Origin of the sequence: Barrientosiimonas endolithica (genome assembly GCF_030296655.1) — a bacterium.
In the GTDB taxonomy this organism is placed as follows: Bacteria; Actinomycetota; Actinomycetes; order Actinomycetales; family Dermatophilaceae; genus Barrientosiimonas; species Barrientosiimonas humi.
The window spans coordinates 452,099-508,147 of sequence record NZ_AP027735.1; the positions used below are offsets into that span (position 1 = coordinate 452,099).

A 56,049-nucleotide genomic window follows, 5' to 3' on the forward strand; every position below is an offset into this window, starting at 1 on the left:
TCGAACCGGGCGCAGCGCTCGACTGCGTACGCCCGGACCGCGCCGGCCTGGTTCATCAGCTGGTGAGCCAGCACCGTGACGTCCTCGAAACGTGCCAACCGGGCCGCGGCCTCGTCAGCATCACGCCACGCCTGCGGCATCTCCGCAGCGGCCCCGGCGTGCACGGTGACGTCCTGCGAGGCGTCGTCGGTCGCGGCAGCAGCTGCGGGCGCAATGCCAGCGCCGCCGGGATCGCTGCCGGCAGCATCCACCTTCGCGCCGGGCTCGTCGCCCTTGCCCTGGGGGAGGTCGGCCGGGTCGAACCAGGTGTCGTCGCGCTCGATGGTGAACGGGTCGGCCTGGTTCATCCGCCGCGCGACGTCGGCGGCGAGCAGCTTCATGCCTTCCAGCTGGAGAGTCACGGGGTCGGTTCCGGCGACCTCGACGCCGCTCAGCATGGTCTCGAGCGCGCCGAGCAGGCCGTCTTCGCACATCAGGTGCTCGAACACCTCACGCGCCCGCGCGGCCTCGTCGGCCGGCGGTTGCTGGTCGCTCCACATCCCCTCGCCGGGGATCGGATCGGTGTTCGAACTCATGTACGCATACTACGAGCGACCACTGACAACCACCCTGAGCCTGGTGACCCAGGGGAGTCGGAGGTCGAGCCGGACCCGAAGAATCTGTAGGTCTGGCGGGCGTGCCGGCGTGGTCTCGATACGCCGCTCGGCTAGCGCCTCGCGGCTACTCGACCAGCTTGGGGAGGGCTGGCGTGGTCTCGATACGCCGCTCGGCTAGCGCCTCGCGGCTACTCGACCAGCTTGGGGAGGGCTGGCGTGGTCTCGATACGCCGCTCGGCTAGCGCCTCGCGGCTACTCGACCAGCTTGGGAGAGGTCGCTTCGCGGCTACTCGACCACCTTGGGGAGCGACTACTCGACCACCTTGGGAGAGGTCGGCTCGGGTGAGGTCGGCTCGGTGAAGGCTACGGGTTTGCCGGCGGCGCGGGCGTACGCGATCTCCCGTGCGGTGGTCTCGCCGACGTACCCGCCGGGGTTGACGATCAGCACCCGGTCGGCCAGGTCGATCTTGCGCAGGTGGAGGGCGCCCAGTGCCGCCTTCTGCTCCTCGGTGAGCGGCTCGCCGGTCGCGGCACCCTGGCCGTACGGAAGCGCGCTCGGCCCGACGACGATGACACCGGCGAGGGTCAGGTCGCGGGTAGCGGCGAGGATCTGGTCCGCGAACCGGACGGAGCCGCAGAGGCAGACGATCTCAGGTCGGTCGGGCACGGGGTGGTCCTTCGTGACGAGGTGGGGGAGCGTCCAGCATCCCCGAGCGTGTCAGACCGGCGCCGCGGCAAGCCGTGCCGCGCGACGCGTACGCCGTGCCGCGCGCAGGGAATCCACGCTGAGCACGACGAGCGCGACCCAGACGATCCCGAAGCCCACCCAGCGGGCGGCCGACATCTGCTCGCCCAGCAGCAGCACGCCCGCGAGCAGCTGCAGGATCGGCGTGATGAACTGCAGCAGCCCGATGGTCACCAGGGGCACCCGGCGGGCGGCCGCCGCGAACAGCAGCAACGGGATCGCCGTCGCCACGCCGGACAGCACCAGCAGCGCCGTGTGCCACGCGCCGTGCCCGGTGAACGTCGTCTCGCCGCGCACGGTCAGCACGACCAGGATCGCCGCAGCTACCGGGCTCAGCACCAGCGTCTCGGCCGACAGGCTCTGCAGCGCGGTCATCGACCCGCCGACGCGCTTCTTGATCAGGCCGTACGTCGCGAACGACGCGGCCAGCGCGAGCGAGATCCACGGGGGCCGGCCGTACGCGATCGCCAGGTAGGCGCACGCGACCGCACCGATGCCGACCGCGACCCACTGCAGTCGCCGCAGCCCCTCGTGCAGCACGACGACCCCCAGCGCGACGGTGACGAGCGGGTTGAGGAAATAGCCGAGCGCCGCCTCGGTCGTGCGTCCGGAGATGACCGCGAGGACGTACAGGACCCAGTTGGTGGCGATGAAAAAGCTTGCGGCACAAAGGAGTCCGAGCCTGCGCGGATCGCGCAGCAGGCGCGCGAGCGACCGCAGCCGCCGGGTGACCGCGAGCACCAGCACGCACAGCAGCGCCGTCCACAGGATGCGGTGGGTGAGGATCTCCCACGCGCCGGCCGGGATGAGCGCGTGGAAATAGAGCGGGAACGTGCCCCAGAGCAGGTACGCGAGGAAGCCGTAGACCGCGCCCTTGCGCGCCTCGACCTCCTGCTCGCTCACCCGCCAACGATAGGGCTCCGATGCGACGGGGTGAGCGCGCGTCCGCCCGTCAGACGAGGGCGTACGTCGGTCAATCGTGCCGTGTCCGCCGCGCCGTCCAGCGGGAGCGGCCGAGGGTGATCGTCCAGGCGGCGACCGCGACCAGCGCCAGCGCCAGCGCCGGCCACGGGTGCGGCTGCAGGTTCGTCCGCGCGCCGCTGATCGGCAGGTGTGCCGCCACCCCGGGGAGCGCCTGCTGCACGCCGATCGTGATGCCGTACGCCAGCAGCACCACCGCGGGTCCGGCCAGTCGGCCGACCGCGCACGTGGCGAGGAGCGCCAAAGCCGCGAACAGCACGACGTTCCAGGCGATGTCGAGCCAACGCGCGTCGTCGGGCAGGCGGACGTGCGCGATCCACGGGATCGACGCGGGGGCCGCCACGGCTGCTGCGGCGACCACCGCGGCGCGGGCGCGCAGGCGCACGTGCCCGGTGTGCTCCCAGCTCGCGAGCTGCGACACGAGCAGCGCGGGGAGCGTCGCGGCGAGGAGCACCGGCACCAGTTCCCACACCGGTGTGAAGCGGGGTATCTCGGTCGCGACGAGTCGGATCTCGACCACGGTGACGCCGCTGGTGAGCACGAGCAGGAGCGCGCCGACCCACAGGGCGACGGCCAGCAGGCTGCCACGTGCGGCCAGGTAGAGCCGCCACCCCGTCATCGGATCGCGCTGCTGGGCAGGTTGCACTGCCGCAGCTGCGCACCGTTGTCGCGCAGCAGGCCGAGCACGGTCGCGTCGGGCAGCCGTCGCAGCCGCGCTGCTGCCTCGCTGCTCGGGGCACCCTCGAGCTGCGGCGCCGTGTAGCCGGCGGCGGTGGCGATCCACCGAGCGAACGCGACCGAGGTCGCGAGCTGGTCCTGCGCCGGACCGGCGGCGTCGCCGTACGCATCGCCCCGTCTCCCGCAGGCCGGCACCCCGGCGAGCCGGCCGGCTAGGTCGCCCGCGGCCCAGTCGACCCAGTCGGGCTGGTCGGTCTGGAGAGAGAGTGCCGTCGTGGCCGGGTCGGGCTGCACACCGAGGGCATCGTCGACGACCGCGGGTCCCAGCGCGCCAGGTGGGGCCGACGCGGCCGTGAGCACCCGGTCCACGGCGCCGGCCAGGTCGTCCAGCAGGTCGGCCTTGGCGGCGTGCACGCACACCGGCGTCCCCTGCACGCTCGTGCAGCGCGCCGGCGGTGACGGCTCGCGCTGCACCGCTGCCGGCGCCGACTCTCGGGCCACCACCCCGATGGCGAGCGGGACGAGCAGCAGCCCCACCCCGGTGTACGTCGTCGCGCGCCGCACGACGGAACGCTCGCGCACCGCTCGGCCGGCAGCGGCGACGAGCACGGCGACGACGTTGGCGAGCAGCAGCAGCCGGAACACCGCGACCGTGGCGTTCTCGACCTGCCCGGCCGCGGGCGTCGCGAGCCGCACCGGCGCCAGGACCGGGCCCCACACGTCGACGGCCAGGATTCCGAGCAGGGTCGACGCGGCCGCCACGGTGATCGATGCGACCCGGGGAGGACGCACCCCACGAGATAACCGAACGCGGTGGCGGCAAGGAGCACGGCGAGCGCACCCGCCATCACCAGCAGGTCGGGGCCGCCTGCGCGGGCGTTGACGGCCGTCCAGACCAGCAGCGGCGCGTTGCCCGCAAGCCACCCCAGCGAGGCGGCCCCGCTGAGCAGACCCAGCTGGGCGACCACGACCTCCCGGCCCGACCGGCTCGCCGAGGGCGGGCAGAGGATGCTGCGGGTCGACAAGTAGCGCCCCGACGTCCAGGCGGCGACGGCCGCAGCGAGTGGCAGCGCGAACACCAGCGACTCGCGGGTCGTGGCCGATGCGGCCACCCAGTCGGCGTAGGCCCAACCGGTCAGCGACCACGAGCGCAGCAGGACCGAGGCGGCTGTCCCGAGCGCCATCAGCCCGAGGGTGAGCACGGGAACTACTCGAAACCCGTGGTGTTTCAAGGCTTTTCGTCTCCGTGCAGGGCGACGAGATAGCCGGCCTCGTGGGCGCTCTCCGTGCCCGGCCCACGAGCCGAGCCGAGACGCGCGAGGTCGTCGGGGGAGCCGACGAAGCGCACCGTCCCCTCGGCGAGGATCACCACCTGGTCGGCGGCCTGCACGGCATCGTCGAGCAGGTGCGTCGAGAGCAGCACCGTCGCGTCCGTCGCCGACCGGACGGACCGCCGGAAGTGCACCCGCTGCTCAGGGTCCAGGCCCGCGGTCGGCTCGTCGAGCAGCAGCACGCTCGGGCCGTGCGCGGTGGCTGCGGCGAGGCCGAGCCGCTGCCGCTGGCCACCGGACAGGGTGCGCACCCGCTCACGCCCCCGGCCCGCCAGGTCGACCCGGTCGAGTGCGGCGGAGGCGTGGCCGAACACCTCGCGCTCGGCGACGCCGTTGGCCCAGGCGGCGAAGGCCACGGTGTCGAGCAGGCTCATCCCGCCGGCCAGGTCGAACCGCTGGGGCAACCAGCCGAGCACATCGCGTGCCGCCGCCCGCCCCTCCCGCGTCCCCACGTCCTGCCCGTCGACGAACGCGACTCCGGCGCCGACGGGTTGGGCGGTCGCCAGCACCGACAGCAGCGTGGTCTTGCCTGCGCCGTTGGGCCCGAGGAGGGCAGTGACTCCGGGGGCAGCCGCCAGGCTGACGTCGGAGAGCGCGTTGCGGCGGCGATACGCCACTGTGAGCCCGCGCACTTCGACACCCATGATCCCCCTGCGTGTGATGCGCCAAGGCTAGTCACTCGCCATGTCTGACGGTGACCTCGAGGCGCCACTGGACCCGGTCAGCCCATCGACGATCTCTACCTCGACCCGGCTGGGGCCGCAGCGCTACTGCCAGTTCGCCACGGCAAGCAACAGCATCGTCGACGACGCGGCCATGACAACCAGCAGTGTCACTGCCCGCCAGAGGCGGGAGTCCTCGGTGTCGAGGATCGAGCGATCGTGCTGACGAGGGTCGACATGCACGCGGATCTGATCCCCTTCGACCGGCGGCATGTCTCGGTGGTACGGAGCTCGTCCCCGGTAGTACTCGGTGAACGCGCGATAGCGGTAGGTCACGATCGTCCGATCCTGCTGCGGCAGCGTCCCCTCGTAGGAGCCCTCACGGAACTCGACCCCGATGATCGTGGCCGGGACCGGCTCCCAGCGACGACGTCGCCACCACGAGAACAGCATGCGAAGCAGTCGGTACGTCGACCACACCAGCCAAGGCGCGGCCAGGAGCAGGCCGAGCAGCGGGCCAGCACTATCGGGCATCACGTGTCTCCTCGTGCGACTCACCATTGATCGCTCCTCCAGGAGTCTGCCCTGCTCCCCGGAGGCCACCCCTCGCCGGGTGATCCCCCTGGGAGTGCTGCCGACCCATGGGGAGACAGAACGTAGCCTGAACATGCGGCCGGGCGCAGTGCCCTGGTGTCCGGAGCGCCAGGACATGCCGCAACAGACGGGCAAGTTAAAGAAATCGTCAAGTTTGACCGACACCCTTGCGACCCCGTCATGGGGGGTACAAATATTGCAGGTTGCGGTCGTGGGGATCGCAGCCAGGCGATAAGGGGGCAAGATGAGCAACATCAATGGGGTGCGCGCGGCAGCAGTGGGGGCGCTTAGCGCCGGACTGATCAGCGCTGGCGTGACGTTCGGAGGGGCAGCCAACGCAGCAATTCCGATCGGGGAACCCCAGAGCTGTCCGCAGGTCAACATGGACGACTGGGCCGTCGCTGCGCGAGGTTATGCTTCGACCTCTAGGCGAGCCTACGAGCAGGCAGACAAGGTGGCCAGAGGTATCAACGGGGCCACCTTCAAGACGGTCACCAAGCTTGGTGCGGCCAACTTCAAGTGGCAGGTCATGCTCAGGGGAGGATGCTGAATCCATCCTCAGAGGAGGATGCTGAATCCATCGCGCTCGCGCGGTCCTGGGGGAAGTAGTCAGTGATGCGACAGTTATCCCCAGGGCCGCGCGCGGTGGGAAGACGTGCTTTCCTGCTGCTTGGGATCGCCAGCGCTTCAGCATGCGCGGCGAACGGAACTGGGGGCGAAGACGCGTCACTTACTTCCACTGGCACACCACGCTCTAGTACCGCCGATTCAAGGCTCGCCGCCGCCAACGAGTCGCTACGTGCTTGCGGGCTGTCTGCGGAGAGCATTCTTAGTCCGAACACAACCGTGGTCATTGGGGCGCGGTGTTTGGTCATCGGTGAGGGGAGTCCACGGCTCTTGCCAGGTACCTCGAGCAAGCTGAAGAGGCGTTACAGTTCGCGGTACGCGATCTGAAACTCCGAATGCCGTCGACGAGGGTGCCAATTATCGCGAGTCGCAGCACCCAAGTTCGAAGTGCGATCCTTGGACAGCTGGCGGTGAGCCCACCTGATATGACCCGCAGCTACTTGACGGGCTGGATCGACGAGAACCCACCCTTCGTCATGATAACGCCGGGGATCGAGGACGGCGTCCTGGGTGGCGACAATAAGCCCATTCCGGCCGAGGTCGTCCTTCGACAATTGCTGGGTCACGAGATGACGCATGTGCTCACTTTCGAGGATAGAAGACCGGCCGCTGGCGTCAGTTCGTGGCTAACCGAAGGATATGCTGAGCTGGTCGGCTACGACCATTCAAGGGCAGGTGCAACCGCGACAGAACTGCGAGGATCTCCCCAAGTGTCTGACTGGGGCTGGCCCGGAACCAGATGGGCGGCCGGATGGGAGTACGAGGCGTCGTGGACGATCTGCTCGTTCATTGAAGAATCATGGTCGCGTGCGGTCCTGCGCAGGTTCTACAAAAGCGCCTTCTATCTGGACCCCTCCAGTCCACAGTTCGATCAGGCGTGCCAGCAGTCCATGGGCGTTGGTCTCGCCGAGGTGCGGCGCCGTTGGCTGGTCTGGATCGGTGCGCGGTCGTGAAGGTGCTATGGGCTATGTGTGGTTCCAGCGGAATCGCGCTGGCGCCGCTTTATGCCATGGAGTTTCGACGTGCATTCGGGGATGTCAACCTGCGCGTGATAATGTCTGGTGCGGCGCAGGCTATGTTTCCCCCTCGGCCATGGCGACATTCGCGGGCATCGAAGACGGGCCAGTCGGTCATATAGAGCTTGCGGCGTGGTGCGATGTATTCGTTGTTCTGCCTTGCACTGCTAATTTCTTGGGTAAGGCGGCGAGTGGAATCTGTGATACAGACCCGACGCTAGTCCTTGCTGCGCAACCGAAGAGGTCGATTCTGTTCCCGAACATGAACGAGCGAATGTGGCGAAGCTCAATCGTTCAGGATAACGTCTCTGGACTGCTGCAGGCCGGGGTCGACATCGTAGAGCCAGAGCACACGGAAATGTTCGAGACAACTACGGGGCAAGTGGCGATGGGTCGGGTTATGCCAGACCCAGGCAGTTGTGCCGACTACATCCGGCGGGTGGCAGCAACGGGATGTAGGAGCACGACCGCGTAGGTTGGCCCCAGGTACTGGGGGAGGCGTCAGTGACCATCACGATGGCATCAGACAAATGCAGGTCGCGCGGTTGGCGGCTGGCGGGCAAGACCGCGCTGGGGGTGGCGATGGTCTACGTCGCGGCCACCCTCGGATCGATGCTGGGCGGGGTGAGCGGCGTGGCGGGGGCCATCGCGGCCGGCGTGCTGTCCATCGCCTGCGCCGTGACGCTCGCCCTCACCACGTTCCGGTTCGAACCACCCTGGATCAGGGTCGGACTTGTCGTCCTCGCGATCATCCTGACCTATACCACCGCGGGGGTGCTCCTCGCCGACTCGACCCTGACCCTCAACCCGTAGCGTGACCTGATCGGTCAGCTCAGCGCACGCTCCACGTGTCGCTACCGGCGAGAAGTCGCGCCAGGTCGGCGTCGGTGGCCGGACCGCCGGCCTCGCTGACCGCGGAGTCGATCTGGGCGCGCACGCCGTCGTCGTACGTCGGTCGCTGGACCGAGCGGAACACGCCCATCGGGACCTGGGCGAACGAGGGGTCGTCGAGCCTGCTGAGCGCGAACGCCTGGGCGGGGTCGTCGGCGTCGACCTTGTGGCGTACGACCTTGGCCGGGTCGGCCTCGGACTCCGGCACCACCTGTAGCTGGCCGTCGTCGTCGCGCACGACCACGCGGGCGTGCTCGTCGGCTCCGGCGCGCACGGGCTCGCCGTCGACCAGGTGCATGATCCGCGCCGACGCCTCGTCGCGGTCCTTGAGGATCTCGAACGCGCCGTCGTTGAAGATCGGGCAGTTCTGGTAGATCTCGACCAGCGACGTGCCGCGGTGTTCGGCCGCCTGGCGCAGCACCTCGGTGAGGTGCTTGCGGTCCGAATCCATCGTGCGCGCAACGAAGGTCGCCTCCGCGCCGAGCGCCAGCGACACCGGGTTGAACGGCCGGTCGACCGACCCCTTCGGCGTCGACTTCGTGACCGCGCCGACGTCGGAGGTGGGGAGTACTGCCCCTTGGTGAGGCCGTAGATCTTGTTGTTGAACAGCAGGATCGTCAGGTTCACGTTGCGGCGCATCGCGTGGATCAGGTGGTTGCCGCCGATCGACAGCCCGTCGCCGTCGCCGGTCACGACCCACACCGACAGGTCGGGCCGCGACGTCGCGATGCCGGTCGCGATCGCCGGCGCGCGCCCGTGGATGGAGTGCATGCCGTAGGTGTCGAGGTAGTACGGGAACCGCGACGAGCACCCGATGCCCGACACGAACACGATGTTCTCGCGCTTGAGCCCGAGGTCGGGCAGGAACCCCTGCACGGCCGCGAGGATCGCGTAGTCACCGCACCCGGGGCACCAGCGGACCTCCTGGTCGGAGGTGAAGTCCTTGCGGTTGAGCGTCTCGCCCTCGGCGAGCGCAGGGACACCGGCGGTGCCCACCTGGGGCATTCCGAGGTCGATGCTCATGAGGTCTCCTGGGTCTCGATACGCGGCTCGTCCCTCGCCGCTACTCGACCGGCGTCCTCGACGTGGTCGGCGATGACACCGGCGAGTTCCGTTGTGCTGAAAGGCAGTCCACGCACAGAGGTGTGGCTCTGCACGTCGACGAGGTACTTCCCGCGCAGCAGCAGCGCGAGCTGGCCGAGGTTCATCTCGGGCACCACGACCCGGTCGTACGCCTTCAGCACGTTCTCGAGGTCCGCCGGGAACGGGTTGAGGTGGCGCAGGTGCGCCTGGGCGACGGCGGCGCCGGTCGCCCGCACCTGGCGTACGGCTGCGGTGATGGGCCCGTAGGTCGAGCCCCACCCCAGCACCAGCACGCGCGCGTCGCCGGTGGGGTCGTCGACCTCGGTCGGCGGCAGCGAGTCGGCGATCTTGTCGATCTTGCTCTGCCGCAGCCGGACCATGTGGTCGTGGTTGGTGGGGTCGTAGCTGATGTTGCCGGTGACGTCGGCCTTCTCGATGCCGCCGATGCGGTGCTCGAGGCCGGGCGTGCCGGGCACCGCCCACGGCCGCGCGAGCGTCTCGGGGTCGCGGGCGTAAGGGTGGAACGTCGGATCGCCTTTGTCGTCAAGGGCGTTCGGCTCCGTGGCCAGGTCGACGTGCAGGTCGGGCAGCGACTCGATCGCCGGCACCTGCCACGGCTCGGACCCGTTGGCGAGGTAGCCGTCGGACAGCACGATGACCGGCGTGCGATAGGTCGTCGCGATGCGCACGGCCTCGAGCGCGATGTCGAAGCAGTCGGTCGGGGTGCTCGGTGCGACGACCGCGACCGGCGACTCGCCGTTGCGGCCGAACATCGCCTGCAGCAGGTCGGCCTGCTCGGTCTTGGTCGGCAGCCCGGTCGAGGGGCCGCCGCGCTGCACGTCGACGACGACGAGCGGCAGCTCCAGCGACACCCCGAGCCCGATGGTCTCGGCCTTCAGCGCGAGCCCCGGCCCGGAGGTGGTGGTCAGCCCCAGCGCGCCCGCGAACGCCGCGCCCAGGGCGGCGCCCACTCCGGCGATCTCGTCCTCGGCCTGGATCGTGGTGACCCCGAAGCGCTTCAGCCCGGACAGCGTGTGCAGCAGGTCGGAGGCGGGGGTGATGGGGTACGAACCCAGCACCAGGGGCAGGTGCGCGCGGTGCGCGGCGGCGACGACGCCGTACGCCAGGGCCTGGTTCCCGGTGATGTTGCGGTAGGTGCCGCTGGTCATCGGTGCCGGGTCGATCTGGTAGGTCACCGCGAACGCCTCCGTCGTCTCGCCGTAGGCGTGACCGGCGTGCAGCGCCGCGAGGTTGGCCTCGAGCACCTCGGGCTTCGTGGCGAACTTGGCCTTGAGGAACGCCTCGGTGCCGTCGGTGGGGCGGTTGTACATCCAGGACAGCAGGCCGAGCGCGAACATGTTCTTCGCGCGCTCCTTGTCCTTGCGGGTGAGCTCGGTGAACTCCGCCAGCGCGTCGACCGTGATCGAGGTGAGCGGCACCGCCTGCACCTGCCACGACTCCAGCGAGTCGTCCTCGAGCGGGTTGGTCTGATAGCCGACCTTGGCGAGGTTGCGCTTGGTGAACTCGTCGCTGTTGGCGATGATCGTCGCCCCGCGCGGCAGGTCACCGAGGTTGGCGCGCAGCGCGGCGGGGTTCATCGCCACGAGCACGTCGGGGGCGTCACCGGGGGTGAGCACGTCGTGGTCGGCGAAGTGCAGCTGGAAGGAGCTGACACCCGGCAGCGTGCCCTGCGGCGCGCGGATCTCGGCGGGGAAGTTGGGGAGGGTCGACAGGTCGTTGCCCAGGATCGCGGTCTCCGCGGTGAACCGGTCACCGGTCAGCTGCATGCCGTCGCCGGAGTCCCCGGCGAATCGGATGACGACACGATCGACTCGCTGGACGTGCTTAGCGCTCACGGCGGTCCTGATAGATCGGCAATAGGTCCTGGTGTCGATCGTACGCCTGTACTTAGGTGGACCTATTCACGACCGCCATGTGGAAGGCCCCCACCCCTCAAGGTGGTCGAGTTGCCGGACAACGCTGGTCGAGTAGCCGGACCACGCTGGTCGAGTAGCGCGAGGAACGAGCGCGTATCGAGACCACGACCACGCATCGACCCCCGATCGCCATGTGCTCGTCGCCCCGTCGTCGCCCGGGCTGCGCGACCCTGACCGCATGAAGCGCATCGCCTCGGCCGGGCTGCTGCTCGGCGCCCTGCTCGCCCAGCCCGTGCTCGCCGGTCCGGCAGTCGCAGCCCGCCCGCCGGGCCCGCCGCCGCGCGTCGCGTTCGACCTGCAGGCCCACCGCGGCGGCATCGGCGAGCGCACCGAGAGCTCCATCTCCTCCTTCGACAACGCGCTGCACACGGGGGTGTCGACGCTGGAGCTGGACACCCAGATCACCAAGGACGCCAAGGTCGTCGTCACCCACGACCGGCAGACCAACCCCGACGTCTGCCGCGACACCGCACCGGCGACGCCGGGCGACCCGCAGTTCCCCTACGTCGGCAAGTACGTCAAGGACCTCACCCTCGCCCAGCTGAAGACCCTCGACTGCGGCTTCCAGCAGCGCCCGGGCTACCCCGAGCAGGTCAACACCCCCGGCTCGCGGATGATCGAGCTGTCCGACGTGTTCGACCTCGTGAAGAGCCACCGCGCCAACAAGGTCAGGCTCAACGTCGAGACCAAGGTCGAGGCCGGAGCACCCGAGCAGACCGCCCCGCGCGAGCAGTTCGTACGCCTGGTGCAGCGCGAGATCGCCCGCTCGGGTCTGTCGCGCCAGGTCACGGTGCAGAGCTTCGACTGGGGCGCGCTGCGGGTCATGAACCGTCTCGACCCGTCGCTGCCGCTGGTCGCGCTGACGAACAGGGACTTCCTGCAGGTCGGGCAGCCGGGCGCCTCGCCGTGGCTCGGCGGCCTCGACGCCGACGACTTCGGCGGCGACTTCGTCGCGGCGGTCGACGCCATCCCGGGCGTGACCACGCTGTCGCCGGTCGACGGGTTCCCGCAGGGCTGCTCGGTGTCCGACCCGGCCTGCGAGCCGTACGTCACTCGCGACATGGTCCAGCGCGCGCACGACCGCCGGCTCAAGGTCGTGCCGTGGACGGTCGACGACCCGGCGACCTTCCGCTACCTGCTGGGCACCGGCGTCGACGGCATCATCACGAACTACCCGACGCGGGCGCGCGCCATCCTCGCGGAGGAGGGCTACAAGCTCCCCAAGCCGTTCAAGCAGCCCAAGCAGGTCGAGTAGAACGCAAGGGGGTCGAGTAGATCCCCAGGGCGGTCGAGTGGAACCCCATGCGGTCGAGTAGCGGCGAGGGACGAGCCGCGTATCGAGACCCACCCGGCGTCGAGCAGCCCTAAGGCGGTCGAGTGGCGGCGAGGGACGAGCCGCGTATCGAGACCCACCCGGCATCGAGCAGCCCTAAGGCGGTCGAGTGGCGGCGAGGGACGAGCCGCGTATCGAGACCCACCCGGCGTCGAGAGGCCCTAAGGCGGTCGAGTGGCGGCGAGGGACGAGCCGCGTATCGAGACCCACCCGGCATCGAGACCACGCGCATCGAGACCACGCGCACATCGACCACGGCGCCGCACGACGGACCGGCACAACCATCCCGAACGGGCCGATTCGGACCCGTCGGACCCGTTGTGCCGGTCCGTTGTCGGGTGGCGCGGGTCTACCGGAGCCGGCGGGCGCCGTCACCCGGCTCGGCGACGAACGCGACCGGGGTCGGGTGGCCGGCGCGCGCCGCGGCGTCGGTGACCGCGGCCGTGACGCGATCGACCGCGGCGGCGTCGACCAGAGCGATCACGCACCCGCCGAAACCACCCCCGGTCATCCGCGCGCCGTACGCCCCCGCCGCCACCGCGGCCCGCTGGATCGTGTCGACGGTCGGGACGGTGATCTCGAAGTCGTCGCGCATCGACGCGTGCGAGGCGTCCAGCAGCGGCCCCAGCTCGCGCGGGTCGGCCCCGGAGGTCAGCAGCGCCGCGGCCTGCTCCACGCGGTCGCTGTCGGTGACGACGTGACGTGCGCGCCGGCGCAGCAGGTCGGGCAGCCCGGCCAGGCGCTGCTCCAGACCGTCGACCGGCACGTCGCGCAGCTCCTCGACCCCCAGCGCCGCGGCGGCCCGCCGGCACGACTCGCGGCGCTCGGCGTACGCCCCGTCCACCAGCGCGTGCGGCGTGCGGCTGTCGATCACGAGCAGCGCGAGCCCGGCGGACGCCGGGTCGAACGGCAGCCAGGTGATCTCGACCGAGCGGGTGTCGATCTCGAGCGCGTGACCCTTCCGGCCGCAGACCGACGCGAGCTGGTCCATGACGCCCGTCGGGGCGCCCGCCACGTGGTTCTCGGCGTCGCGCCCGAGCGCGGCGATCTCGACGTCGGGCAGGTCCCACCCGGCCAGGTCGGCCCACGCCCGAGCGGTCACACAGCTGAGCGCCGCAGACGACGAAAGTCCAGCTCCCGCAGGCACGTTCGACGACACGGTCAGGTCGATCCCCGGCACCGGCAGCCCCCGCTGCACAGCCGCCCAGCCGACCCCGGCGACGTACGCCGCCCAGTCCAGACCGGCGTCCGGGCCGACGTCGCCCAGCCGCACCTGCACCGTGCTCCCGAGGTCGGTCGAGTGCACGCGCACCAGGTCGTCGTCCCGACGGCGTACGCACGCCACGGCACCGCGCTCCAGCGCCAGCGGGAGCACGAACCCGCCGTTGTAGTCGGTGTGCTCGCCGACGAGGTTGAGCCGCCCGGGAGCGAACCACGCCCCGTCGGGGGTGGCGTCCAGCACGTCGCGGAAGGCGCGGTCGGCGTCGTCGAGGAGGGTCTCGATACGCGGCTCGGCTAGCGCCTCGCCGCTACTCGACCGGCTTGAGCTGGGGGTGGTCTCGATACGCGGCTCGGCTAGCGCCTCGCCGCTACTCGACCGGCTTGGGCTGGGGGTGGTCTCGATACGCGGCTCGGCTAGCGCCTCGCCGCTACTCGACCTGCTTGGGTTCTCGCCGCTCATGCTTTCTGTCGCGCTCGGTCGCGCTCCGCTGCGGCCGCGTGCTCGTTCCTCGCCCGCAACCTCCGCTGCGCGCTCCTCGCCGCTCATGCCGACCGCAGCCTCTCCGCCAGCTGCTCCGGCTCCCCGTCGTTGACCCAGCCGCCCTGGCCCGACTCGGAGCCGGCGAGGAACTTGACCTTGCCCTCGGCGCGGCGCACCGACAGCAGCTCCAGGTGCAGCCAGGCCTCCTCGCGGTGCTGGCGCGTGGGGGCCTGCTGCCACGAGGCGATGTACGGCGTCGGCTGGGAGTAGAGCCCGTCGAGCCGGCGCAGCACGTCGAGATAGACGCGGGCGAAGTCGTCGCGCTGCGCGTCGTCCAGCTCGGGCAGGTCGCGGACCCGCCGCGTCGGATAGAGATGGACCTCGATGGGCCAGCGGGCGGCGTACGGCAAGAACACGATCCACTCGTCGGTCTCGACGAGAACCCTTGTGCCAGCACGGCGTTCGGCTTCGATGATGTCGCCGAACAGGTTGCGGCCGTGCTCGGCGGCGTACGCCTCGGCGCGCGCGAGCTCGCGGGCGGCGACGGGCGGGAGGTAGGGGTAGGCGTAGATCTGACCGTGCGGGTGCTGCAGCGTCACGCCGATCTCGACGCCCCGGTTCTCGAACGGGAAGACGTAGTCGACCGACCCGATCCGGCCCAGCTCGCGCGTGCGGTCCGCCCAGGCGTCGACCACCAGCCGTGCCTGCTGCGGCGTGAGACCGGTGAAGCTGGTGTCGTGGTCGCTGGTGAAGCACACGACCTCGCACCGGCCGAGCCCCGGACGCGCCTGGAACAGCCCGTCGTCGACGACCTGGTCGGCGCCCGAGCCCAGGCTGAACGAGGGGAACCGGTTCTCGAAGGCGACGACCTGGTAGTCCGCAGAAGGGATCTCGGTGTGCCGACCGTCGCGTGACGGGCACAGCGGGCACTCGTCGGCGGGCGGGAGGTACGTCCTCGTCTGCCGGTGCGAGGCCACCGTGATCCAGTCCCCGGTCAGTGGGTCGAGCCGCAGCTGGGAGCTGCTGGCGGCCGGCGGCAGGTCGCGCGGGTCCGGGGTGGGCCTGCGCGCGGTGCCGGCGCGGTCGTACCAGACGATCTCGCGGCCGTCCGCGAGCGTGCCGGTGGTGCGTTCCACGGTGCGGTCTCTCCTTGTCGGTGGCGTGCCCAACACTGCAGGACTACTTCGCGGCCAGCGCGAGCAGGTCGTCGAGCTGGCGGTTCAGGCCGGTCAGCGACGACACCTTCTCGCTCCCGATGTAGATCGCGTCGAGCTGGGGCTGCATGAGCGCCGTGACGTCGGCCGAGTTGGAGGTCATCGGGAACAGGAAGGTCGTGCGGTCGCGCACCTGGTCGGTGAACGGTGACACGTCGATCCGCCGCTCGGTGCGGTTGTAGTCGATCGCGGCCTGGGTGCCGGCGGGGCGCGCCGGGAAGACGACGCCGCTGCGGCCGATGATCTGCTGGCAGGCGTCGCCGGAGAGGAACTTCACCCACTGCGCCGACGCCTGCGGGCTGTCGCTGCTGCGGGTGATCGAGTCGGCGATGCCGTTGAACATCGACGCCCGCCTGCCGTTCGGGCCGACCGGTGTCGGGGCGATCCCGATGTCGAGCTTCTTGCCCTGCGCGTCGGTCAGCGACGTGAACGTGCCGAGCATCCACGACCCGCTGATCGCCATCGCCGCCTGACCGGTCTGCACCTGCTTGTCGACGCTGGTCCCCTCGGAGCCGCCGATCTCGCGGTAGCTCGGCATGAACCCCTTGCGGTTCAGCCCGAAGTACCACTCGATCGTGCGCTGCACGCCCGGCTCGTCGAAGCGGAACGTGCGCCCCCACGGGTTCTGGTCCAGCGGCTGCCACCCGGTGCTGCCGGTGAACGGCGACCACTGCGTCTGCCCCCAGTTGTCGCCGCCGCCACCGCCGCTGGCGAAGCCGTACGTCCGCACCCGGCTCTTGTCGAACCCCGCCTGGTCGCCGCGTCGGCCCCGCTCGTCGACCGTGAGCCGCGAGACGATCCGCTGGAAGGTGCCGCCGTCGGTCGGGTTCCACGTCATGGTGCTCAGCTGCTGCGGCGTGATGCCCGCGGCCGCCACCTTCCGCTTGTCGTAGAACACCGCGACGGTGTCCCAGTCCTTCGGCGCCCCATAGCGTTTCCCGTCCTGGCCCTTCCACAGCTGGCCGAGCCCGGGCTGGAACTCCGCGTCGGTGATCGTGCGCGTCGGCCCGAGCTCGTCCAGCGGGCGCAGCACGTCGAGGTCGGTGAACTGCGGGAACTTGCTGACGTGGTTGACGAACACGTCGGGCGCGGTGTCCGCGATGAAGCCCGCGGTGATCTTCGACCAGTAGTCGTCCCAGCCGTACTGCGTGATGCGGATGCGGGTGCCGGGGTTGGCGCGCTCGAACGCGTCGGCGCAGCGCTGGTAACCGGGCACCTGCGAGGCGTCCCACATCCAGTAGTCGACGGTGGTGCCGGACGAGCCGCCGGAGCCACCGCCTCCGCAGGCGGCCAGGGACAGGCCGAGCGCGAGCGCGCCGGCGACGACGGACGTACGGCGGGTGGTGGTTCTGCGTCGCATGGTGGACCTCACTTGATGCCGCTGAAGCCGATCGAGTTCACGATCCGCCTGGCGAACACCGCGAACAGGACGAGCATCGGAAGGGCCGCGACGAGCGTCGCCGCCATGAGACCGGGCCAGTCGGGGCCGGTCTGCGGAGTCTGGCTCTTGAACACGCCGAGCCCGACGGTGAGCACCCGCGAGCGGTCGGTGTAGCTCACCATGAGCGGCCAGAAGTAGTCGTTCCACGAGGCGATGTAGGTGAGGATCGCCAGCGTCGTGATCGGGGCGGCCGACATCGGCACGATCAGCCGGAAGAACACCCGCACCTTGCTCGCGCCGTCGATGAGCGCGGCCTCCTCGACCTCGCGGGAGATGCCGAGGAAGAACTGCCGCAGGAAGAACACGGCGAACGGCGTCATGATCATCGACGGCAGCGCGATGCCGAGCAGGGTGTCGACCAGACCGAGCTGCTTGATCAGCACGAAGTTCGGCAGCAGCGTGAAGATCGTCGGGATCATCAGGCCGGCCAGGAAGAGGCCGAACACCCGGTCGCGCCACTTCCAGCGGAGCCGGGAGAAGGCGTACGCCGCGAGGGCCGAGAAGAACACCTGCCCGGCCGTGACGAGCGTCGAGACGATCATCGAGTTGAGCAGGTATCGCCAGAAGTTGATCGGCTGGCCGGCGCCGCCGGCGTCGATCGCCTCCTGCCCGGTCTGCATCCCGAAGACGCGTTGGAAGCCGCCCCAGGAGAACTGGACGGGCAGCGGGTCGCTGGCGCCGGCGTACAGCGCGTTGTTGCTCGACAGGGCCGTGCGCAGCATCCAGTAGAACGGGAACAGGCTGCCCAGCACGACGAGGACCATGAAGGCCCAGGCGAGCGCGCGGCCGACGGTGAACCGGGGCCGGGTCGCCGGCTCGGTCGGTGCAGTGGTGACCGGGTCGGTCCCGGTGGTGGTCGCAGTGGTCATGACGGCCTCAGTCCAGGTCGCTGGAGTCGGCGCGCAGCAGGCGGTACTGCACGAACGAGATGGTCATCAGCACGACCAGCAGGGCGACGGAAAGCGCTGAGGCATAACCGAACTGGAAGCGTCCGAAGGCCAGGTCGTAGATGTAGAGCTGGAGCACGCGCGAGGCGTTGACGGGGCCGCCGCCCGTCGCGATCGCGACGGTGTCGAACACCTGGAACGAGCCGACGACGGTGATGATGAGCACCAGAGCCATGATCGGGCGCAGCAGCGGCAGCGTGATGCTGAAGAACATCCGGATCTCGCCGGCGCCGTCCATCCGGCCCGCCTCGTAGACCGAGGCCGGGATGGTCTGCAGGCCCGCGAAGATCAGCAGCGCGGTGTAGCCGACGTGCCGCCAGACGTTGATGCCCGCGATGGTCGGGATGACCCAGTTCTCGTCGGTGAGGAACGGGATCCGCTCGAGGCCGATCTGGGTGAGCAGGAAGTTCCCGAAACCCAGCTGGTAGTCGAGGATCCAGAGGAAGACCATCGCCGCGACGACGTTGGAGACGAGGAACGGCGTGAGCACCACGCCGCGCAGCCAGGTGCGCTGGGTGAGGCGCTGCATCATCACCGCGATGACGAGCGCGAGCACGGTCTGCAGACCGATGTTGATGGCGACGTACTGCAGGGTGACCCGCATCGAGTTCCAGAAGATCGGGTCGCCGAGCATGCGGCGGTAGTTGTCCAGGCCGGTGAACTCCGCCGGCGTGAGCAGGTTGTAGGTGGTGAAGCTGAGGTAGATGCCCCGGACCGTCGGCCACACGAGGAAGACGAGGAATCCGATGAGGGCCGGTGCGATGAACGCGAGCGCGAGACGGGTGTCGTCGGGGCTTGGGTCGGGCGGTGGGAGGCTTCTTGACGGGCGCCGAACGTGACTCGGCGCGTGCGGAACTGGTTGTCATGGGCGAGGTTTCCTACATCTCGGCGCGCACCCTGAAGAGCACGACCTGGTCCGGCTGGATGCGCGGCGGTTGTACGCCGGCAGCCAGGAGAGCGGCGCCGTGCAGCACGGTGCCGGGGTAGGTGCCGTCGGCGGCCCGCTCGCCCCACCAGCGGGGCGGGACGAGGCCGGTCGGCGGCACGGCGGGGAGGACGGGGCTGATGCGGTATCGGCGCTCGGGGTCGAGGCCGCGCAGCACCAACCGCGGGCTGGGGTCTTCCAGCCCGAAGTCGTGGACGACGTAGGCGAACAGCGCGTCGGCGCGGTCGGGGGACACGACGCCGTGCACCAGCACGCCGTCGCCGGGGGCGTCGATGCGCACGGTGTCGCCGGTGTGCAGCAGCTCGCGCAGGTCGCGATAGACGTCGATCCACGCGCCGAGCTCGGCGAGCTCCTGGTCGCTGGCCTCGGCCAGGTCCCACTCGATGCCGAAGTGTCCGAAAAGCGCTGTGCCAGCGCGATATCCGAGCGTATGCCGGCGCCCGGTCGTGTGCGACCGGCCGCTCGCGACGTGCGAGCCGCACAGCTCGGGCGGCAGCAGCTGGGTGGTCCAGCGCAGCATCTGCTGCCGCTCGTGCGGGTCGATGCAGTCGCTGACCCACACGCGGTCGCAGTGCTCCATCACGCCCAGGTCGACCCGGGCACCGCCGGACGAGCACGACTCGATCTCCAGGTCCGGGTGGGCGGCCTTGAGCTCGGCCATCAGGCGATAGGTCGCGAGGGTCTGCGCGTGCACGGCCGGCCGTCCGTCACGGGTCCGGTCGCCGGCCTCGACGAGGTCGCGGTTGTGGTCCCACTTGATGTAGCCGATGGGGTACTCCTGCAGGAGCGCCATCATCTGGTCGCGCACGTGGGCGTACGCCTCGGGGATCGACAGGTTCAGCACCTGCTGGTTGCGCGCGAGCACCGGCTGCTCGCGGCGGGCGCCCATGATCCATTCGGGGTGGGCGCGGGCGACGTCGCTGTCGGGGTTGACCATCTCCGGCTCGAACCACAGGCCGAACTCCATGCCGTGCTCGCGCACGCGGTCGACGTGGGGGTGCAGCCCGTCGGGCCAGACGTCGGTCGAGACGACCCAGTCGCCGAGGCCCGCGGTGTCGTCGCGGCGGGCACCGAACCACCCGTCGTCGAGCACGAGCCGCTCGACGCCGAGGGCGGCGGCGCGGTCGGCGAGGTCGAGGAGCCGGGGGATGTCGTGGTCGAAGTAGACCGCCTCCCACACGTTCAGCGTGACCTTGCGCGGGCTGCTGGGGTGCTCGGGTCGGGCGCGCAGCAGGCGGTGCAACCGGTGCGCGACGTCGTCGAGTCCGACGCCGAAAACGCCGTAGAGCCAAGGCGATTCGTAGGTCTCGTCACGCTTCAGCTGCACCTCGCCGGGGAGCAGCAGCTCGCCGCCGCCGATGACGCGGTGGCCGTCGAACGTGCGCTCGGCGTAGTGCACGTGGTTGCCGCTCCAGGCGGTGTGCACCGCCCAGATCTCGCCGCCGCCGAACCCGAACCCTGCCTCGCCGGCGTGCAGGACGCCGGCCGCGTCGGCGCCGGTGCGGCCCTTGCGGCCCTCGCGCAGGTGGGTGCCGACGCCGAACGGGCTGCGCTGCGGCACCTTCTCCTTGCCCCAGCGACCGGCGAGGTCGAGCAGCTCGCTCGCCCGCGCCGGCACCGGCAGCGCCAGGGTCAACCCGTCGAGGGTGTACGTCTCGCCCCGGTTGGTGAGGCGGGCGCGGCTGCGCAGCACCCTCCGGCGTCAGCTGCACGACCAGCTGCAGACCGAGCTGCTGCTCGGGGTCGTCCGCGTCGATCGTCACGGTGGCGGGGCCGGACTCGAGCAGGTCGGTGGTGTCGGGGGTGGGGGTGCCACGGTCGTCGTCGGGGCGTTCGGTGTCGGAGCGTGCGGTGTCGGGGTGCGTGGTGTCGGCGCGTTCCGTGTCGAGCCGCGCGAGGTCGAGGCCGGTGACCGTGAAGCGGGGCGACCAGGCGGTCCCGGTGCGCGACCCGGAGATGCCGGGCCGGCCGACGAAGCCGGTGCGGTGCTCGGGGAGGAGCGACAGGCGTACGGGCTCGTCGACGGCGTTGGACCCGACGGTGGGCACGGCGGCCTCGGCGAGCGCGCGGGCGGACTCGGTCGTCTGCGGCCCGAGGTCTGAGCCCCAGTGCACGACCGCGGGGAGCTGGGCGTCGGTGAGGTCGAGCAGGAGGGAGGTGCCGGCCGCGCGCAGGTGCACGAGGGAGGGGAGGCGGGGGTGGGTGCTGGGCATGGGGGAGAGGGCCTTTCAGCGGGTCCGGGTCTGCGGGGCGGGGCGGGCGGTGGAGTCGCGACGGACGAGATCGCCTGGGAGAGAGAAGGTTTCGGGTGCGGCCTCGGCGGCGAGGACGAGCTCGACGGCCTTCTCGGCCATCTCCTGGTGGGGCGGGGCGACGGTGGTCAGCGGCGGGTGGAGCGACTCGACGATCGGCTCGAGGTTGTCGTGGCCGATGACGGTCAGGTCCTCGGGGATGCGCAGCCCGAGCCGGCGCGCGGCCTCGTAGGCGCCCATCGCCATCCGGTCGTTGAAGCAGGCGAGCGCGGTCGGGCGGTCGGGACGGTCGAGCAACGACAGCGCGCCCTCGAGACCGCCCGCGGTGGTGGCGGCGAAGTCGGGCGAGACGTGCACCAGCAGATCGTCGTCCGTTCGGCCCTGCTGCTCCCACGCGGCGCGGAGGCCGGCGAGGCGGCTCTCGGCCTCCAGCGACGGGGCGATGGTGACCAGCCCGACCCGCTCGTGGCCGAGCGAGCACAGCTCGTCGACCACCAGGGCGGCCATCGACCGCTCGTCGGGAAGCACCGTCGTGACGGGCGAATCTGTCTGTGCTGTCTCAAGATTCAGCAGCACCAGCCCGCGCGATCGGGGAGCCTCGATGCGACGGTGATAGATCGAGGCGAGGATCGTGCCGCTCACCTGCTGGCCGGCCGCGTGGTCGAGCGCGTCGCGCAGGCGGGTCGGCTCGCCACCGGTCGGGAGCAGCAGCACGCGCACCCCTGCTCCCAGCAGGCGCGATAGAGGCCGTCGAGCAGACCGAGCCCGTAGGGCAGCGTCGACAGGTCGTCCTCTGCGACGACGGCGACCGCCCGCTCTGGGGTGGTCCGCAACCGGCGGGCCGCGACGTTGGGGGTGTAGCCGAGCTGCTCGGCCGCCTCGTGGATGCGCCGGCGGGTGTCGTCGGAGACCCGGGCGGTCGCCTTGCCGTTGAGCACCACGCTGACCGTCGAGGGGGCCACCCCGGCCAGGGCGGCGACGTCGCGGATGCGCGGGACCGACATTGACGAATCCTTTTGGCAGAACGCTGAAAAAACGATTCGTCACTGTGGCACGGGTCACGCCGGAGCGGCAAGGCTCGGACAGAAAAAGGCCGCTGACCTGGGCGGATGCCTCAGGTCAGCGGCCGGGAGAGCTGCGGTGGGCGTACGTCAGACGCCGCCGCCGCTCGCGTTGCGGCTCTGGTGCGCGTTGCGCCACTGGGTGCCGTTGGTGCGCGACCCCTCGGCGCCGAGCGACACCCCGTCGCTGAGGTTGCGCTTGGAGCCTCCGGCGCCGCCGCCGCGTCGCGCGACGACAGCGATCAGCCCGAGGAACACCAGCAGGACGATCGCGATGCCGATGTAGAAACCCATGACCATTCCCCCTTCGGTTGGTGACCGCCATCCTCCCACCTGCCGCGGGCGCGACGGGGTTTGTGCACCGTCCGTGACCGGATCGAGGCCGCCGCCCACGGCGGGGCCAGGGTCAGTGGCCGCCCCACCCGACGTTCTTGGCCTCGGTGTGGCGCGTCTCGTTGCGCTGCCTCGTGTAGGCACTGTCGCCGGTGCCGACGCCCTCGCTCAGCTCCCGCTGCCGACGACCACTGCCACCTCCACGGCGCGCGATGGCGTAGACCAGTGCGCCGAGCACCAGCAGCACGACGGCGATCCCGATGTAGAACCCCATGACGGTCTCCTCTGGTTGATGGCGATTGGTCGACGCCGCGGCGCGGTGGGGTGTCCGCCGAAGGGACTCACCTGCCGAAGGTGCCGCCGTGCCGCGCGTTGCGGTAATCCTGCTGCGCCTGGGCCCGGTGCAGGTTCTGGATGCTGGAGCGTTCGTGCTCGCTGCCGGTCGACAGCTGGTCGGTCAGATTGCGCTTCGTTGCCGCGCCACCACCGTCGCGCCGAGCGATGACGTAGACCAGTGCGAAGAGCACCAGCAGCACGACGGCGATCCCGATGTAGAACCCCATGGCTACCTCCCTCGGCTGCTCGTGCTTGATCAGTGGTCCGTCGGGCTGCTCACGGCGGCATCGCGCTGCCACCGCGCTTGGTCGCGAACTCGGTCGAGGCCGAGGTGTTGTTCGCTCCGCGAGCCCCGCCGGTCAACGGTTGCCGCCGGTCGACGCGCGACCGGTCCAGGTCGCGGCGGCGGCGCACCGAGTAACCGAGCACGGCGATCAGCACGGCCAGCGTGACGACGGCTGCGATGACGTATCCCATGACGTCCCCTTTCGTCCGGACGGTGCCGCGCCGACCTTCCGGTGCGGTGCGGCGAGGTCGATCAGCCCACCGGGCCGACGGTGCCACCCGATCGTTTGGTGGCGAACTCGGTCGAGGCCGAGGTGCTGTTGCCCCGGGCTCCGCCGCGGGACAGGTCCCGCGGGTCGCGGTGCGTGAGGTCGCGGTCGCCGCCACGGCGTATCGCCAGGCGGATCACCCCCACCAGCACGAGCGCGGCCACGAGGAGGCCGACGATGTAGTAGCCCATGCGAACCCCCTCCGGGAGAGTGACCTCCATCATCCCACCGAACGGCGCTCCTCGGCACGCCTTGTGACGCTTTCGGCATGAAACCGGGTTACGTGCGTTTGACCTTGATGGATTCGGGTCAAACGCACGTAACCCGGTTTCATGCGCAGGGTCGGGGGCGTGGCTCGTACGCCGGTGGCGGCTGATCCGGGCCTGGCGGGATCACCGCGCCGCGGGATCAGGGAGTGGCGGGCAGGACGTGGGTCCCGTCGCGGTCGGTGGCCAGGCACAGCGAGCACAGCGCCCCGGCGCCGGTGGCCGAGTGCAGCATGTCGGGGCGCTCGAACGTCTGCGCGCACACCATGCAGTCGAGCTCGGCGGCCGAGGGGTTGCCCAGCTCGTCGCGCATCGGCAGGTGGGCGAGACCGTCGTCGCCCCGGCGAAGGTAGAACCGCCCGCCCGTCGCCACGGCGATGACCGGCGGGAGCGTCGCGGCCAGGACCACGGCGACGGCGGCCGAGTAGGGCTGCAGGCCCTCGCCCAGCGCGCCGAAGTAGCACGCGATGGACACCCCGCCGCCCACGACGACGGTGCCGAAACCGACCGGGTTGACCGCGTGGAGCATGCCGCGCCGGAACTCCGGCTCCTTGGGGGACAGGCCGAGGACGTACTTGTTGATGGTGATGTCGCTCGCGACGGCGACGATCCAGACGATGCCGAGGTTGGCGTAGAAGCTCAGGATGCTGTTGAGCACGCTGAACATGTCGGCCTCCATGAGCGCCAGCGCGATGCCCACGTTGACGAAGACGAACACCAGCCGTCCGGGGTAGCGGCGGGTGAGCCGGGTGAAGGAGTTGGTCCAGGCGAGCGAGCCGGAGTAGGCGTTGGTGACGTTGATCTTCAGCTGGGAGACCACGACGAGCACGACGGCCAGCACCATCGCGAGCCACGGCGGCATGAGGCGTTCGTAGACGGCGAGGAACTGGTGCACCGGTTCGTTCGCGACGCCGGCGCCCTCTGCCGAGCGTCCGATCAGGTAGACCGCGAGGAACAGTCCGACCGCCTGCTTCAGCGCGCCGAGCAGGACCCAGCCGGGTCCGGCGGCGATGACCGCGGTCCACCAACGTCCAGCGTTCTCAGGGGTTTTCGGCGGCATGAACCGCAGGTAGTCGATGTTCTCGGCGATCTGCGCGATGAGCGACAGGCAGACGCCTGCGGCGAGCATCGCCGAGGCCAGCGAGGCGGTCTGCTGCCCGTCGCTGCCGCGATAGTCCCAGAACGCCTCGACGCTGCCGGGCTCGACGGCGAGCAGGTAGCCGAGCGGTGCCACCATGAGCACCAGCCACAGCGGGGTGGTCCACAGCTGCATCTTCGCCAGCGCCCGCATGCCGTAGATCACGAGCGGGATCACGACCAGGCTGGAGACGGCGTACCCCAGCCACAGCGGGATGCCCAGGCCGATCTGCAGGCCCTGCGCCATGATCGACCCCTCCAGCGCGAAGAAGATGAAGGTGAACGTCGCGAAGATGACGTTGGTCAGGATCGAGCCGTAGTAGCCGAAACCGGAGCCGCGGGTGATCAGGTCGAGGTCGAGGTTGTACCGCGCGGCGTAGATCGCGAGCGGGATGCCGGTCAGGAAGATCACGGCGGCCGCGATGGCGATGCCCCACAGGGCGCTGGCGGTGCCGTACGCCATCCCGATGTTCGCGCCGATCGCGAAGTCGGCGAGGTAGGCGATCCCGCCGAGCGCCGAGGTCGCGACGACGCCGGGCCCCCACCGGCGGTACGACCGTGGCGCGAAGCGCAGCGTGTAGTCCTCCAGGGTCTCGCTGGGGTCGCCCGCGGCGCGGGTCTCGACTGGTGCGGTGGTCGTGGCCATGCGCAGACGATTCACCGCCGGTGTTGCGGTGGCGTCTGGGCGCCGTTACGTCGGTGTTAAGGCTTCGCAGCCGGGTTCGGCTGCGAGGGGCGCCCGCGATCGCGTCGGCGATCCAGCCCCAGCGCCGGCCCCACGTGGCGTCGAGCTCGGCCGTGCGCCGGGTGGCGGTGGTCGCCTTGCGCGAGCCGGCGGCGTAGCGCTTGCGGAACCAGGGGAACCTGGCCGTGCGAGCCGCACCGCCCCGACGAACGCGACGGCCGGGACGCAGATCGCCAGCACGATCAAGCGGTACTTCCCCTTCGCGACGCAGACCAGGCAGGCCAGCACGGTGAGGGCGATGCTCAGCGCGAGCGCCCAGCGGGCCTGCTGCCCCCGGTGAGGTCCTCCGACCGGGCGGGGGTGAACCCGAGCAGCACCAGGGCCAGGCACGACGCCGTCAGGGCGACGGCCTGCACCGACGCCTGCCCCTCCTGCGACCAGTAGACGTCGCTCAGGTGCAGGATCAGCGCGAACTCGTCGAGCACGAGAGAGGCACCCACGCCCACGAGAACGCCTGCGGTGGCACGGAATCCGCCGTGCTCGGCGCTCAGCGCGACGAACGCCCCGATGAGCAGCAGCCCCAGGCCGGGGACGGCGTGGTGGATGTGCACGCCCGACGACGTGACGTTGTTGCGGAACGGTCCGCGGCCCGCGCGGATCATCCGGGTGATGCCTCGGGTGGCGAGGAAGGTGACGACGAAGGCGAGGAAGCACAGCAGCATGGGCAGCTTGCCCGCGCCGACGATCTCGACGTTCCACCATTCGCTCATGGCTCAGGGTGGCACGCGTCCTGCGGTCGGTCAGCGACGCCGGCGCGAGTCGATCACGCCGGTGTCGAAACCGGCCAGGTGCAGGCCCCCGTGGAAGCGGGCGTGCTCGACCTTCAGGCAGCGGTTCATCACGACCTGCAGCCCGGCGTCGGTGGCGCGGTCGGCGACGTCCTGGTCGAACAGGCCGAGCTGCAACCACAGCACCTTGGCGTCCGCGGCGATCGCCTCGTCGGCCACCTGCGGCAGGTCGGACGCCTTGCGGAAGACGTCGACGACGTCGGGCTCGCCGGGAAGGTCGGCGAGGGAGGGATAGACCTTCTGCCCGAGCAGCTCGGTGAGGCGCGGGTTGACGAACCACAGGTCGTACGACGTCTCGGCCTGGAGGTAGGTGGAGACGAAATAGCTTGCGCGAGAAGGGTTGTCGGACGCGCCGACGATCGCGATGGTGCGCGCCTGGCGCAGGATCGCCTGCCGCTCGAGGGCGGACGGCTCGGTCCAGGTCATGCGTCGCCTCCCGGCTTCGTCGCGGCGTCGAGCGCCTGGTCGAGGTCCCACAGGATGTCGTCGACGTCCTCGATGCCGACGCTGATGCGCACCAGGTCGGGGCGCACGCCGCCGGCGACGAGCTGGTCGTCGTTCAGCTGCTGGTGCGTGGTCGAGGCGGGGTGGATGACCAGGGTGCGCGCGTCACCGATGTTGGCCAGGTGGCTGCACAGCCGGGCCGCCTCGATGAACCGTTGCCCGGCCGCCCGCTCCTCGCCGTCGGGCGCGGCGACCCCGAACGAGAAGACCGCGCCCGGTCCATCGGGGAGGTACCGCTGCGCACGGTCGTGGTCGGGGTGGTCCGGGAGCCCGGCGTACGCCACCCACGCCACCCGCTCGTCCGCGGCCAGCCACTCGGCCACCTGCCGGGCGTTGCGCACGTGCTCGGTCATCCGCTGGGCCAGCGTCTCGACCCCCTGCAGCAGCAGGAACGCGCTGTGCGGCGACAGCGCCGCCCCGATGTCGCGCAGCTGCTCCGAGCGCAGCTTGGTGAGGAAGCCGTACTCGCCGAAGTTGCCCCACCACGACACCCCGCCGTACGACGCCACGGGCTCGGTCATCACCGGGAACTTGCCGTTGTCCCAAGGGAATCGGCCCGACTCGACCACCACGCCGCCGAGCGTCGTGCCGTGCCCACCGAGGAACTTGGTGGCGGAGTGGATGACGATGTCGGCGCCGTGCTCGATGGGGCGCAGCAGGAACGGCGTGACGGTCGTCGCGTCGACGACCAGCGGGATGCCCGCGGCGTGCGCGACCTCGGCGAGGCCCGCGATGTCGGCCACCGCGCCGGAGGGGTTGGCGACCGCCTCGACGAACACGCAGCGGGTGCGCTCGTCGATCGCCGCGGCGTAGTCGGCCGGGTCGCCACCACCCACGAAGACGGTGTCGACGCCGAACCGCCGCAGCGTCACGTCGAGCTGGGTGAGCGTGCCGCCGTAGAGGTTGGACGAGGCGACGATGCGGTCGCCCGCGCCGGCGAGCGCGGCGAACACCGCGAACTCCGCGGCCTGCCCGCTCGCGGTCGCGACGGCGCCGAGCCCGCCCTCGAGGCTGGCCATCCGCTCCTCGAGCGCGGCGACCGTCGGGTTGCCGATGCGGGTGTAGATGTTGCCGTACTTCTGCAGCGCGAACAGCGTCGCGGCGTCGGTGGTGTCGTCGAAGACGAAGCTGGTCGTCTGATAGATCGGCACGGCGCGCGCGCCCGTGGAGGGGTCGGGGACCGCTCCGGCGTGCACCGCGCGGGTGCGGAAGCCGAAGGTCCGGTCGCGCGGTCGGTCGGCGGTCATCGGGCGGCTCGCATCACAGGCACGAGCGTAATCAGTCGCCCGCCGCGCGAAGCTCACCCCGCCAGGCGTCCCAGATGCCGGAGAGCCGGGAGCGGTGGGCCTGGTCCACCAGCTCGCGGGCGTACGCCCCCGTCGCCGCGAGCGAGAAGCAGGCCGGCCCAGCGTGGTCGGGCGCTGTCGCGCCGGGGGTGGTCGGGCCGGTGGTCGCGCCGGGTGCGGTCGCACCGGCGGGGACGGTCTGCGCCGGCCGCCACCCGAGCGCGGTGACCGTGTCGACGACCCGGGCGCCCGCGAGCATCCCTGGCAGCAGGCAGGACTCGGCGTCGAGCGTCAGGTCCTCGACGAGCGCCGGCTGCCCGGCGAGGGTCATCCGGGTGCGGCAGTCGATCTCGCCGGGGCGCTCGCCGGTGCGGCCGAGCGCGACCCGGTCGCGCAGCAGCAGCCGCCCGGTCTGCTCGACCTGCACGTGCATGGTGCGCTCGACGCGCGCCCCCTCGGCCACCACCAGCGGTTCGCCGTGCCACGCCAGCGTCGAGCCGGCACCCACGGCGACCGAGACGTCCCAGTGCGCCGGCTCGCCCCGCCCGTCGTAGGCCACGGTCCCGGCCACGTCGACCAGCTCCAGGGTCGCGCCGTCCTCGACCCGCAGGTCCAGGCTGACCCGGTCGCCACCCAGCAGGGTCGCGCCGGTCGCCACCAGCGCGACCCGGGCGGTCCCGGCAGGCGATCGCAGCAGCCGCGGGGAGAGCAGCCCGCCGCGCAGCCGCACCCTCGGTCGCGCGCCGCAGCCGGCGACGTGGACCTGGGTCATGCGTGTCGGTGACCGTGCACGAGCGCGTCCTCGTCGCGGGAGTGCGAGTGCGGCGCCATCGGGCCCGGGTCGCTGGGCACCAGTGCGCCACGACGGAACTCGGCGTACGTCCGGCGCACCCAGTCCGCCAGCTCACCGACGGAGGCCGGGTCGCGCCGGGACAGCCCCACGACCGGTCGGCCGTCGCGGGCGGCTCGGCCCTGCTCGACCATCAGCTCGGCGTCGACGTCGACGTGCGCGGCCAGGTCGGTCTTGTTGACCACGAGCAGGTCCGCGCGTGCGATGCCGGGGCCGCCCTTGCGCACCACGTCGCCACCTCCCGCGACGTCGAGCACGAACAACTGAGCGTCGACGAGCGCCGGCGAGAAGGTGGCGGTGAGGTTGTCGCCGCCGGACTCCACGAGCACCACGTCGAGCGGGCCATGGTCGGCCTCCAGGTCCTCGACCGCGATGGCGTTGGCGGTGATGTCGTCGCGGATGGCCGTGTGCGGGCAGGCTCCCGTCTCGACCGCCCGGATGCGGTCGGGCTCGAGCACGCCTGCGGCGCGGAGCATCTCGGCGTCCTCCTGGGTGTAGATGTCGTTGGTCACGACGCCGAGGCGCAGCTCGCCGGACAGCGCTCGGCACAGCGTGCCGATCAGCGACGACTTGCCGGTGCCGACGGGTCCGGCGACACCGAGTCGCATGGCGCGGGTGGGTTCAGGCACGGAACAGCCTCCTGGTGGTGCGGGCGTGGGCGTGCTGCCACAGCTCGGCGGCCGGAGCCGTGGCTGCGGGGATCTGGTCGGGGTCGGTCAGGCCGGCCACGGCCTGGACCACGCACTCCACCTCGGGGGCGGCCTCCAGCGCCCACTCGACCGTGTCGAGCGGGTCCAGGGGAGCAGCTTGAGCGCGGCGGCGCAGACCGACTGCACCTCGTCGTGACAGACGACCCGGGCCAGGTCGTCGGACGCGACCTCCAGCCGAAAAGCCAGGTGCGCCAACGCGATCGGGCGAGGGAGGCTCCGGTCGACCGGCCCCCGATGCGGGCCAGCAGCCGGCCGTAGCCGCGGCCGAGCTCCACCTGGGCGCGGCGCACGACGTCGCTGGGCGTGCGCGCCTCCCACGCCCGCAGGGCCGGCGCCGGGTCGCCGGTGCTGCGCACCAGGTGCAGGGCGACGACGGCCGCCCCGGCGTCGACGGCGACCGTGGTGCGCAGCCGCGCCCGCAGGAATCCCGGAACCTCCTCCCGCGACAGGCCGGCCTGCACGGCGGGCTCGAGCCCGGCCGACTGGGCGTGGCCGCCGACCGGCAGACGGCCGTCGGCGAGCAGCAGGGACATCGACGACATCGGGGCCTCAGAACAGGGAGTAGAGCTGGGCCAGCGGCAGCCGTTCGGCCGGCGCGGGCTGCACCCGCTGGCCGTCGATGTCGATCGCGAAGGTCTCCGGGTCGATGTCGATCCGCGGCGTCGCCGAGTTGTTCACCATGTCGGCCTTCGTGACCTCCCTGGTGGACCGAATGCCGATCACGTTGCGCCGCAACCCGATCCGGTCACCAAGCCGCGACTCCGCGGCCGCGGGAGCGACGAACGCGACCGACCTGGTCGCCGCGTCGTCCTGCGCGAGCGCCGGCCGCATCAGCACCGGTTGCGGGGTCGGGATCGAGGCGTTGGGATCGCCCAGGGCGGCGAACGCGATGACGCCGGACTTGATCACCAGCGACGGACGTACGCCGAAGAACCGGGGTCCCACAGCACCAGGTCGGCGAGCTTGCCGGGTTCGACCGAGCCGACCTCTCCGTCGATGCCGTGCGCGACGGCCGGGTTGATCGTGTACTTCGCGACGTAGCGACGCGCGCGGTCGTTGTCGGCGCGCTCGTCCGCACTCAGCGACCCGAACCGGGACTTCATCACGTGCGCGACCTGCCAGGTGCGGGTGATCACCTCGCCGATGCGCCCCATCGCCTGCGCGTCGGACGAGGTGATCGACAGCGCGCCGAGGTCGTGCAGCAGGTCCTCCGCCGCGATCGTCGTGGCCCGGATGCGCGACTCGGCGAACGCCAGGTCCTCCGGCACCGCGGGGTTGAGGTGGTGGCAGACGACCAGCATGTCGAGGTGCTCGGCGACCGTGTTGACCGTGTGCGGCAGCGTCGGGTTCGTCGACCCCGGAAGGACGTTCGGCTGCGCGGCGATCGACAGGATGTCGGGCGCGTGACCGCCGCCGGCCCCCTCGGTGTGGAAGGCGTGGATCGACCGGCCGCCGATCGCGCGCAGGGTCGAGCCGACGTAGCCCGCCTCGTTGAGGCTGTCGCTGTGCAGCGCGACCTGCAGTCCGTGCTCGTCGGCGGCGCGCAGGGCCGCGTCGATGGCCGCGGGCGTGGCGCCCCAGTCCTCGTGCACCTTGTACGCCCCCGCGCCCCCGAGCGCCTGCTCGGCCAGCCCGTCGGCGCTCACCGTGCTGCCCTTGCCCATGAGCAGCACGTTGACCGGCAGGGCGTCGAGCCCGCGCAGCACCGACGCGAGGTGCCACGGGCCGGGGGTGACGGTCGTGGCCTTCGAGCCCTCCGACGGCCCGGTGCCGCCACCGCCGAGCGTGGTCAGCCCGGTCGCCAGCGCCTCGTGCACCTGGCTGGTCGACAGGAAGTGGACGTGCATGTCGATGCCGCCGGCGGTGAGGATCTTGCCCTCGCCGGCGATCACGTCGGTGCCGGGACCGATCTCCAGGTCGGGGTGCACGCCGTCGGCGACGTCGGGGTTGCCGGCGCGCCCGAGCGCGACGACGCGCCCGTCGCGCAGCCCGACGTCGGCGCGCACCACGCCCCAGTGGTCGAGCACGACCACGTTGGTGATGACGGTGTCGAGAGCTCCGGCGGCGCGGCTGCGCAGCCCCTGGGCCATCGACTCCCTGATCGACTTGCCGCCGCCGAAGACGGCCTCGTCGCCGCCCACCGTGAGGTCGTCCTCGACCTCGATCCACAGGTCGGTGTCGCCGAGGCGCACCTGGTCGCCCACCGTCGGACCGAACAGGTCGACGTACGTCGCGCGGTCGAGCTCAACCATCGACGCCACCACCCGTGGCCGGGGGCAGCCCGATGCCCGGCACGCGGCGGCGACCACCCAGGGCGACCAGGCGCACCTCGCGGGTGACGCCGGGCTCGAAGCGCACGGACGTGCCCGCCGCGACGTCGAGCCGGAAGCCCTCCGCCGCGGCCCGGTCGAACGTCAGCGCCGGGTTGGCCTCGGCGAGGTGCAGGTGCGACCCGACCTGGATCGGCCGGTCGCCGGTGTTCTCGACGACCAGGTCGCGCGTCTCGCGGCCCGCGTTGAGCGTGATGGTGCCGGGCCGCACGCGGATCGCGCCCGGCCCCTCGTGCTGGGGTCTGCTCACGGTGCGATCCCTCGGGGTGCCGGCGCGGACGTACGGGCGGGGCGTCTCATGCGATGGGGTGGTGGATCGTGACGAGCTTGCGCCCGTCGGGGAAGGTCGCCTCGACCTGCACGTCGGTGATCAGCTCGGCGACGCCCGGCATGACCTGCTCGCGGGTCAGCACCCCGCGGCCCTGCTCCATCAGGTCCTCGACGAGGGCGCCCTCGCGGGCCCGCTCGACGACCCAGGTCGACAGCAGCGCCACGGTCTCGGGGTGGTTGAGCGCGACGCCGCGGGCGAGGCGGTCGCGGGCGAGCATGCCGGCGACCGCGAGCAGCAGCTTCTCGGTGTCGGCGGGGGTGAGGTGCATGGCCGGCACTCAACGACACCCGCGTTTCGGCCGTGTTTCGGCGGCGTTCGTCGCAGGTGAAACCTGCCGGGAACAACCCACCGGGTGGTTTAGTTGACACGTCCATGAAGGCATTCGGGTTCCTCAGCTTCGGTCACTACTCGCCGCTCCCCGGGTCGCAGACGCGCACCGCGGGCGAGATGCTCCGGCAGACCGTCGACCTCGCGGTCGCGGCCGACGAGATCGGCGTCAACGGCGCGTACGTCCGCGTCCACCACTTCGAGAAGCAGGCCGCCGGGCCCATCCCGCTGCTGTCGACCATGGCCGCCAAGACCAAGCGCATCGAGGTCGGCACCGGCGTGATCGACATGCGCTAGCGCACGTCTGGGTTGTAACACTGGACCTATCGTTCGCCTCCGCCGCCTCGCCTGCGGCCGCGAAGCGCCTCATCGATCTGTGCCGCAGCCGGGGCTCCGGCGTACCCGGTCTCCGTCGCATAGACCCGGCACGCGAGGGAGCGAACCGGTGTCGTCGGGAACAGGTCGACGCCGTCGACGAGGATCGTGGGCGAGCCTCCGAACCTGGTGTTCGCCGCCTCGGCCTCGCTGTGGATCGTGACCAGCTCGACGGGCACGTCCGTGAGCCCCAGCGAGTCCAGAGCGGCGCGTGCGTGCTCCTCGGCGACGGCGGTGTTCGGGCAGTCGACGATGTGCAGCAGTTCGACCTTCATGAAGCGGGATCCGTTCGGTCGGTTTCGGCTGTCGTGCGAGGAGTCGGTAGGAGCAGGTTCACGCAGACCAGCCCGACGCCGGCGACGATGAAGACGTCGGCGACGTTCCCGACGAACAGGTTTCCGTAGGCAAGGAAGTCGGTGACGTGCCCCTGCCCGAACGAGGGCGGATTCACGAGCCGGTCGACGAGGTTGCCGACCGCGCCACCGAGGACCAGGCCCAACGCGACGCCCCACCTCGCCCCGCGCAGCCGCACGGCGAAAACGACCACCATCACGGCAGCGAGGAGCCCGACAATCGTGAAGATCCAGGTGGCTCCGGAGCCGAGCGAGAACGCGGCCCCGGGGTTGTAGACCAGCGACAATCCGAACAGGTCGCCGAGCAGTGGCATCCGCTCGCCCGGCGTCAACTGCGCAACGGCGAGGGCCTTCGACCCTTGGTCCACGGCCAGGGCAAGCACGGCCACGATGAGCGCAAGGCGGAGGGCACGCTTGCCCCCTGCCGTTGGGCCGTGCTCCTGCGTGCTCGTCCCTTCGACGGCGGCGTCCTGCGCGGTCACGCGCCGACCCTCCGCGTCCGGGCGGCTCGCAGGCCGTTGAGGATCACGACGACCTCGGCGATCTCGTGTACGAGCACCACCGCGGCCAGCCCCAGGACGCCGAACAGGGCGAGCGGAAGCAGGGCGGCGATGATCAGCAGCGACAGGATGATGTTCTGGTTGATGATGTGACGTCCGCGGCGGGCGTGGTCGAACGCACGCGGCAGCAGGCGCAGGTCGTGGCCAGTGAAGGCGACGTCGGCGGACTCGATCGCGGCATCGGAGCCGGTCGCACCCATCGCGATGCCGATGTCCGCGGCGGCGAGGGCGGGGGCGTCGTTGATGCCGTCGCCGATCATCGCCACCGACCCGTTCTTGCCGAGTTCGCCGATCGCGGCGGCCTTGTCCTCGGGGCGCAGCTCGGCGCGGACGTCCTCGATCCCTGCCTGCGCGGCCAGGGCACGTGCGGTGCGGGCGTTGTCGCCAGTGAGCATGGTCATGCCCACGCCCTGGGACTCGAGGGCGCGGACGACCTCGGGGACCTCGGGGCGCAGCTCGTCGCGGACGCCGATCGCGGCGACCGGGATCTCGTGGCGGTGGACGATGACGACCGTCATGCCCTGCTCCTCCATGCCTGCCACCTGGTCGCCGAGCGGCCCGGCGTCCAACCAGCGGGGACTGCCGACCGTGACCCGCGCGCCGTCGAGCTTGCCTTCGATGCCGTGCCCGGCCTGCTCGGTCACGCCCTCGGCAGCAGGGGCCCCGGGGGCTGCAGCGGTGATCGCGGCCGCGAGGGGTGGGTGCTGTGCTGCTCCAGCGCTGCGGCCCAGGCCAGCGCCTGTTCCTCGGTCACACCGTCAGTGGTGAGGACTGCGGTGACGGCGGGCTCGTTGCGGGTCAGGGTGCCGGTCTTGTCGACGGACACGTGGCGGATCACGCCGAAGCGCTCGAACACGGCCCCGGACTTGATGATCACGCCGAACTTGCTCGCCGAGCCGATCGCAGCGACCACGGTCAGCGGCACCGAGATCGCCAGCGCGCACGGCGACGCCGCCACGAGCACCACGAGGGCGCGGGTGATCCACAGCTCCGGGTCGCCGAGCAGCGAACCGATGACGGCGACCAGGACTGCGAGGATGAGCACGCCGGGCACGAGTGGTCGGGCGATGCGATCGGCGAGGCGGGCGCGGTCGCCCTTCTCTGCCTGCGCCTTCTCAACCAGGTCGACGATGGTGGTCAGCGAGTTGTCGGTGCCCGCCGCGGTCGTCTCCACTTCCAGCGCTCCCGCGGTGTTGATCGCACCGGCCGACACGGCATCGCCGGGCTCGACCTCGACGGGGATCGACTCCCCGGTGATCGCGGAGGTGTCCAGGCTGGAGCGGCCGGTGCGGACGACGCCGTCGGTCGCGATCCGCTCGCCCGGCCGGACCAGCATCAGCTGACCGACAACGAGGTCTTTCGCGGCGACCTCGACCGATGCGCCGCCCTGGCGGATGGTCGCGGTCTCCGGGACGAGCTTGAGCAGCGCCCGGAGCCCGCCTCGGGCCCGGTCCATCGCCTTGTCTTCCAGCGCCTCGGCGATCGAATAGAGGAACGCCAGCGCGGCGGCCTCCTCGACGTAGCCGAGGATGACCGCGCCGATCGCGCTGATCGTCATCAGCAGGCTGATGCTCAGCTTGCCCTTGAACAGCTTCCGGATCGCGCCCGGGGTGAACGTCGACGCGCCCAGCAGCAGGCCGATCCAGAACAGCACCAGCGCCGGGATCTCCCACTCGGACCACTCCAAGGCCAGGCCGGTGCCGAAAGCGACGCCGGAGAAGACCGGGACCATGATCCCGCGATCCCGCCACCAGGGGCGTTCTTGTTCCTCGTCGACTGCTTCACCGGCCGCGGTCTCGGGCTCGTCGCAGCCGCACGCCGCGCTCACTTGGCCGCTCCTGTCCCGCAGCAGCCCGACACGGTGCACTGCGAGTCCATGCATGGCGCGTGCTCGTCGACGGCCAGCGTCACGTCCACGAGGGCCGTGAGCGCCGCCGCGATATGCGGGTCGGCGATCACGTAGCGCGTCTGCCGCCCCTCGGGCTCGGCGACCACGATCCCGCAGTCGCGCAGGCAGGTCAGGTGGTTCGACACGTTCGAGCGCGTCAGCTCCAGCTCGCGCGAGAGCACGGCCGGGTAGCTTGGGCCGTCGAGCAGGGTCATCAGGATCCGGGATCGCGTCGGGTCCGCCATGGCCCGGCCGAGCCGGTTCATGACGTCGAGGCGTGAAGCAATGGTCAGCATGCACTGAACTATACAGGGACTGCTGACTTGTTGTCGACACGTCAGGGCTGCCGCACGCGCTCCGCGCGCTTGCCCTCGGGAACCGGATTCACCTACTTGCGCCAGCGGGGCCACTTCGGCATCCCGCGGCCCCTCCAGGTCTCAACGAGGCACGCGACCCAACGGACGGACGCGAAGAGCCCGTAGCCGGCCCCGGTGAGGCCCACGGCAACCACGAGCCAGCGCCCGATGCCGAGCCAAAGGCTCCCGTCCACGTCGAGGGCCCACTGAGCGCCTGTGATGAGCCCAGCGATGCCCATCCAGAGCCCAGCGACGACCACGACCACCGGCAAGAGGGCGAGGCACATCGCAGCGCCAGCCGACCAGAGCTGTCGGGCCTCCAGCTTCGCCGTCGCGGCGATGATCCGCTCGGCGCGCTCGTTGGACGCGTCGAGGTTCGCCGTCATCGTGGCCGAGGCCTCCCCGGCGACCTGCTCGACGGCCTTCTCGACCCGTTCCTCGGTGCGCTTCTCGATCCGCTGCACGGCCCCGCCGACCTGGCTCACGAGCTTCTGGTTCGCCGCGGCCTGTGCCTTGAGTCCCTCAATCGCCGAGGCCGTAGCCGCGTGGTTCTTCTGCGCCTCGGCGATCAAACTCTGCGAGGCGGCGTTCAGCCGCTTCCCGTCGAGACTCTGCACGAACTCGCCGAGCGTGCTCTCGATCTCGCTCAGCCTGCTCTCGACGCTCTCGATCTGCGGTGACGTGCTGACGGACGGCTGCGAGGTCGACGCCCGGTCGATGCGCTTGCTCATCTCCTCGTCCATGACCTTCACGAACCCCGCGAGCTTCTTCTGCTGCTCGGCCAGCCGGTCGAGCCGCGCGTTCTGCGCCTCGACGGCGGCGAGGATCGAGGTCAACGCCTCCATCGTCTCCGGAATGCCGAGCTGCTGCCGCTGCTCGTCCGGCGCGTTCTGCTGCTTCAGCCTGTCGAGCGCTGCGCTCATGGCCCTGCTCCTTCTGCTGCTGGTGATAGTCGAAGAACGCCTGCGCGCCCTCCGGGGTGAAGTCCGCCGAGAGGGCGCTGGTGCGCTTGCGGCGCTCGGCGCGCCCGGACTCACCTCGGCGGTCCTCGATGTAGAGCGTCCACGTCTCCTTGCCGACGTTCTTGCCCCGCTTGCTCACGGCTGTGTGCAGGCGCATCCGCGGCACCTGCTTCCCGTCGTCGCCAAGCTGCTGGTTCTGCTCCGCGATCACCGATTCGAGACCGGGCTTGTCCACCGACCAAGGATTGGCCAGAGCGGCGCTCATCCGGTCGCCCATCTCCCGGTCGAGCGACCCCTCGGCGAAGTCCTCGCGGCGCAGCTCCCAGTCCTTCGGCGCGTGCTCCAGCCGCTTCACGACCGAGAGGCCGTGCTCGCGCATCAGCTCGTCGTTTGCCGACTGCACGCCCCGTTGGTTCCCTGCCTTGCGGTCGTGGAACGTGCGGTAGTCCGAGAGCGCCTTCCCGGCGCGGTTGTTGTGGTTGACGACCAAGATGTGGTTGTGCGGCTTGCGGCCACGTCCATCCACATGCGTCACCACAAGGCAGTCCGAGTCCGGGTGCATCTTCTTCGCGAGCTGGTAGCCCAGATCGTTCACCCGCTGCACGTCCTCCGGGCTGTTCGGGTCGAACTCCTCGTCGCTGAACGACTGGCGATAGTGCAGCGCCTCGACGTCGCGCTTCGTGTTCTGCGTGAGCGCGCGGGCGCGGGCCGAGAATGCGCCGGGGCCTCCCGGCACATCGCACGTGATCGCGACCCCGCGTTCGTCCGCCTCGCCTCGGATGTAGCGCTCCGTGTCTCCGGCGCTCGTGCTCGGGCTGTAGTGCGTGGTGCTCATGACGCCGTCCGGTCCCCGAGCAGCGCCCGGACCCCGCGCAGCAACTCGATCAGCTCGGGCACCTCTGCCGACAGCGCCACCGCCTCACCGGCCCGCGCGCGGCGGTCCAGGTCGTTGACGTTGATCGCCAGCGGGCGCACCTGGGCGGCCAGCTCGCGGGCGTCCGCCGAGGCCTGCACGCGCAACTCGGCTCCGAGCAGGTGCGCGGCCACGGCGGCGTCCAGCTCCTCGCTCCGAGAGGCGTGGAGCGCATCCCGCACGACGGTCCGCACCCACGTGCTCGGAGCCAGCCCGAGCCGCTTCGCACGAGTGCGAAGCGCCCCGAGCGTGGCGTCATCGAAGCGGGTATCGAGCCGCCCGCCGCTGCCACGACGACGCTTCGCGCCGCCGTGACTCTGACGCACAGCCTCCGCATCAGCCCGACCGGTGTTCACCTGGGAGTCGGCCTGCTGCTCTACCTGTACGCCAGAGTGGCAAGCAGTAGGCATGTCGGACACATCGCTGACGCTCGTGTCCTCCATGCCTGCTTGCGAGGGCCTCCGGCCCCTCGACCCCCTGAAAGAGCGCGTCCAGTTCGGTGCTCATGCGGCACCAGTGCCAGCGGCACGTCCGGACTCCGCACGGCGAGCCCGCTCAGCAGCTCCGCGACCGCGCCGTCCGCGTCGTGGTCCGCCGAGGTCTCCGGACCGTAGGTCAGTTCCCGCGACCCGGCGTTCCGGTGGTACGCGTTCCCGTACATGCCGGGCGTGTGCGCGGCGGCCGGAACGCTGCACTGATGCCACTCGTAGGGCTCGATCCTTCCGATGTGCTGCACGAGGTAGCGGTTGATGTCGTCGGCACGGTAGACCTTCACGACCGAGGCCAGGCGGCGGATGAACTGGTCCAGCGCCTCGTCCACGTTGCCCTTCTGACGGGCGTAGTAGAAGAACTCGACAGGCTCGATCGTCGCCGTGATGACGATGAGACGCGGGGCCACCTCGCCCTTGTTCTTGTACCGAGCCTTCGCAGGCGAGGCGTTGTACGGATCGAGCAGCAGCAGCCAGTCGTTCGCGTCCATCGCCGAGGCGCGCAGATCGTCGAGCAGCAGCACTTCCTCCCCGCGCCAGTCATCGAGGGGTTCCCCGTGGCGGCCCGGTAGACCTGCCACCGCTCGCCGTGGGCGTTCGCCGCGTTGATCGCCTCGGAGGTGAAGTCCGTGGCGAACCGGGTCTTGCCGATACCGGCATCCCCGTGGACGAACACCACGTGCGTCGAGAACTCACCGGCGCGGAGCTTCGCCGCCGCCCGGTACGCACGGCGCTGACCATAGGCCGACAGGGCATCGTCGATCTCCCGCTGATGCCGCGAGTAGATGTCGAACAGTTCATCGGTAAGCATGATCTGATCGCGCGTGATCTCGCCCTGGAGCACGCGCTCGCGCATGTCCTCGAAGTTCTCGGCGACGACCTTCTTCTTCACGTGGGCGCGACCCTTGAGCCACGTCTCCCGGCGCTGGGCGTCGATGCCGAGGTAGTCCGGCCCGCGCACCGTGGCGACCTCCGAAGGCGCGTACTGGTGCTTGTCCGCGTACTTCACGTGCGTCAGGTACGAGAGCATGTTGTCGAAGGCGTACCGCCCGCGACCGGGCTTCTCGACGTACTGCGGTTCGACGCCGATGCCAAACGCGAGCCGATCCAGAGGCGCGCTCTTCGCGCGGCTGGCGAACTTGATCACCGCGTGCAGGTGATCCGGCTTCGGCTCGACGACCAGAGCCTTCTCCGTGTCGCTCCAGACCTCGCGCTCGTCCTTGTCGTGCACGATGCCGTAGGCCTCGATGACCTCGCAGCCGATGGCCTCGAGCCGCTGCACCACGTAGGTGAGGATCGCTCCGGCTCCCTGCTGGAGCAGCGCGGCTCCGGTCGGATCGCCGGCGGCCCAGGTCCAGTACGACGGATCGAGGTACTGCGTGAGACCGATGCTCGTCGGGTTGTTCTCCTGCTTAGCCACGACGACCACCGCCCAGGACGTCGGAAGGAGCGTGCGGCGCCTTAAATGACCCCCTATTGACCCCCAAATGAGACCCCAAATGATCCTGCGGGGTCACGCGGTGGAGCGAAGGCGAAACCGGCAGCTGACCAGGCATGTTGTTGCATGGCGCGGCAATCGACAAGCCCTTGCCGCGCCCGTAGGAACGGATGAGGCTCCCGGAACTCTTGGAGTGCGGAGCACGGATGAGGACGGGCATCACGACGACGGGCAGCCCGCCTCCGGCGGATGCCAGGCCAGGCCCATCGGTCGGGCTGGTCAGGTCAGCGGGAGCGGTGGCGCTGGTGCGTTCGGCGGCGTTCATCGGGCACCGCCCTTGCGGTAACGCTTGATGACGGCCTGATGCGTGACGCCGAGGGCGTCGCCGATCTTGGCCCAGGTCACCCCGTCGGCGCGGGCATCGGCGGCGGCCATCTCGACGGCCTCCTCCAGCACGGAGCGGAGCACGCCGAGGTCGTAGAGGTGCGCTTCGCTGTCGGCGAGAGTGGGGTCGCTCACACGCCAGCGGAAGCCGTTCACGTGGTCGAAGGCGGCGGAGTTGGCGCTCATCAGCGATCACCACCCATCACGGCGGCGACCGCGGCCCGCTGGCGCGGAGTCAGCGGCGTGCGGGCCAGGCGCTCACCAGCTCGGCGACCGGCGGCGAGGGCGGCAGCGATGACGGGATCGAGCCCATCAGCCTGCGGAACGGGGGTCGAGTCCTGGTCGAGCCCAGGGCAGTCCAGCGCAGATGCGCGGGGAGCGTCGATAACGACAGACATCGGAAGTCCTCAAACATGAGTGTGCTTCCGGTTCCCCGCCACGGTAATTGGGCTGTTTGACCGGCTACTCATCCGGGAGTAGAACCCCGCGCTTCTAAGTCGCGGCCCCGGTGGGATCTTCTTGTCTGCAACCATTCTCCCACGACTCGACTCACCAGTCCACTGACGAGTCGATTCGCGTGTTAGTCGCGACGCGGCTCTATCCGAATGAGGGCGGGGTCGAACTTCACGTGGCCGGGGGCAATGGGCTCGATGGTCACCGTCACCAGCTCATCCACGAGCATCCGGCGGCGGTCCATGTCCAGTGCCTTCCACTTCGACTCGACCACTTCGCGGCGCTCCATGGTGCCCAGTGGCTCATCCACGTCCGCCAGCAGTTTCGCCGCCACCGACACCGAGCGGTCGAGCAGCTCCGCGTCGATCTCGTCGATGCGGACCTTCCCGCCCCTGATCGCCTCGGTGATCTCCAAGACGGGCTGGCGCACGTCCAGCAGCAGAGGGCTCAGTTCCTTCACGCGCTCGACCAGGGCATTCCGCTCGGTCAGCAGCTCCTCGCGGTCCGGCCCATCGTCCTCCTGCGGCATCACGAGGTCGTGCACGTCCACCGAGGACAGGCGGGTGAGCACCGCCTCGGTGACCATCGCGTCGACGGGTTCGCGTTGGCGGGTGAGGTGGAACTGCTCGCCGCAGCGGTACGTCGGCTGCTTGCGGCTGTTCGTCCCCGATACGAGCGTCGCGCCGCACTTCCCGCACAGCCCGATCGTGGACAGCAGGTACTTAGGCTGGTTGCCCTGCCTCGCCGACCTCCGCACGTTGTCCTCCAGCTTCGCCACCGCGGCCCTCCAGGTCTGCTCGCCGACGATGGGAGGGAACGCCTCGCCCTGCACCGGGTACAGCTCGCCCGAGGCGTAGTGCTTGATGTAGCCAGCGTAGAGCGGGTTCGCCAGCAGGTACCGCACGGCATCGACGGAGAACGCCGACCCGCGCGCGGTCAGATGACCGGCGCTGTTCAGGTCCTCGCGGATGCGACGGATCGACAGCGACGGCTCGCCGAGGAACGCATCGAAGGCCCGCCGTACGGCGTCGGCCTCCGCCTCGATCAGCTCACCCTCCCTCGTCCAGCCGAACGCCTTCCAGGTGGATGCCGGGATGCCCTCGGCGCGGCGGCGCTCGTTGGAACGGATCTGTCGTTCGGCCTTGCGACGGGCCTCGAACCGCGCGAGAGCGGCGAGCATCGTCGCTCGGAACTCGCCGTCCGCAGTCGAGAGGTCGATCTCGCCGTCCACGGTGACGACGCGCAGGCCCAGGTCGATCAGCGTGTTCAAGTCCTTCGTGCTGCGCAGGAGCCGGTCCATGTCCACGGCGACGACCATCGAGAACCGACCCGCCCGGGCGTCGTCCAGCATCTCGGCCCACCGGGTGCCAGCGCGGCGCTTCTTCGTCGCCGATACCGCGTTGTCGTCGTAGACCTCAACGACCTCCCAGTCCTTGGCCTCGGCCAGCGCCCTGATCTTCCGCAGCTGCGTCTCGACCGTCCACCGGTCGCCCTTGCGATCCATCGAGGCACGGACGTACGCGGCTACCTCGTTCGTCTTCCTCAGCGATACCAGTTCAACCATGCAACCAAGCTTACGTGAACGGGTGTCGCAACCGCGACATGCGCTACGAGAACCCGCTGCAGCTCGCCGAAGAGCTGGGGGCGCTCGACCTGCTCGCCGACCAGCGCATCGCGATCGGCATCAGCCGCGGGTCACCCGAGACGGCGCTGCGCGGTTACGAGGCGTTCGGCTACACCGGCAGCAAGGACCCGCGGGGTGCCGACATCGCCCGCGAGAAGTTCGCCACGTTCCTGCGCGCCATCGACGGCGAGGGCATGGTCGAGGCCGACCCGGCACGCGCACCGCGTGGCACGATGCTGCCGATCACCCCGCACTCCAACGGTCTTCGCGACCGCATCTGGTGGGGCTCGGCCACCCGCGAGACGGCCCAGTGGGTCGGCGAGATGGGCCTGAACCTGATGTCCTCGACGCTGCTCACCGAGGAGGCGGGCATGCCCTTCCACGAGCTGCAGCGCGAGCAGATCGACCGCTACCGCGAGGCGTACGCCGCCGCCGGGCACACGCGTCCGCCGCGGGTCTCGGTGAGCCGCAGCATCTTCCCGCTGGTCAGTGACGCCGACCGCGCCTACTTCGGCGGGCGCCCGGACAGCGACCAGGTCGGGATGATCGACGGCTACGTGTCGACGTTCGGCAAGACCTACGCCGCCGAGCCCGACGAGCTCATCGAGCAGCTGCGCGCCGACTCCGCGGTGATGGCCGCCGACACCGTGATGCTCACCGTCCCCAATCAGCTCGGTGTCGACTACAACGCGCACGTGCTGCAGGCGTTCGCCGAGCACGTCGCCCCGGCGCTCGGGTGGAAGCCCAACACCGACGGTCCCGTGCGCGGCGACCGCATCGAGCTGAGCACGACGAGCTGAGCGGGCGCGCCCGACCGTCCGAGCCGACACCGGCGTACGGGCTGGTCGGGCTCACCGCTCGGCCGGGACGAGCTCCTGCTGGTCGTCGGCGGCGGGTGCTCCGGGCTGCGTGGGCGCGAGCCGGCGCGGCCACCAGAACCGGTCCCCGAGGACGAGGGCGAGCGAGGGCACGAGCACGGTGCGCACGACGAGCGTGTCGAGCAGCACCCCGACGCAGACGACGACGCCGAGCTGGGCGAGGACGACCAGCGGCAGCACGCCGAGCACGGCGAAGACCGCAGCGAGCAGCACGCCCGCGCTGGTGATCACCCCGCCGGTCGCGGCGAGCGCGCGGAGCATTCCCTCGCGCGTGCCGTGGCTGGGGCTCTCCTCGGCGGCGCGGGTGACGAGGAAGATGTTGTAGTCGACGCCGAGCGCGACGAGGAAGACGAAGGCGAGCAGGGGTACGCCGTTGTCGAGTCGCTCGAAGCCGAGGACCTGGGTGAACAGCGCCCACGAGATGCCGAGGCTCGCGAGGTAGGTCCCGACGACGGTGGTCACGAGCAGCAGGGGTGCGACGACCGACCGCAGCAGGCCGCCCAGGGCGATCACGACGAGTCCGAGGATGAGCGGCAGGATCAGCAGCCGGTCGCGCGAGGACGCCTCGGACTCGTCCAGCGCCTCGGCCTCGGTGCCGCCGACGTGCGTCTCACCGGTGTCGGCCACGGCGGCGCGGATGTCGCGGACCGCCTGCTCGGCCGCGTCGGAGCCGGGGTCGGCCGTGAGGACGGCCTGGACCTGGCTGACGCCGCCCGCACCCTCGGGCGCACCCACGGCACGGGCCGAGCTCACCCCCTCGACGTCACCGACGACCCGCGCCAGCTCGGTCACGTCCGAGTCGCGGGAGACGATGATGACCGGGTCGGCCGAGCCCGCGGGGAAGGACTCGGCGAGCCGCTCCCCGGCCGCGATGGCCTCGGGCTTCTGCAGGAACTGGTCGGGGCCGTCGAGCCCCGTGCGGATCTGGGTCATGCCGGCCGCCCCGACCGCGAGCAGCATGATGGTCGCCGTCGCGAAGCGGGCGGGGTGGCGGCTCACGGCGTTGCCGATCCGGCGCCACAGCGAGCGCGAGTCGGCGAGGCTGACCTGGCCGGTCCGCGGCACCCGCGGCCAGAAGATCCACCGGCCGAAGACGACGAGCGCGGCGGGCAGGACGACGAGCACGAAGACCGCCGCGACGACGATGCCGACCGCGCAGGCCAGCCCCAGCCCGCGGGTGGCGGGGAAGGCCGACAGGAGCAGCGCCAGCAGGCCGAGCACGACCGTCGTGGCGCTCGCGAGCACGGCCTCGGCGGTGCGGGTGAGGGCGTGCGCCATGGCCTCGCGACGGTCCTCGCGGACCCGCAGCTCGTCGCGGTAGCGGGAGATGAGCAGCAGGGCGTAGTTCGTGCCGGCGCCGAAGACGAGCACCGAGAGGATGCCGACGGTCGACTCGTCCCAGGGGATGTCGACGGCCGCGAGGGTGTGCGTCGCGATCGTCGCGGCGAGCTGGTCTGCCACGCCGACGACGGTGAGCGGGATGAGCCAGAGCACGGGACTGCGGTAGGTGACGATGAGCAGGAAGGCCACGACCGCGGCGGTCGCCGCGAGCAGCCGCAGGTTCGCGCCGTCGAAGACGGCTGCCAGGTCGGCCTGGATGGCCGCGGGCCCGGTGACCTGCGCGGTGAGCCCGTCCGGCAGGTCGGCGCGCACCTGGGTGCGCAGGGCGGCGACGACCTCAGCGGTCTGCGTCGCGTCCGCCGCGTCGACGGGCACGACGACGAGCGCCGCGCTGCGGTCGTCGGCCACCGTGGGCGGAGCCCCCGTCGCCCCGGGCAGCTCGCGCGCGAGGCCCTCGATGGCCCGGAGCTGCTGCGGGGTCAGCGCCGCGTCGCTGCTGAACAGCACGACCGCCGCCGACCCGTCGGCCTCGGGGACCTCCTCGAGCAGCTCGGCCGCCGCGAGGCTGTCGGAGCCGACGGGCATCGAGGAGGTGGTCGTCGGGCCACGCTCGGCCTGGCCGACGATGCCGATGACGGCGCCGGCGCCGAGCAGGGCGGCGAGGGCGAGCAGCCCCGCGACCCAGCGTCGAGTGATGATGTTGGCGAGCCGTTGCATGGCCGTCCTTCGCTAGGATGGTTCGGTAAGTAACTCATTAAGTTACTAAGTAGGTGAGTGATATTAGCGACTCCAAGAAGCCCATGCCAGCCCGCCCCGCGCGGGGCGCCTCGGCGAACCCGCGCACGGCCGGGGACGAGGACGCGCGCACGACCGCGAGCTCGGTCGCCCCGGCGTACGAGCACTCCGCCTCGCTCGAGGCGCTCGAGGAGCTGGTCAACCTCGCGGCGCAGGTGCCGCAGGCCGTGGCACGCCGAGGCGGGCTGTCGGTCTCCGAGCTGCACTCGCTGCGGCACCTCGCCGCGACGCCCATGGGGCCGGTCGAGCTCGCCAAGGTGCTCGGCGTGACCTCGGCGGCCTCCTCCGGTGTCGTCGACCGGCTCGTCGCGCGCGGTCACGTCGAGCGGCGCCCGCGGGCCGACGACGGACGTCGCACCGAGGTCGTCGTCACCGAGTCCGGGCGGCAGGAGATCTTCGCCCTGCTCGCGCCGATGTTCGCCGGCCTCGCCGAGAGCGACAACGCCCTCTCCGACGAGGAGCGGGTCGTCGTGGAGCGCTACCTGCGCGGCGCGGTCGCCGCCCTGCGCGCGGTGATGTGACCGGGCCGCGGGCGGCAGGCCCGGGCTGAGCAGGCCGCGTGCGCGCCGGGTGCCTCGGTGCGCCCACCCGCACCCGACGTACGTCCTCGCGCGCCTGCCGAACCGGGCGCGGCCTGGACATAATGACCCGGGTGGAGGGCGAAGTCGTCGGGGGAACCGGCTGACCGGTGTTGCCGGGCGGGGCGCGATGGGCGTGGTCTACCTGGCCGACCAGCTCGCGCTGAACCGTCGCGTCGCGGTGAAGGTCGTCAACCCCGCGCTCGCCGAGGACCCGGAGTTCCGGGCCCGCTTCCAGCACGAGGCGCGCATGGCGGCCGCGCTCGAGCACCCGCACATCGTCCCGGTCTACGCCGCGGGCGAGGACCGCGGACGCCTCTACCTGACCATGCGCTACGTCGAGGGCACCGACCTCGCGACGGCGCTGCGGCGGGACGGGCCGATGCCGCCGGGCCTCGCGGTCGAGGTCGTCGAGCAGATCGGGTCGGCGCTCGACGCGGCGCACGCACGCGGCCTGGTGCACCGCGACGTCAAGCCGGCGAACGTCATGCTGACCTGGAGCGAGGGGCGGCCGCACGCCTATCTGACCGACTTCGGGATCTCCAAGCTCGTCGGTGCCGCCGGTCCCACGCGGACCGGGATGGCGCTGGGGACGCTGGACTACATGGCCCCCGAGCTGCTCGTCGGGGACCCCTACGACGGCCGCGCCGACCTCTACGCGCTCGGCGCGGTGCTGTTCCAGGCGCTCACCGGCCGCGTCCCGTTCCCGCGCGGCACCGATGCCGCGCGGATGTACGCCCACCTGCACGACCCCGTGCCCGAGGACGAGCGGGTGCCGCCGGCGCTGATGTCGGTGGTGCGCAGGGCGATGGCCAAGCAGCCGGCCGAGCGCTACGGCACGGCGCGCGAGCTGGCCGCGGCGGCGCGGGCGGCCCTCGGCGGGCGCCCCGAGACCGGCGCGCCCGCGCCCGGGTCGGCGACGTCGTACGAACGGGTCGGCGGGGTGGGTCAGTCGCGCCAGGACCAGCCGCGGCGCGCGGTGCTGCTGGGTGGCGCGGCGGGACTCCTGGCCGCCGCGGGTGTCGGGGGAGCGCTGTGGTGGCAGTCGCGCGAGGAGGGTGATCCGACGGTGCGAAGCGCTGGATCCGGTTCTCCCACAAGCGAACCCACGCTTCCGGCCACCGAGCCCGCAGGGCGGGTCCTGCCCACGTCGAAGGTCTACTCCGTCGGCCCGAAACCGCAGGACCTGCAGGAGGTGAGCGGCTACTTCTTCAGCCTGAACAGGGGCGACAACAGCTTGTCGTGCATCCTGCAGGACTCGGAGACCGTCAAGAGCTACCAGCTGGACGCGGAGCCCCTCTACCTGCTCGAGGGCCGCAGGAAGGTCTGGTGCGTCAACGCCTTCCACGAGATGATCCCGATCGACCTTCAGACCATGGCGGTGGGCCAGGCGGTGCCGATGCCCATGGAGACCAGCTACGACGGGACGTCCGACGGCGATAGGTGGGGGTGGATCGCCAGCGCACCGGCGGGCATCTACCGGTTCGAGCTGGAGACGGGGGAGAAGGACCTCGACGTCCGGGTTCCTGCCGGCGCGGTCATCAACAGGGTCGCGGTGATGGACTCGCGGGTCTACGGCCTCGACATCAGGAAGCGGCTGCTGCACCGCTACAACGCCGCGGACGGTTCGTTGGCCGGTGACCCGGTGCAGGTGCCCGAGGGGTCCTTCGTGGTGGCGGAGCTGGGCAAGCAGCTGATCGTCGGTGGTGGCAAGGCCGGGGCGCGGGTGCTGCGCGGCGATCAGCTGGTGACCCCCGCCATCTTCCGCGACACCAGCGACGTCAACGCGATCATCGGTGATGACTTCAGCGTCTGGGTGGCCTTCACCAGCAACAAGGAGATCCGTCGCGCGCGGATGGACCTGTCCGGGTGGATCGGCGCCCCGGTCCGAGGTGTGCCGTTCGGCCCGCGGTTCATGGCGGGGTTGGGCTCGGGACAGCTGTTGGTGCTTGACGAGGGCACGTCCAAGGTGACCACCGTGACGATCACCCCGCTGCGCTGACCCGCACCCGACGTACGCCCTCGCGCCCCTGCCCAACCGGGCCCGGCCTGGACATAATGACCGGCGTGGAGGGCGAACTCGTCGGGGGCAACCGGATCACCGGCGTCGCCGGGCGCGGTGCGATGGGCGTCGTCTACCGCGGCGAGCAGTCCGCGCTGGGCCGGCCGGTGGCCATCAAGGTGGTCAACCCCGACCTGGCCGACGACCCCGAGTTCCGCGCGCGGTTCGAGCACGAGGCGCGGGTGGCGGGGTCGCTCGACCACCCGCACATCGTCCCGGTCTACGCGGCCGGCGAGGACCGGGGGCGGCTCTACCTCACGATGCGCTACGTCGACGGCACCGACCTCGCGACCGCGTTGCGGCGGGACGGGCCGATGCCGCCGGCGCTCGCGGTCGAGGTCGTCGAGCAGGTCGGTTCGGCGCTCGACGCGGCGCACGAGCGCGGCCTGGTGCACCGCGACGTCAAGCCGGCCAACGTCATGCTCACCTGGCGCCAGGGGCGACCGCACGCCTACCTCACCGACTTCGGGATCTCCAAGGTCGTGGGCGCCGCCGGGCCGACCCGCACCGGCGCCGCGATGGGGACGTTGGACTACATGGCCCCCGAGCTGCTCGTGGGCGACCCGTACGACGGCCGCGCTGACGTCTACGCGCTCGGTGCCGTGCTCTACCAGGCGCTGACCGGCCGGGCGCCGTTCCGGCGCGAGACCGACGCGGCGCGCATCTACGCCCACCTCAACGACCCGGTGCCCGAGGACGAGCGGGTGCCGCCGGCGCTGATGTCGGTGGTGCGGCGGGCGATGGCCAAGCGACCCACCCAGCGCTACACCACCGGCGCCGAGCTCGCGGCAGCCGCCCGGGCGGCGCTCGGCGGCCAGGCGGAGAGGCGCACGTCGTCGGCGGCGGCCGCGCTGCCGTACGAACGTGTCGCCGGCGGCCCGTCCGGCACCGGCGGCCCGGGCCGGCGTGGACTGCTGCTCGGCGGTGCCGCCGGGCTGCTCGCCGCAGCCGGCGTCGGGGGCGTGCTGTGGATGCGGGAGCGGGGCGACGGGCCGACGGTCGGAGGCGGCGGATCGGCTACTCCCACGAGCGAACCCACGCTCCCGGACGACGAGCCGGCCGGCCGCGTCGATGCCCGGGTCGCGGAGCTGAAGGTCGGCCCCGAGCCCAGCGCGCTGATCCCCTTGACGACCCAGTTCTTCTGCGCGAACAACGACAACACGGTGTCGCACCTCTCGTTGTCGACGCAGCGCGTCACCAGCATCGACGTCGGGAAGAAGCCGCTGGAGCTGATGAAGGGCCGCAGCACGGTGCTGTGTCTCAACGACGACTTCTTCATGGTGCCGATCGACATCGGCACGCTGGAGACCGGCGAGCACGTGAAGTTCACGCCCGGCCGGATCACGGCTGTCGCGGCGGAGGACGACGCCGGCTGGGTCTCGACTCCTGAGGGGCTGCACCGTCTGGACCTGAACACCGGGAGGAAGACGTTGAACGTCTCGCTCGACCGGCGGTTCAGCAGCCTGAGCATCGTTCAGGGCGCCCTGTTCGGGATCGACCACGACCGCAAGGAGCTGTGCCGGTTCGACGTCGCGACGGGGAAGCAGGCGGCCGCGCCGCTCCCGTTGCCCAGCGACGCCGTGGTGATCGCGTCGGTCCAGGACCAGCTGGTCGTCGCGGGCAGTTCCAGGCTCTGGAAGCTGGTGGGGACGCGTCTCGTGGAGGCGCCGCTCTTCCGGACCGTGCGCGTCTCCGCGCTGTTCCAGAGCGACGCCAGCGTCTGGGCCGGTCTGACGCAGTCGCGTGCGCTCCGGCGGCTACGGCCCGACCTCAGCGGCTTCATCGGTGCACCCGTGCCGGGGGTCACGCTCGGACCGAAGTTCCTGGCCGCGGTCGGGACGGACAACGTCGTCGTCGTCGACGACACCACGTCGAAGGCCACCGTCGTCACCGTCACCCCGCTGCGCTGAGCCGGCTGCGGTCAGCCGCGCCGTGCCCACACCGTGCGCTCCAGGAAGTCGTTGCGCAGGCGCCCCTGCGGGTCGAACCTGCTTGCGAGAGAACGGAACTCGGCGACCCGCGGATAGGCCGCCGCGACGTCGAACCGGTCGAGGTCGAACACCTTGCCCCAGTGCGGACGAGCCGCGAGCGGGGCGAGGGCCTCCTCGACCGCGCGCACCGCGGGCCGCACCAGGTCGTGGTCGGGACGCCAGGTGAAGTGCAGGCACAGGCTGTCGCGCCGGTAGCCGGGGAGAGCCACAGGTCGTCCGCCGCCATGGTGCGGATCTCGCTGACGATCAGCGCTTCCCGCAGCCGGTCGCCGACCCGGCTCACCGCCTCGAGCGCCTCGCCCGTGCGCTCGCGCGGCACGAACCACTCGCTCTGCAGCTCGGCCCCGTGGCTCGGTGGGCGTTCGATGCGGAAGTGCGGCAGCCGTTCGTGCCAGGGGCCGGAAACCCCTCTGGCCGTGAGGGACTCGGGCTCAGAGCTGATCCGGCTGTCACCGACCCACTCGCCGACCGGGTCGACGCCGAGCAGGGGAGCGGGGGCGTCGTCGGCGGAGCCGATCCGTCGCTTCACGACGGTCTCCGGCAGCGGGCGGCCGTCCCAGTCCGTGAAGACGCTGACGGAGTATCCGGCGCCGAGCAGCGCGTCCGGGTCGGCGAGGAACGCCGCGCGGTCCAGGCCGACATAGACGTCCTGGCGCACGTCGTACGTCGGTTCGGTCGCGAGCGTCAGCCGCGTCACGACCCCCAACGCCCCGAGCGCGACCACCGCGCCCGCGAGGTCGGGGTGCTCGCCGCGGCGCAGGGTGACCTGCTCGCCCTCGGCCGTGAGCAGCTGCACCTCGCGCACCGCCGACGACAGGTTGCGCAGCCGGTCGCCCGACCCGTGCGTGCCGCTCGAGACCGCGCCCGCCACGTTGATGTGCGGGAGCGACCCGGTGTTGGGCAGCGCCCGGCCTCGTCGCTGCAGGAACGGCACGACGTCGGCGTAGCGCGCGCCGCAGCCGAGCGACACCTCACCGCTCGCCTCGTCGAACGACAGGTCCGGCGGCAGCCCGCTCAGGTCGATCAGCACCCCGTCGGTGTCGCCGATCGCGCTGAACGAGTGCCGGGTGCCCAGGATGCGGACCCGCTCGTGCGCCGCGAGCAGGGCGGGCACCTCGGCGAGCGCCGACGGGCGTACGACCTCGCCGGAGTAGGTCAGCGTGCCGGACCAGCTGCGCTCCGCCATGTCCCGAATCCTGTTCTCTCCGTGCGAGATCCGCGCTTCTTCAGGTGCATCCCTGGCTCACGGCGGCGCCGGGCGCGGTGGTGGCGCCGAGTCTAGGAGGCGCAACCATCCGCGGGGCCGGCTGTGCGACGCAACAGTTGACTGTTAACAGTCGACGGTCTTAACGTGACGAGCACCACATTCCTCCGGGCGAACAGGACCACCGCGATGAACACCTCCCGAGCCGCCGTCATCACCGGCGCCGCATCCGAGAAGGGGATCGGCCTGGCCGTCGCACGGCGCTTCGCCCGCGACGGGTGGGCGATCGTCGTGCTGGACATCGACGGTGCTGCCGCCGTCGCCGCGGCCGAGCGGATCTGCGCCGAGCACGGTGTGCCCGCGGTCGGCCTGGGCGTCGACGTCGCCGACGAGGCGAGCGTCGCCGCGGCCGAGCGCGCGGTGTCCGCCGAGGTGCAGGCCGGCCGCCTCCCGGCGGTGGGGGCCGTGGTCAACAACGCCGGCATCACCTCGCCGGTGGAGTTCCTCGACACGACGCTCGACCTGTGGCGGCGGGTGCTCGACGTCAACGCAACGGGGACCTATCTGGTCACCAAGGCGTTCCTCCCGCCGATGCTCGACCAGGGGTGGGGGCGCATCGTCAACATGTCGTCGGTGTCGGCCCAGCGCGGCGGCGGCGTGTTCGGCAAGGTCCCCTATTCCTCGGCCAAGGCCGCGGTGCTCGGCTTCACCAAGTCGCTCGCCCGCGAGCTCGGCCCCACGGGGGTCACCGTCAACGCGGTCACCCCCGGGGCGGTCGATACCGAGATCCGGGTCGGCAGCACGCCCGAGCAGGAGGCGCTCATCGCGAGCGCGATCCCCGTGGGGCGCACCGCCACCACCGACGAGGTCGCCTCGGCCATCGCCTACCTCTGCTCGGAGGAGTCGGCATATCTCACGGGCGTGACGCTCGACATCAACGGCGGAAGCCACCTCCACTGACCGCGGTCGCCCGCCGACCCCTGCCTCAGGACATCCAGATGAACACCTTGCTGCTGGCGCACCTCGCCATCACCGTGATCGGCATCGTGCTGCTGATCGTCTGGCTGCGGATCAACCCCGTGGTCTCCCTCGTCGTGGGCGCGCTCTACCTCGGCGTCGCCGGCGGGCTGGGTCTCGCCGATTCGGTCACCGCGGTCAACGAGGGCTTCGGCAACCTGATGACCGAGGTCGGCCTGATCATCGGCTTCGGGGTCATGATCGGGACCACGCTCTCGGCGACCGGCACCCTGCAACGGGTGGTCGACCGGCTCCTGGAGCTCTGCGGGCCCAAGCGCTCGCCGTACGTCCTCGGCCTGACCTCGGGGATCATCTTCCCCTCGATCTACTTCGACGTCGCGCTGGTCATCCTCGCGCCGATCGCCGGCGCGATCGCCAAGCGCACCGGGCGCAGCATCGCGACGCTGGCCGGCTCGCTGGCCATCGGCCTGGAGGTCGGTCTGCTGATCGTGGTCCCGGGCGTCGCGGCCATCGCGGTCGCCGGTCCGCTCGGCGTCGACCTCGGCACCGTGCTGCTGTGGGGCGCCCCGCTCGGGGCACTGCTCATCGTGGTCAGCGTTTTCCTGCACGACCGGCTGATGCGTCTGGTCTTCAAGCCCGCCACCGACCTCGAGAGCGACTTCGACGACTCGATCTTCGGGACCTTCGACGGCGGGGACGGCGGTGTCGCCGCCGGCCCGGCAGGCCGCCCCCTCGGCGGCGGGGGTGCGGGCGTGCAGACGCTCGAGGCTCCCGCGGCGCTCGACGCGCCGCCCGCGGTCGACGCCGGCGCGCCGGCCGGCAAGCAGCCGCCGCTCGTCGTCGCGATGCTGCCGGTCATCGTGCCGATCGTGCTCATCCTGGTGAACACGGTGGCCGACATCACCGGCCACGAGATCGCGGTGCTCGGGTTCCTCGGCAGCCCCGTGGTGGCCCTGCTGCTCGGCCTGGTCGTCGGGATCGCGCTGGCCGTGCCGGCGGTCGGGCGCTGCGGCATCGACGACCTGATCACCAAGGGCGCGCAGACGTCCGGCTCGATCCTGCTGTTCACCGGCGTCGCCGGCTCCCTCGGCCAGGTCATCACGCAGGTCGGCATCGGCGACATGATCAGCGGGGTCTTCTCCGCCAACGCCTCGATCCCGGTGCTGCTGGCCTGGGCGGTGGCCGCGGTGCTGCGGCTCGCGCAGGGGTCGGGCTCGGTCGCGGCGATCACCGCCGCGTCGCTGCTCGCGCCGGTCATGGACACCATCACCACGCCGGCGATCCTCATCCTGCTCGCGTCCGGCGCCGGTGCCGCGTTCGGCGGGCACGTCACCGACAACACCTTCTGGATCTTCAAGCAGCTCCTGGGATTCACCACCAAGGGCACGTTCAAGATCTACACGCTCGCGCAGTCGATCTTCGCCGTGGTCGGCCTCGGCGCGGTCCTGCTCCTGGACGTCGTGGTGTGACGCCACGTGCCTCCCCCGACCACCCACCACAACCGACCCACACCCGACGAGAGGTGACCACGATGACCGAACGGACGACCCTCGCCCGACCGGCGACCGACGACGACCTGGACACGCGCGTGCAGCACATCAAGGAAGCGGCCTTCCGCATCCGGCGCAACGCCCTGGTGCAGGCCGAGGTGCAGGGGCAGGGCTACATCGGGCAGGCGCTCGACGTGGCCGACGTGCTGGCCGTGCTCTACGCCGACCAGCTGAACCTGCGTCCCGACGACCCCGAGTGGGAGGGGCGTGACCGGTGCCTGCTCTCGATCGGGCACTACGCCCTGGCGCTGTACGCCGCGCTCGCCGAGGCCGGTGTCATCCCCGAGGCCGAGCTGCAGACGTACGCCTGCGACGACTCCCGGCTCCCGATGTCGGCGATGGCGTCGTACACCCCCGGCGTCGAGATCTCCGGCGGCTCGCTCGGCCACGGCCTGACCATCGCGAACGGCATCGCCCTGGGTCTGAAGCGCAAGGGCAACCCCGCCACGGTCTACAACATCCTGTCCGACGGCGAGCTCGGCGAGGGATCGACCTGGGAGGCCGCCGCCGTGGCGGCCCACCACGGGCTGGACAACCTGATCGCGGTCGTCGACTTCAACGACCAGCAGGCCGACGGCAAGAGCACCTCGGTGCTGAGCATGGAGCCCGTCGGCGCCAAGTTCGAGGCGTTCGGCTGGGCCGTGCGCCGGGTCGACGGGCACGACCTGGCCGGGCTGGTGCGCGCCTTCGAGGAGCTGCGTGCGCTGCCCGACGACCGACCCCGCTGCCTGATCGCCGACACCACGCTCGGCAAGGGCGTCCCCTTCCTCGAGGCGAGGGAGAAGCTGCACTTCATGCAGGTGGCGGCAGACGAATGGGCCAAGGCCCACGACCAGCTGAAGGAGACCTCGGCATGAGCAACACCGCGACCACGACACCCCCGGAGAAGCCGCTCACCTCCGACGCGATGAGCGCATCGCTGGCCCGGGAGGACCAGCGGGTCACCGCGGCCCCGCTCGGCCACGCGCTGGTCGAGCTGGCTCAGCGTGACGAGCGCGTCGTCGGCCTGTCGGCCGACCTGGCGAAGTACACCGACCTGCACGTCTTCCGCGACGCGATGCCGGAGCGCTTCTACCAGATCGGCATGTCCGAGCAGGCGCTGCTCGGGGCCGCGGCCGGCCTCGCGATGGAGGGGTTCGTCCCGTTCGCCTCCACCTACGCGGTGTTCGCGACGCGGCGGGCGTACGACTTCCTGTGCCTCGACATCGCCGAGGCCGGGCTCAACGTCAACATGGTCTGCGCGCTGCCCGGCCTGACGACAGGTTATGGCCCCTCCCACCAGGCCACCGAGGACATCGCGATCCTGCGGGCGATGCCCGACCTCACGATCGTCGACCCGTGCGACGCGGTGGACATCGAGCAGGCGGTGCCACAGCTCGCCGCGCACGACGGACCGACGTACACCCGCATCCTGCGGGGCAAGGTGCCGCGCGTGCTGGACGAGTACGACTACACCTTCGAGCTCGGCAAGGCGAAGCTGATCCGCGACGGCGCCGACGTGCTGCTCGTCTCGACCGGGCTGATGACCGAGCGCGCCCTGGAGGCTGCCCGTGAGCTGGAGGCCGACCGCATCGACGTCGCGGTGCTGCACGTGCCGACCCTGAAGCCGCTCGACGAGGCCACGATCGTGCGCGAGCTGGCCAAGGACCGACTGGTGCTCACCTGCGAGAACCACACGACGACCGGCGGCCTGTTCGACGCGGTCGCCCACGTGCTCGTGCGCGACGGGATCGCTCGGCAGGTGACGCCGGTCGGGCTGCCCGACGCGTTCCTCGACGCCGGGGCGCTGCCGACCCTGGCCGACCGCTACGGCGTGAGCACCGCCAAGATCGGCGAGCGGGTGCGCGCGCTGCTGTCGCACAGCGGCTGAGGCTGACTGTCGACGGTCGACCGCGGTTGCTAGGGTCGGTGACCGCGGTCGACTCGGCACGGGAGGAGAGGGCGATGGCCCAGACGGCGGCCCTGTCGGGACTCCGGAGGACCAACCTGCGCGAGCAGGCGCTGCTCGCGCTGCGGCGCGCGATCAGCACCGGCGAGCTGGCTCCCGGCACCCACCTGGTCGAGACCGACCTGTCCGAGCGGCTCGGCATCAGCCGGGGCACCCTGCGTGAGGCCATGCGCCAGCTGCAGCAGGAGGGCATCGTGTCGGCCGGGCCGCGCGGCCGGCTGTCGGTGCGCACGCTCGACGCCCAGGAGGTCATCGACCTCTTCGCGGTGCGAGCGGCGCTCGAGGCGCTCGCCGCGCAGACGCTCAGCACCGCCGACGACAAGGACGCCGCGCTCGACCGGTTGCGCGAGTCGGTGCAGACCATGGCCGACCTCACCGGCGTCGACCTCGAGCAGC

Annotated in this window: 52 protein-coding genes and 8 pseudogenes (2 of these 60 only partly in view); 15 read left to right on the forward strand and 45 right to left on the reverse strand. The window is 71.1% G+C overall.

The features are described from left to right. The 7 genes from QUE40_RS02260 to QUE40_RS02290 all read right to left on the reverse strand — a co-directional run. Nucleotides 1-575 carry the beginning of a DUF222 domain-containing protein gene (locus tag QUE40_RS02260; protein WP_289232190.1) on the reverse strand. 1,552 nt of this gene lie to the left of the window's left edge, so only the first 575 of its 2,127 coding nucleotides appear in the window; its start codon is at nt 573-575; its stop codon lies beyond the left edge, outside the window. Between the two features lie 331 nt (nt 576-906). Next, nucleotides 907-1,263 carry an MDR/zinc-dependent alcohol dehydrogenase-like family protein gene (locus QUE40_RS02265; RefSeq protein ID WP_289232191.1) on the reverse strand — a complete coding sequence of 119 codons (357 nt, stop codon included), beginning with the start codon at nt 1,261-1,263 and terminating at the stop codon, nt 907-909. A 51-nt stretch (nt 1,264-1,314) separates the two neighbouring features. Then, nucleotides 1,315-2,244, reverse strand: a complete 930-nt coding sequence (gene rarD, locus QUE40_RS02270; RefSeq protein ID WP_289232192.1) for an EamA family transporter RarD — start codon at nt 2,242-2,244, stop codon at nt 1,315-1,317. Between the two features lie 70 nt (nt 2,245-2,314). Further along, nucleotides 2,315-2,941, reverse strand: coding sequence for a hypothetical protein (locus tag QUE40_RS02275; RefSeq protein WP_289232193.1), 627 nt, complete (start codon nt 2,939-2,941; stop codon nt 2,315-2,317). Beyond that, nucleotides 2,938-3,762 (reverse strand): hypothetical protein, encoded by an 825-nt coding sequence (locus tag QUE40_RS02280; protein ID WP_289232194.1) that lies wholly within the window; start codon nt 3,760-3,762, stop codon nt 2,938-2,940. The genes QUE40_RS02275 and QUE40_RS02280 overlap by 4 nt, the downstream gene beginning before the upstream one ends. Before the next feature lie 466 nt (nt 3,763-4,228). Beyond that, the gene (locus QUE40_RS02285) at nt 4,229-4,975 is read right to left on the reverse strand and encodes an ABC transporter ATP-binding protein (RefSeq protein WP_289232195.1); all 747 of its coding nucleotides are present in this window, start codon (nt 4,973-4,975) and stop codon (nt 4,229-4,231) included. 123 nt (nt 4,976-5,098) lie between these two features. After that, nucleotides 5,099-5,527, reverse strand: a complete 429-nt coding sequence (locus QUE40_RS02290; protein ID WP_289232196.1) for a DUF3592 domain-containing protein — start codon at nt 5,525-5,527, stop codon at nt 5,099-5,101. Between the two features lie 304 nt (nt 5,528-5,831). On the opposite strand from QUE40_RS02290, the gene QUE40_RS02295 reads away from it, so the two are divergent. From QUE40_RS02295 to QUE40_RS02305, 4 genes are all read left to right on the forward strand, one after another. Continuing rightward, nucleotides 5,832-6,137, forward strand: a complete 306-nt coding sequence (locus tag QUE40_RS02295; protein WP_289232197.1) for a hypothetical protein — start codon at nt 5,832-5,834, stop codon at nt 6,135-6,137. Nucleotides 6,138-6,639: 502 nt separating this feature from the next. After that, complete coding sequence (locus QUE40_RS02300) at nt 6,640-7,167, forward strand: hypothetical protein (protein WP_289232198.1); 528 nt, start codon at nt 6,640-6,642, stop codon at nt 7,165-7,167. A gap of 139 nt (nt 7,168-7,306) precedes the next feature. After that, entirely contained in the window at nt 7,307-7,705 is a 399-nt protein-coding gene (locus tag QUE40_RS18790; protein WP_350227050.1) for a flavoprotein, read from the forward strand. Between the two features lie 29 nt (nt 7,706-7,734). Continuing rightward, on the forward strand, nt 7,735-8,043 hold the full coding sequence (locus tag QUE40_RS02305) for a hypothetical protein (RefSeq protein ID WP_289232199.1): 309 nt from the start codon (nt 7,735-7,737) through the stop codon (nt 8,041-8,043). 19 nt (nt 8,044-8,062) lie between these two features. Here the strand turns inward: QUE40_RS02305 and QUE40_RS02310 are convergent. Beyond that, a pseudogene (locus QUE40_RS02310) lies at nt 8,063-9,144 on the reverse strand (2-oxoacid:ferredoxin oxidoreductase subunit beta). Continuing rightward, complete coding sequence (locus tag QUE40_RS02315) at nt 9,141-11,060, reverse strand: 2-oxoacid:acceptor oxidoreductase subunit alpha (protein WP_289232200.1); 1,920 nt, start codon at nt 11,058-11,060, stop codon at nt 9,141-9,143. Before QUE40_RS02315 ends, QUE40_RS02310 begins: the two are co-directional and overlap by 4 nt. A 259-nt stretch (nt 11,061-11,319) precedes the next feature. Between QUE40_RS02315 and QUE40_RS02320 the strand changes: the two genes are divergently transcribed. Next, a complete protein-coding gene (locus QUE40_RS02320) occupies nt 11,320-12,396 on the forward strand; it encodes a glycerophosphodiester phosphodiesterase family protein (RefSeq protein ID WP_289232201.1) in 1,077 nt (358 codons plus the stop codon). A gap of 427 nt (nt 12,397-12,823) precedes the next feature. Here QUE40_RS02320 and galK read toward each other — a convergent pair whose 3' ends face one another. From galK to QUE40_RS02430, 23 genes and pseudogenes are all read right to left on the reverse strand, one after another. After that, nucleotides 12,824-14,155 (reverse strand): galactokinase, encoded by a 1,332-nt coding sequence (galK, locus tag QUE40_RS02325; RefSeq protein WP_289232202.1) that lies wholly within the window; start codon nt 14,153-14,155, stop codon nt 12,824-12,826. 83 nt (nt 14,156-14,238) lie between these two features. After that, nucleotides 14,239-15,312: a galactose-1-phosphate uridylyltransferase gene (galT, locus tag QUE40_RS02330; protein ID WP_289232203.1), complete on the reverse strand. Its 1,074-nt coding sequence runs from the start codon at nt 15,310-15,312 to the stop codon at nt 14,239-14,241. A gap of 43 nt (nt 15,313-15,355) precedes the next feature. After that, the gene (locus tag QUE40_RS02335; RefSeq protein ID WP_289232204.1) at nt 15,356-16,750 is read right to left on the reverse strand and encodes an ABC transporter substrate-binding protein; all 1,395 of its coding nucleotides are present in this window, start codon (nt 16,748-16,750) and stop codon (nt 15,356-15,358) included. 8 nt (nt 16,751-16,758) lie between these two features. Beyond that, the gene (locus QUE40_RS02340; protein ID WP_289232205.1) at nt 16,759-17,700 is read right to left on the reverse strand and encodes a carbohydrate ABC transporter permease; all 942 of its coding nucleotides are present in this window, start codon (nt 17,698-17,700) and stop codon (nt 16,759-16,761) included. 7 nt (nt 17,701-17,707) lie between these two features. Beyond that, complete coding sequence (locus QUE40_RS02345; protein WP_289232206.1) at nt 17,708-18,505, reverse strand: carbohydrate ABC transporter permease; 798 nt, start codon at nt 18,503-18,505, stop codon at nt 17,708-17,710. A gap of 151 nt (nt 18,506-18,656) precedes the next feature. After that, complete coding sequence (locus tag QUE40_RS02350; protein WP_350227051.1) at nt 18,657-20,360, reverse strand: alpha-galactosidase; 1,704 nt, start codon at nt 20,358-20,360, stop codon at nt 18,657-18,659. A gap of 121 nt (nt 20,361-20,481) precedes the next feature. Further along, a pseudogene (locus QUE40_RS19810) lies at nt 20,482-20,937 on the reverse strand (glycoside hydrolase family 36 N-terminal domain-containing protein); the annotation flags it as partial. 15 nt (nt 20,938-20,952) lie between these two features. Continuing rightward, complete coding sequence (locus tag QUE40_RS02355; RefSeq protein WP_289232207.1) at nt 20,953-21,690, reverse strand: substrate-binding domain-containing protein; 738 nt, start codon at nt 21,688-21,690, stop codon at nt 20,953-20,955. Continuing rightward, nucleotides 21,615-21,980 carry a LacI family DNA-binding transcriptional regulator gene (locus QUE40_RS02360; RefSeq protein ID WP_289232208.1) on the reverse strand — a complete coding sequence of 122 codons (366 nt, stop codon included), beginning with the start codon at nt 21,978-21,980 and terminating at the stop codon, nt 21,615-21,617. The genes QUE40_RS02355 and QUE40_RS02360 overlap by 76 nt, the downstream gene beginning before the upstream one ends. Before the next feature lie 147 nt (nt 21,981-22,127). Then, complete coding sequence (locus QUE40_RS02365; protein ID WP_289232209.1) at nt 22,128-22,331, reverse strand: hypothetical protein; 204 nt, start codon at nt 22,329-22,331, stop codon at nt 22,128-22,130. Nucleotides 22,332-22,443: 112 nt separating this feature from the next. Then, nucleotides 22,444-22,644: a hypothetical protein gene (locus QUE40_RS02370; RefSeq protein ID WP_142004246.1), complete on the reverse strand. Its 201-nt coding sequence runs from the start codon at nt 22,642-22,644 to the stop codon at nt 22,444-22,446. A 67-nt stretch (nt 22,645-22,711) separates the two neighbouring features. Then, complete coding sequence (locus QUE40_RS02375) at nt 22,712-22,933, reverse strand: hypothetical protein (protein WP_142004247.1); 222 nt, start codon at nt 22,931-22,933, stop codon at nt 22,712-22,714. 49 nt (nt 22,934-22,982) lie between these two features. Beyond that, the gene (locus QUE40_RS02380) at nt 22,983-23,183 is read right to left on the reverse strand and encodes a hypothetical protein (protein WP_142004248.1); all 201 of its coding nucleotides are present in this window, start codon (nt 23,181-23,183) and stop codon (nt 22,983-22,985) included. Nucleotides 23,184-23,244: 61 nt separating this feature from the next. Next, complete coding sequence (locus tag QUE40_RS02385; RefSeq protein WP_289232210.1) at nt 23,245-23,481, reverse strand: hypothetical protein; 237 nt, start codon at nt 23,479-23,481, stop codon at nt 23,245-23,247. 187 nt (nt 23,482-23,668) lie between these two features. Continuing rightward, complete coding sequence (locus tag QUE40_RS02390) at nt 23,669-25,309, reverse strand: purine-cytosine permease family protein (RefSeq protein ID WP_289232211.1); 1,641 nt, start codon at nt 25,307-25,309, stop codon at nt 23,669-23,671. Nucleotides 25,310-25,650: 341 nt separating this feature from the next. Then, nucleotides 25,651-26,118 (reverse strand): hypothetical protein, encoded by a 468-nt coding sequence (locus QUE40_RS02395; protein ID WP_289232212.1) that lies wholly within the window; start codon nt 26,116-26,118, stop codon nt 25,651-25,653. 30 nt (nt 26,119-26,148) lie between these two features. Then, nucleotides 26,149-26,622: a CoA-binding protein gene (locus QUE40_RS02400; RefSeq protein WP_289232213.1), complete on the reverse strand. Its 474-nt coding sequence runs from the start codon at nt 26,620-26,622 to the stop codon at nt 26,149-26,151. Beyond that, entirely contained in the window at nt 26,619-27,947 is a 1,329-nt protein-coding gene (locus tag QUE40_RS02405; RefSeq protein ID WP_289232214.1) for an O-acetylhomoserine aminocarboxypropyltransferase/cysteine synthase family protein, read from the reverse strand. Before QUE40_RS02405 ends, QUE40_RS02400 begins: the two co-directional genes overlap by 4 nt. A gap of 31 nt (nt 27,948-27,978) precedes the next feature. Further along, complete coding sequence (locus QUE40_RS02410) at nt 27,979-28,758, reverse strand: urease accessory protein UreD (RefSeq protein WP_289232215.1); 780 nt, start codon at nt 28,756-28,758, stop codon at nt 27,979-27,981. Further along, entirely contained in the window at nt 28,755-29,465 is a 711-nt protein-coding gene (gene ureG, locus QUE40_RS02415; protein WP_289232216.1) for an urease accessory protein UreG, read from the reverse strand. The genes QUE40_RS02410 and ureG overlap by 4 nt, the downstream gene beginning before the upstream one ends. Nucleotides 29,466-30,095: 630 nt before the next feature. Continuing rightward, nucleotides 30,096-31,798 (reverse strand): annotated as a pseudogene (locus QUE40_RS02420) (urease subunit alpha). Beyond that, nucleotides 31,791-32,126: an urease subunit beta gene (locus tag QUE40_RS02425; RefSeq protein WP_289232217.1), complete on the reverse strand. Its 336-nt coding sequence runs from the start codon at nt 32,124-32,126 to the stop codon at nt 31,791-31,793. Before QUE40_RS02425 ends, QUE40_RS02420 begins: the two are co-directional and overlap by 8 nt. Before the next feature lie 46 nt (nt 32,127-32,172). Continuing rightward, the gene (locus QUE40_RS02430) at nt 32,173-32,475 is read right to left on the reverse strand and encodes an urease subunit gamma (RefSeq protein ID WP_289232218.1); all 303 of its coding nucleotides are present in this window, start codon (nt 32,473-32,475) and stop codon (nt 32,173-32,175) included. A gap of 104 nt (nt 32,476-32,579) precedes the next feature. Between QUE40_RS02430 and QUE40_RS02435 the strand changes: the two are divergent. Then, nucleotides 32,580-32,828 (forward strand): annotated as a pseudogene (locus tag QUE40_RS02435) (LLM class flavin-dependent oxidoreductase); the annotation flags it as partial. Between the two features lie 29 nt (nt 32,829-32,857). Here the strand turns inward: QUE40_RS02435 and QUE40_RS02440 are convergent. From QUE40_RS02440 to QUE40_RS02485, 10 genes and pseudogenes are all read right to left on the reverse strand, one after another. Continuing rightward, a complete protein-coding gene (locus QUE40_RS02440) occupies nt 32,858-33,184 on the reverse strand; it encodes a hypothetical protein (protein ID WP_026529998.1) in 327 nt (108 codons plus the stop codon). After that, complete coding sequence (gene lspA, locus QUE40_RS02445; protein ID WP_026529997.1) at nt 33,181-33,744, reverse strand: signal peptidase II; 564 nt, start codon at nt 33,742-33,744, stop codon at nt 33,181-33,183. The genes QUE40_RS02440 and lspA overlap by 4 nt, the downstream gene beginning before the upstream one ends. Then, nucleotides 33,741-35,650, reverse strand: a pseudogene (locus tag QUE40_RS02450) (heavy metal translocating P-type ATPase). Before QUE40_RS02450 ends, lspA begins: the two are co-directional and overlap by 4 nt. Beyond that, nucleotides 35,647-36,006, reverse strand: coding sequence for a Cd(II)/Pb(II)-sensing metalloregulatory transcriptional regulator CmtR (gene cmtR / locus QUE40_RS02455; RefSeq protein ID WP_289232219.1), 360 nt, complete (start codon nt 36,004-36,006; stop codon nt 35,647-35,649). The pseudogene QUE40_RS02450 and the gene cmtR overlap by 4 nt, the downstream one beginning before the upstream one ends. Nucleotides 36,007-36,098: 92 nt before the next feature. Continuing rightward, nucleotides 36,099-36,989 (reverse strand): GumC domain-containing protein, encoded by an 891-nt coding sequence (locus QUE40_RS19585; RefSeq protein ID WP_433997037.1) that lies wholly within the window; start codon nt 36,987-36,989, stop codon nt 36,099-36,101. Between the two features lie 460 nt (nt 36,990-37,449). Continuing rightward, a pseudogene (locus QUE40_RS19590) lies at nt 37,450-37,863 on the reverse strand (relaxase/mobilization nuclease domain-containing protein); the annotation flags it as partial. Next, nucleotides 37,860-38,384, reverse strand: a complete 525-nt coding sequence (locus QUE40_RS02470) for a hypothetical protein (RefSeq protein WP_289232222.1) — start codon at nt 38,382-38,384, stop codon at nt 37,860-37,862. The pseudogene QUE40_RS19590 and the gene QUE40_RS02470, both read right to left, overlap by 4 nt. Nucleotides 38,385-38,452: 68 nt before the next feature. Further along, nucleotides 38,453-39,858: pseudogene (locus QUE40_RS02475) on the reverse strand (Rep family protein); the annotation flags it as partial. Nucleotides 39,859-40,188: 330 nt separating this feature from the next. After that, nucleotides 40,189-40,437: a helix-turn-helix domain-containing protein gene (locus tag QUE40_RS02480; RefSeq protein WP_026529989.1), complete on the reverse strand. Its 249-nt coding sequence runs from the start codon at nt 40,435-40,437 to the stop codon at nt 40,189-40,191. A 394-nt stretch (nt 40,438-40,831) separates the two neighbouring features. Continuing rightward, entirely contained in the window at nt 40,832-42,208 is a 1,377-nt protein-coding gene (locus tag QUE40_RS02485) for a recombinase family protein (protein WP_433997067.1), read from the reverse strand. Between the two features lie 98 nt (nt 42,209-42,306). Between QUE40_RS02485 and QUE40_RS02490 the strand changes: the two genes are divergently transcribed. Then, nucleotides 42,307-43,128, forward strand: a complete 822-nt coding sequence (locus QUE40_RS02490; RefSeq protein WP_350227053.1) for an LLM class flavin-dependent oxidoreductase — start codon at nt 42,307-42,309, stop codon at nt 43,126-43,128. Between the two features lie 51 nt (nt 43,129-43,179). Here QUE40_RS02490 and QUE40_RS02495 read toward each other — a convergent pair whose 3' ends face one another. Then, nucleotides 43,180-45,264 carry an MMPL family transporter gene (locus QUE40_RS02495; protein WP_289232225.1) on the reverse strand — a complete coding sequence of 695 codons (2,085 nt, stop codon included), beginning with the start codon at nt 45,262-45,264 and terminating at the stop codon, nt 43,180-43,182. A gap of 53 nt (nt 45,265-45,317) precedes the next feature. On the opposite strand from QUE40_RS02495, the gene QUE40_RS02500 reads away from it, so the two are divergent. The 3 genes from QUE40_RS02500 to QUE40_RS02510 all read left to right on the forward strand — a co-directional run bounded on the left by QUE40_RS02500 (nt 45,318) and on the right by QUE40_RS02510 (nt 49,892). Further along, complete coding sequence (locus tag QUE40_RS02500) at nt 45,318-45,863, forward strand: MarR family winged helix-turn-helix transcriptional regulator (RefSeq protein WP_289232226.1); 546 nt, start codon at nt 45,318-45,320, stop codon at nt 45,861-45,863. 187 nt (nt 45,864-46,050) lie between these two features. Beyond that, entirely contained in the window at nt 46,051-47,922 is a 1,872-nt protein-coding gene (locus QUE40_RS02505; protein WP_289232227.1) for a serine/threonine-protein kinase, read from the forward strand. 65 nt (nt 47,923-47,987) lie between these two features. After that, the gene (locus QUE40_RS02510; RefSeq protein WP_289232228.1) at nt 47,988-49,892 is read left to right on the forward strand and encodes a serine/threonine-protein kinase; all 1,905 of its coding nucleotides are present in this window, start codon (nt 47,988-47,990) and stop codon (nt 49,890-49,892) included. An 11-nt stretch (nt 49,893-49,903) separates the two neighbouring features. Here the strand turns inward: QUE40_RS02510 and QUE40_RS18805 are convergent, their stop codons facing one another. Together QUE40_RS18805 and QUE40_RS02520 are read right to left on the reverse strand one after the other, a co-directional pair. Continuing rightward, nucleotides 49,904-50,299: a D-arabinono-1,4-lactone oxidase gene (locus QUE40_RS18805; RefSeq protein WP_350227125.1), complete on the reverse strand. Its 396-nt coding sequence runs from the start codon at nt 50,297-50,299 to the stop codon at nt 49,904-49,906. A 491-nt stretch (nt 50,300-50,790) separates the two neighbouring features. After that, nucleotides 50,791-51,159, reverse strand: a pseudogene (locus QUE40_RS02520) (FAD-binding protein); the annotation flags it as partial. A gap of 207 nt (nt 51,160-51,366) precedes the next feature. On the opposite strand from QUE40_RS02520, the gene QUE40_RS02525 reads away from it, so the two are divergent. The 5 genes from QUE40_RS02525 to QUE40_RS02545 all read left to right on the forward strand — a co-directional run. Then, the gene (locus QUE40_RS02525; protein ID WP_289232229.1) at nt 51,367-52,137 is read left to right on the forward strand and encodes an SDR family NAD(P)-dependent oxidoreductase; all 771 of its coding nucleotides are present in this window, start codon (nt 51,367-51,369) and stop codon (nt 52,135-52,137) included. Between the two features lie 38 nt (nt 52,138-52,175). Beyond that, entirely contained in the window at nt 52,176-53,624 is a 1,449-nt protein-coding gene (locus QUE40_RS02530; RefSeq protein WP_289232230.1) for a GntP family permease, read from the forward strand. Nucleotides 53,625-53,686: 62 nt separating this feature from the next. Continuing rightward, entirely contained in the window at nt 53,687-54,562 is an 876-nt protein-coding gene (locus QUE40_RS02535; protein ID WP_289232231.1) for a transketolase, read from the forward strand. Next, nucleotides 54,559-55,575, forward strand: coding sequence for a transketolase family protein (locus QUE40_RS02540; protein ID WP_289232232.1), 1,017 nt, complete (start codon nt 54,559-54,561; stop codon nt 55,573-55,575). Before QUE40_RS02535 ends, QUE40_RS02540 begins: the two co-directional genes overlap by 4 nt. A gap of 74 nt (nt 55,576-55,649) precedes the next feature. Beyond that, nucleotides 55,650-56,049, forward strand: partial view of a GntR family transcriptional regulator gene (locus QUE40_RS02545; RefSeq protein ID WP_289232233.1) — the 5' portion only. The gene runs 257 nt beyond the window's last position; 400 of the gene's 657 nt are visible here — the first part of the coding sequence; it begins with the start codon at nt 55,650-55,652; the stop codon falls past the right edge of the window.

What these genes read in the sequence shown, in the direction of transcription:
- QUE40_RS02430 (WP_289232218.1), bottom strand. Translation starts at nt 32,475, where the DNA reads ATGCACCTCACCCCCGCCGACACCGAGAAGCTGCTGCTCGCGGTCGCC.
- QUE40_RS02400 (WP_289232213.1), bottom strand. Translation starts at nt 26,622, where the DNA reads ATGACCTGGACCGAGCCGTCCGCCCTCGAGCGGCAGGCGATCCTGCGC.
- QUE40_RS02380 (WP_142004248.1), bottom strand. Translation starts at nt 23,183, where the DNA reads ATGGGATACGTCATCGCAGCCGTCGTCACGCTGGCCGTGCTGATCGCC.
- QUE40_RS02365 (WP_289232209.1), bottom strand. Translation starts at nt 22,331, where the DNA reads ATGGGTTTCTACATCGGCATCGCGATCGTCCTGCTGGTGTTCCTCGGG.
- QUE40_RS02480 (WP_026529989.1), bottom strand. Translation starts at nt 40,437, where the DNA reads ATGAGCGCCAACTCCGCCGCCTTCGACCACGTGAACGGCTTCCGCTGG.
- QUE40_RS02290 (WP_289232196.1), bottom strand. Translation starts at nt 5,527, where the DNA reads ATGCCCGATAGTGCTGGCCCGCTGCTCGGCCTGCTCCTGGCCGCGCCT.
- cmtR (WP_289232219.1), bottom strand. Translation starts at nt 36,006, where the DNA reads ATGCTGACCATTGCTTCACGCCTCGACGTCATGAACCGGCTCGGCCGG.
- QUE40_RS02285 (WP_289232195.1), bottom strand. Translation starts at nt 4,975, where the DNA reads ATGGGTGTCGAAGTGCGCGGGCTCACAGTGGCGTATCGCCGCCGCAAC.
- QUE40_RS02495 (WP_289232225.1), bottom strand. Translation starts at nt 45,264, where the DNA reads ATGCAACGGCTCGCCAACATCATCACTCGACGCTGGGTCGCGGGGCTG.
- QUE40_RS02530 (WP_289232230.1), top strand. Translation starts at nt 52,176, where the DNA reads ATGAACACCTTGCTGCTGGCGCACCTCGCCATCACCGTGATCGGCATC.
- QUE40_RS02385 (WP_289232210.1), bottom strand. Translation starts at nt 23,481, where the DNA reads ATGGAGGTCACTCTCCCGGAGGGGGTTCGCATGGGCTACTACATCGTC.
- QUE40_RS02275 (WP_289232193.1), bottom strand. Translation starts at nt 2,941, where the DNA reads ATGACGGGGTGGCGGCTCTACCTGGCCGCACGTGGCAGCCTGCTGGCC.
- QUE40_RS02485 (WP_433997067.1), bottom strand. Translation starts at nt 42,208, where the DNA reads ATGGATCGCAAGGGCGACCGGTGGACGGTCGAGACGCAGCTGCGGAAG.
- QUE40_RS02300 (WP_289232198.1), top strand. Translation starts at nt 6,640, where the DNA reads ATGACCCGCAGCTACTTGACGGGCTGGATCGACGAGAACCCACCCTTC.
- QUE40_RS02360 (WP_289232208.1), bottom strand. Translation starts at nt 21,980, where the DNA reads ATGTCGGTCCCGCGCATCCGCGACGTCGCCGCCCTGGCCGGGGTGGCC.
- QUE40_RS02505 (WP_289232227.1), top strand. Translation starts at nt 46,051, where the DNA reads ATGGGCGTGGTCTACCTGGCCGACCAGCTCGCGCTGAACCGTCGCGTC.
- QUE40_RS19585 (WP_433997037.1), bottom strand. Translation starts at nt 36,989, where the DNA reads ATGAGCGCAGCGCTCGACAGGCTGAAGCAGCAGAACGCGCCGGACGAG.
- QUE40_RS02470 (WP_289232222.1), bottom strand. Translation starts at nt 38,384, where the DNA reads ATGGAGGACACGAGCGTCAGCGATGTGTCCGACATGCCTACTGCTTGC.
- QUE40_RS02375 (WP_142004247.1), bottom strand. Translation starts at nt 22,933, where the DNA reads ATGGGGTTCTACATCGGGATCGCCGTCGTGCTGCTGGTGCTCTTCGCA.
- QUE40_RS02410 (WP_289232215.1), bottom strand. Translation starts at nt 28,758, where the DNA reads ATGACCCAGGTCCACGTCGCCGGCTGCGGCGCGCGACCGAGGGTGCGG.
- QUE40_RS02395 (WP_289232212.1), bottom strand. Translation starts at nt 26,118, where the DNA reads ATGAGCGAATGGTGGAACGTCGAGATCGTCGGCGCGGGCAAGCTGCCC.
- QUE40_RS02370 (WP_142004246.1), bottom strand. Translation starts at nt 22,644, where the DNA reads ATGGGGTTCTACATCGGGATCGCCGTCGTGCTGCTGGTGCTCGGCGCA.
- QUE40_RS02390 (WP_289232211.1), bottom strand. Translation starts at nt 25,309, where the DNA reads ATGGCCACGACCACCGCACCAGTCGAGACCCGCGCCGCGGGCGACCCC.
- QUE40_RS02320 (WP_289232201.1), top strand. Translation starts at nt 11,320, where the DNA reads ATGAAGCGCATCGCCTCGGCCGGGCTGCTGCTCGGCGCCCTGCTCGCC.
- QUE40_RS02295 (WP_289232197.1), top strand. Translation starts at nt 5,832, where the DNA reads ATGAGCAACATCAATGGGGTGCGCGCGGCAGCAGTGGGGGCGCTTAGC.
- QUE40_RS02440 (WP_026529998.1), bottom strand. Translation starts at nt 33,184, where the DNA reads ATGAAGGTCGAACTGCTGCACATCGTCGACTGCCCGAACACCGCCGTC.
- QUE40_RS02405 (WP_289232214.1), bottom strand. Translation starts at nt 27,947, where the DNA reads ATGACCGCCGACCGACCGCGCGACCGGACCTTCGGCTTCCGCACCCGC.
- QUE40_RS02490 (WP_350227053.1), top strand. Translation starts at nt 42,307, where the DNA reads ATGCGCTACGAGAACCCGCTGCAGCTCGCCGAAGAGCTGGGGGCGCTC.
- QUE40_RS02335 (WP_289232204.1), bottom strand. Translation starts at nt 16,750, where the DNA reads ATGCGACGCAGAACCACCACCCGCCGTACGTCCGTCGTCGCCGGCGCG.
- QUE40_RS02525 (WP_289232229.1), top strand. Translation starts at nt 51,367, where the DNA reads ATGAACACCTCCCGAGCCGCCGTCATCACCGGCGCCGCATCCGAGAAG.
- QUE40_RS02340 (WP_289232205.1), bottom strand. Translation starts at nt 17,700, where the DNA reads ATGACCACTGCGACCACCACCGGGACCGACCCGGTCACCACTGCACCG.
- QUE40_RS02535 (WP_289232231.1), top strand. Translation starts at nt 53,687, where the DNA reads ATGACCGAACGGACGACCCTCGCCCGACCGGCGACCGACGACGACCTG.
- galK (WP_289232202.1), bottom strand. Translation starts at nt 14,155, where the DNA reads ATGAGCGGCGAGAACCCAAGCAGGTCGAGTAGCGGCGAGGCGCTAGCC.
- QUE40_RS02540 (WP_289232232.1), top strand. Translation starts at nt 54,559, where the DNA reads ATGAGCAACACCGCGACCACGACACCCCCGGAGAAGCCGCTCACCTCC.
- QUE40_RS18790 (WP_350227050.1), top strand. Translation starts at nt 7,307, where the DNA reads ATGGCGACATTCGCGGGCATCGAAGACGGGCCAGTCGGTCATATAGAG.